The following is a 56,885-nucleotide window of genomic DNA, read 5'->3' as shown; positions in this document are numbered from 1 at the left end:
GAGGCGGCGAGACGGGCGGCTGCCCGCCGGGCTGCTGCCCTCCCGGCTGCTGGCCTCCGGGCGGCTGCGCCGACGGACCGCCGGACGGCGGGGGCGTCGCGGGCGACCCGCCGGGCGAGGGCGCGCCGGTCGTCGCCGGGCCGGCGCCGGCCCCCGGTGTCGCCGGGGCACTCGCCGTCGGGGACGTCTTCGCTCCCGCCTGGCCCTTCGTCTCGGAGCCCCGGCCGAGCAGCACCACGACGGCGGCGAGAACCAGGACCACGACGACGGCGATCGGCGCGATCACGATCATCGGGCGCTTGGAGCGGGACGGCGACGGGCTGCCGAGCATCCCGCCGGACGGCGATACCGCGGACTGCGGCACCGCCGGGGCGGTCGACCCGTGGTGCACCGGCTCCATCGCCCCCTGACCGAGAGGCGGAATGCCCTGCATGGCGTAGGCGAACGCAGGATTGCCCGCCTCGCCCGGATTCGTCGCCTCGCCTTCGGAGGCGAACTGCTCCGTCCACGGCGCCTCGACGGGCGCGGGCCGCTCGGCCGGGGGCGCCTGGGGCGGCTGCCCGGCCACGAACACCTGGTCGGGCACGGGCCTCCGCTGGGGAGCGGGCGGCTGCTGGGGGACGGGAGGAGCCTGCGGGTGCTCCGGCGCCGGCATCGCGCCGTGCCCGAACGCCACGGCCTCATGCGGCGGGACGGGCGGAGCCGGCGCGGCAGCCCGTTCCATGGGGGTGTCGGTGACGGTGGCCGGCGGCTCGACCACGGTGACGGACGCCTCGTCCTCCAGGGCAGCGGGCGGACTGTCCTGGAACGTTACATCCGGATCATCCTGGAAGATCTCGTCCGGTTCGTCGACCGGGCCGTCCTGGAACGTCATCTCCGGGTCGTCCTCGGCGTCGTCCTCCGAGTAGTCCTCGGGGCTGCCGGAAGGGAGGCCCTGGAAGGGCGTGTCGTGCGCCCGCGGGACGTCCTGGACCGTCGCGTCCGCGTCGAAGAGATCGTCCACCGGGTCGTCGACGACGGTCGAATCGGCTTCCGCCACCTCGTCCGAGCCGGGGAGCCCCCCAGGCGCCGCGGCCTTGCCGCGGGCGCTGAACTCAGTGGTCGTCTTGTGGTCCGGGGGCACGTACCCGGGCTCCTCGCCGCTCACCACGTCCACCTTCCACTGTCGCCGATCTCATGGACTCCGACGACCGGCGGGGCTGATCGGTTCACCCGCCCGAGCACGAACGCGTCAGCCCGCCGGAGCCGGTTCGAGTCCGCGGCGTGCGGCCTGCCGCAGCTGCCGGTTGAGCATATCGGTGATCAGCTCGATGGCGTCAGGTGTGGTGGCGTCCTGCGCACCGCTGAGCCAGCGGGTGGCCTCGGCCAGAAGGTCTTCGGCCGAGTCGGCGGCCGCTCCGGCGTCGGCCAGGCGCCCCAGCACGGCGCCGAGGCGCAGCGCGGCGTCGGCCCGTCCGGACTCGGCGGCCCGCCGGTACCAGTCGGCGGCCTGCTCCAGGTCGTCCTCGCGCTCGTACAGCTCGCCGAGGCCGAAGGCGACGTCCGCCCAGGTCCCGTCCGTAGGACGCCCGAGATCCTCGGGACTCCAGGGGCGGACAGGCATACGATCACTCCGGCGGTTCGGTTAACTGGGACACGGCACGTCGAAACCTCATACGTGCCGCGTAGATCCTCATAGTGGACGCTTCGTCAGTAATCCGCCACCGGTTTCGCCACGTTTGGCGAACCTTCTCCGTTACCGTGCCGGCGGGGTCACCCCAGGCGATGGCGGGCGAGCCCGTCCTCGAACCCGTCGTGGCCTGCGGTGAAGGACCGCAGGGACACCGGGGCACCCGCGCCGCCGCGCTCCAGCAGAACCGGGACGGAATCCGGATCGGGCAGGACACCGCCTTCGAGCCGGACGGGGTCACGCAGCACGGTACGGGCGCCGGGCTCTCCGGAGACGAACTCCCCGAGCACGAACCCCTCGGACTCGTTCCACACGAGGGCCTGGAGCCCGAGGACGAAGGTGGCGTCCCGAGGATGGGACGGGTCGAGCCAGACTGTCGAGAGCGGCACCCCGCGCGCCTGCAGCGCGTCGCCGACGCGGGTGATGTATCCGCGGGTGACGTCGACGAAGGGGTCCGGGTGAGGCAGGGGTCGCTTGTGGCCGATCACTGGGTCATCCCTCTCTTCGGTCACTACGAAGTATGAGGGAAAAGATCCGTTATGTCCCGTTCCCCGGCGAAAGAATTTGGCTGAAGGCAGGCCAAACTCCCCCCTTGGCCACATACCTCCCTTCAGTCCCAGGTCATTCCCGTCGTGCGGACGCTCAGGGCGCGGCGCCCGCGAAGGCCGGCCGGAACCGGTGGCGCGGAAGCGAAGCCGTTGCGGGGAGGCGGGGCACGAGGCGGGGCACGACCACCACGGCGCAGGCGCCCGCGGAGCAGACCGCGGTCAGCCGCGCCGGCGCACCCGCCCGGCGTCCCAGCTCGGCCGTGATCACCAGGACCGCGATCCCGGTGACCACGGCCCCGGCGGTCCCCGGCCAGGGCCCGCGCGGCGCGCGGGGGCCGGGAACCGGAGTGAGCATCAGGAGCGGGAGGGCCCGCTCGGTCGGCTCCTCCCAGGAGAGCGTCTCCTCCCAGGAGGCCCAGTGGTCGGCCCGGCCGTCTCCCGGCCCCAGGGGCGGCGCGCTCGGCACCGCGTCCATCCGGCTGTCTTCCACGTCGAACTCTCCTTAGGTCAGCGGCCCGCGGCGACCGGAGGTCATGTGCGCGGCCCGACCGGCTCGACCGGGCGGACCGGCCGGACGTACTCGGCCGGCGGCGTCCGGTCGGCCGGAACCGCCACGTTGACCAGCCGGCCCCGGCGGCCGACCGCCGGCGTCGGAGTCGTCATCTGGCTGCGGAACTTCAGGTCCTTCGTGCGGTAACCCACGAAGGCGACATAGAGCGACAGGGTCAGGAACAGTGCCGCGGGACCGAGGACCCACAGGGCGACCATCGCGGTCATGTTGAACCCTCCTCCGAGTGGTTCGCGGTATCCCTTACATCCAGGACTTCCGACTGCTAGTGTTGTCCGAGTTTTCAGCTGGTTGACTTGTACCAACAAGTCTCTCACTCAAGGTGTTACCCTTTTTAGAGATTGCAAACACGTTGGGCGGGAAGTACTTGTTCAGACGTGGAGTCCGGTTCAGTGCACGTTGCTCGCTCCCGGCGGCCGCACCGTCGCCCGCGGATCGAGTCGGAAGGGAGCGGATCAGATGGCTCGGACGACGCCTCTCCGTTGGCGCGACATAGCCGATGACCTGCTCCGCCGTATCGAGTCGGGCGACCTCGCCCCCGGTGACGGGACGGCCGGCCGGCGGCGCCTGCCCGCCGAGAAGGACCTGGAAGCGCACTACAAGGCGTCGCGCAACACCGTCCGGGACGCGCTGTCCTGGCTGCAGCAGCAGGGATACGTCGTCTCCCAGCAGGGCAAGGGGACGTTCGTCGTCGGGCGGCCCAACATCGTCCACGTGACGCTGTCCGCCGTGGCGCTGGGCCTTGGACCCGGCCGAGGATCGGGCGAGTGGTACAACCGGGACGCCTTCATCCCCGCGCACCGCGACGTGTCGGTGTCGCAGGTCAAGGTCGAGATCCAGGAGGGCACCAAGGTCATCGCCCGGTACCTGCAGTCCGATCCGGGCGCCGAGCTCATCTCCCGGCACCAGGAGATCTTCATGGACGGCCGGCCCTGGGCCATGCAGACCTCCTTCTACCCGCTCGACTTCGCCACCGGCGGCGCGTCCCGCCTGCTGTCCCCGCGCGACATCCCCGAGGGCGCCGTCGCCTACCTGGGCGAGACGCTCGGGTACAGCGAGGTCGGCTTCCACGACGAGATCAAGGTGCGCGTCCCGGACGAGAACGAGAAGCGGTTCTTCAGCCTGGGCGAGTCCGCGGCCGACGTCGTCTTCGAGACGGTCCGGACGGCCTACTCCCCCGACGGCAAGGCGTTCCGGCTCACCGTGACGGTCTGGCCCGCCGACCGCACGCGGCTCCACTACAACGACGGGCAGGTCCCCGACGACGTACTCAGGGCGCCGGGTCTGGCGCCGCCTGAGGACACTCCGCGCGAATCCCCACCGGCCGACGGCGCCGGAAGCGGATAGATCGCCACCGTCCGACCATGTCGGCGGTCACACACCTATCCACACGCCCCCCTTTCCCGACCGATTGGGAGCCCGAGGCTCTCCCATGACCGGCCGGGAGGCGGGGGCTCGATTCTTTCCGGAGTCAGGAGCACGTGGACACAGACACCAGGGCCCGCCGACGCAGCCGGGCCCGCACCGACTTCCACATCCGCACCGCCCGGACGGACGACCTCGACATCGTCCTCGGGCTCATCGACAAGGCGGCCGAGTGGCTGCGGACCGAGAAGAACACGACCCAGTGGGCCCGCCCGTGGCCGAGCCCCGACGACCGCACGAAACGCGTCTACGAAGCGCTCCTCAATGGAGAGACCTGGCTGCTCTTCGACGGGGAGCGCCCGATCGGCACCGTCTCCATCAAACTCATCGGCCACGAGGAACTCTGGACGCCGGAGGAACGCCGCACCGAGGCCGTCTACCTCCACCGCCTGGTCATCGACCGCGAGTACGCGGGCGACGGCCTGGGGGCCGAACTGATCGACTGGGCGGCTCTCAAGGGCGCGTCCCAGCAGCGGAACACGGAACTGATCAGGATCGACGTCTGGACCGACAACGCCGACCTCCACGCCTACTACCGCCGCCAGGGCTTCCAGGACGTCGCGGTTCGCCAGACCAGCGACAACACTCCTTCAGGCGCCCTCTTCCAGAAGCCCGTCCCGCCTGCCGCTCCGTTCCGCCGCATAACCGAAGACGCGCGACACCGCTGACAGGCGCAGAATGCGCCGGGCCGTCAGACGAAACGGACGAGCATCAGGTCACTGTCGGGGGTTTCGCGCCAGTAGAGGCTGCCGGGGTCGCGGGACATGCCCTCGATCTCGTTGGCGATGATCAGGGCGCGGTTGATGCAGTCCGTCTTGTTGTAGCCGGTCTGCTCCTGGAGGCGCTGGAGGGCCTGGACGGCCTTGCCGGTCAGGTTGACGGTGACGCGCTCGCTCTGGGGAACCGCCTCCGCGCGGTGGCCGGGATCGTCGGCGTCCATGTCCGCACCCGACGTGCCGGAGGCTGCTCGGAAGTTCGTCATGAGCGCTTTCTCCAATCCGGGGCGCGGAGCCCGGCCCACCATGCGTTCGGCGCCAGGGGCCGGGTGCCTCCGGTCAGGCGATCGTGCAGCGAACCCATGCCCCCGCGTCCAGGGTGTGGATGAGAGGCTTCCCCGGCCGGCTGCCGGGAAACCTCCGCTATCTCAGCATCGCATGATTCTTGCCATCAGGCCACCTAATCGTCACCGCGTTTTATACAGCTTTCATATGGCGTTCGTATGCACATGATCCTAGTCTGGGTGTTGGGAGACGTGGGGACAGGGTCAACGCCGAGGAGACGGCGCACGGTCGCCGGACCTTCCCGGGGGAAGGAAGACTCCGTGAGCACGAACCGCCGAGTGGCGCGGCTGCGGAGGCGGACGGCCTCGCACGCCGGAGCCGGCCTGCTGAACGCGAAGGTCACGACTCCCGTGACGCTCCTGACCGTGACGCTCGGATACGCGCTGGGCGGCTCGGTCAGCGCCGCGATCACCGGGTTCCTGACGTTCCTGTCCTGCCTCGCCGTGAGCGTGGCGAACGCCCTCGTCCAGTACCTCAGGGCCGGCACGCTGCAGGAGACGTCCGGTCCCCCGCAGGCGTCCTCCGTCCTGCCCGCCGTGGCACCCGCCGCCGAGGTGGCCGTGCGCGGCGACGACACGTTCTGGAACGCGCTGACCTCCGCCGAGCGGCACGCCCTCATAGCGCGGGCCCGAGGGCACCGCTACCGCAGGGAGGACGTGCTGTGCCACGAGGGCGGGGCGGCCGGGGAGGTCATCGTGATCCTGTCCGGCTGGACGCGGGTCTGGGTGCGGGAGGGCGCCGAGCAGCGGATCGTCGCGTTCCGGGGCGCCGGCGAGCTGGTCGGCGAGCGGGCGGCACTGATGGTCCGGGACCGGTCCGCCACGGTGACGGCGGAGAGCGACGTCCAGGCGCTGCGGATCGAGGCCCACGACTTCGGCGCGTTCCTCGACGGGAATCCGCGGGTGCGGGCCATCCTCGAACGGCAGGTCTACCGGCGGCAGATCGAGCGGCGCGACCCGGGAGAGCTGTTCCAGGGGGCACAGGGGAACTGCTCCATCCTCATCACCGACATCACGGGTTTCAGCTCCCCGGTGCGCACCGACGCCGACCGCGACTTCGTCCGCGACGCCATGTACGACCTGATGGGCGAGGCGTTCACCGCGTCCGGCCTCGACCTGTCCCGCCTCTACCAGGAGGACCGCGGGGACGGGGCGCTCGTCATCGTCCCGCCGACCACGCCCACCGAGGCGGTCGTCGACCCGATGCTCGCGCACCTGGCGGCGGAACTGCGCCGGCACAACCGGCGCGCCGCCGAGGCCACCCGGCTGCAGCTGCGGGCCGCGCTGCACGTCGGCCCCGTGCAGCGCGGCCCGAAGGGCGTGTCCGGCATCTCCATCATCACGACGCGCCGGATGGTGGACGCGCCCGCGGTGAAGCGGCGGGTCGCCGAGACGGGCGCGGACCTGGCCTTCGTCGCGTCCGGCTTCGTGTTCGACACGGTGATCACACCCGCGCCCGGCCTGGTCGACCCCGGCCGCTACTCGCGGGTCCGGGTGCGGGTGAAGGAGACGTCGCTGTCGGCGTGGCTGATGCTGGAGGGAGGCAAGTCCCGGCTCCAGGCCGTCTAGCGGACGAGGTCCCGGTAGTCGGGGTGCTTGTCGATCCACTTCTTGATGAACGGGCACAGCGGGACGACCGAGAGACCCCTGCCGCGCACGTCGTCCAGCGCGCCCCGGGCCAGCGAACCGCCCACGCCCTTGCCCTCGAACGCGGGGTCGACCTCGGTGTGGGTGAAGATGACGGCGCCGTCGCCCAGCTCGTACTGGGCGAACCCGGCGAGGTCCCCGTCCAGTCTGATCTCGTAGCGGCTCTTCCCGGCGTTGTCGGTGATCTCGGTGCTCATGCCCCGATAATGCCCACGCGGCCGAGGAGATTCCCGATCAGCTCGCCTCGTACCCGGCACGCAGCAGGCAGTAGGTGACGGCTTCTTCCAGGGCCTGCCAGGACGCGGCGATGACGTTGTCCTCGACGCCGACCGTCCCCCACTCGCGCTCGCCGTCGCTGGACTCGACCAGCACCCGGGTCCGCGCGCCGGTGCCGTGCGCGCCCTCCAGGATGCGGACCTTGTAGTCGACCAGTTCCAGCCGCGCCAGCTCCGGGTAGAGGCGGCCGAGCGCGATGCGCAGCGCGTTGTCGAGGGCGTTGACGGGGCCGTTGCCCTCACCCGTCGCGATGATCCGCTCGCCCTTGGCGTGCAGCTTGACGGTCGCCTCGCTGACCATGGACCCGTCGGGGCGGCGCTCGACGATCGAGCGCCACGACTCGACCTCGAAGTGCCGCTGCCGGACGCCGGTCAGCTCCTCGCGCAGCAGCAACTCGAACGAGGCGTCCGCGGCCTCGAAGGTGTAGCCGGTGGACTCCAGCTCCTTGACCTTGCCGACGACGGCCTTGGCCTTCTCGCCGGACAGGTCGTAGCCCAGCTCGCGGCCCTTCAGCTCGACGGACGCGCGGCCCGCCATGCTGGACACGAGCATCCGCATGTCGTTGCCGACGGCGGCCGGGTCGATGTGCTGGTACAGGTCCGGGTCGACCTTGACGGCGGACGCGTGCAGCCCCGCCTTGTGCGCGAACGCGGACACGCCCACGTACGGCTGCTGCGAGCTCGGCGCGACGTTGGTGACCTCGGAGACGGCGTGCGCGATCCGGGTCATCTCGGCGAGCTGCGTGTCCGACACGAGGTTCATCCCGCGCTTGAGCTGCAGGTTCCCGACGACGGTGAACAGGTTGGCGTTGCCGCTGCGCTCGCCGTAGCCGTTCGCGCAGCCCTGGACGTGGGTGGCGCCGGCCTTCACGGCGGCCAGCGTGTTCGCGACCGCGCAGCCGGAGTCGTCGTGGCAGTGGATGCCGACCCGCACCCCGTACCCGACGACCTCGTGGACGACCTCGGCCAGCTCGTCCGGGAGCATGCCGCCGTTGGTGTCGCAGAGCGCGACGACGTCCGCGCCCGCCTCCGCGGCGGTCCGGACCGCCTCCAGCGCGTAGGCGCGGTTGGCCTTGTAGCCGTCGAAGAAGTGCTCGGCGTCCAGGAAGACTCGTTGGCCCTCCGCACGCAGGTGGGAGACCGTGTCGCGGATCATCGCGAGGTTCTCCTCCAGGCTGGTGCGGAGGGCCAGGTCGACGTGCCTGTCGTGACTCTTGGCGACAAGGGTCACGACGGACGCGCCGGATTCGCGCAGCGCGGCCACCTGGGGGTCGTCGGCGGCCTTCACTCCGGCCCGGCGGGTCGCGCCGAACGCGGTGAGCTGCGCGTGCCTCAGGTCGAGCTCCGTTCGGGCCCGCCTGAAGAACTCGGTGTCCTTGGGGTTGGCGCCCGGCCAGCCGCCCTCGATGAAGCCGATGCCCAGGTCGTCCAGATGCCGGGCGACGGCCAGCTTGTCGGGCACGGAGAGGTTCAGCCCCTCCTGCTGCGAGCCGTCGCGCAGAGTGGTGTCGTAGACGTGGAATGCGTCGTCTTGCATGTGAGGAACCCCCAGAGGGATCAAACGCCAGGGCACAAAAAAGACCCCTCACGGACGTGAGAGGTCTGCGCGCCGGCGGTGTCCTGTCAGCTGCCGGCGCGCCAGCCGATAATCACGAGGCTGTGGCGCATGATGGTCACAGTCTGCCACACGGTTCGCGGACTTTGGACATCCATCCCGGATGCTGAGACGACCCGGCCCCGGCGTCCGCACCGCCGGGGCCCGCGAACGTCCAGGTCAGACGATCTGGTGGACCCAGCCGTACGGGTCGGGACGGGTGCCGTACTGGATGCCGACCAGCTCCTGGCGGAGCCGCATCGAGACCTCGCCGGGCTCGCCGTCCCCGATCGTCCACTCGCGGTCCCGGCCCTTGACCCGGCCGACCGGGCTGATGATCGCGGCGGTGCCGCAGCCGAACACCTCGGTGAGCTCGCCGGACCGGCAGCCGGCCTCCCACTCGTCGATGCTGATCTTGCCCTCCTCGGTGGGGACGCCGAGGTCGGGGGCCAGCTTGAGCATGGAGTCGCGGGTGACGCCGGCGAGCAGGGTGCCGGTGAGCGCGGGGGTGAGGAGCCGGGCCCGCGAGCCGGAGCCGTAGACGAACATGAGGTTCATCGAGCCGACCTCCTCGACCCAGCGGTGCTCCACCGCGTCGAGCCAGACGACCTGGTCGCAGCCCTGCGCGACGGCCTCGGCCTGGCCGGCGAAGGACGCGGCGTAGTTGCCGCCGAACTTGGCCTCGCCCGTGCCGCCGGGCGCGGCGCGGGTGTAGTCCTGCGACAGCCACACGGAGACGGGCTTGATGCCGCGCGGGTAGTACAGGCCGGACGGGGACGCGATGACCATGAACACGAACTCGTTCGCCGGGCTGTTGACGCCGAGCGCGCGGGTCGTGGCGAACATGAAGGGCCGCAGGTAGAGGCTGTGCCCCTCGGTGTCGGGGACCCAGTCCTTGTCGGTGCGGACGAGCAGTTCGACCGCGTCCACGAACAGCTGCTCGGGGATCTCCGGCATCGCCATCCGCCTGGCCGACCGGTTCATCCGGGCCGCGTTCATGTACGGCCTGAAGGTGACGATCGAGCCGTCCGGCTGCTTGTACGCCTTGAGGCCCTCGAAGAGCTCCTGTGCGTAGTGGAACACCTGGGAGGCCGGGTCCATCGGGATCGGCCCGTACGGTTCGAGCTTCGCGTCGTGCCAGCCGCGCTCCGCCGAGTACCTGATCGTGACCATGTGATCGGTGAAGTGCCGGCCGAAGCCGGGATCGGCCAGGATCGCGGCGCGTTCGGCGGCGGTCGCGGGCCGCTCGGTACGCGTGACCTCGAAGTCCAGGGTGTCGCTCATCGCGGTTCGTCCTCTCGCGGATCGCCGGGCGGCCCCATCGCCGCCGGTGGCGTCTCTAGTCCCTATTGTCGTACTTCGTCTAGACCTGCTCCTCCACGCGCGGCGCATACGGAAAGACCGGACGCGCCGCGAGGGCACGCCCGGTCCGGCCGGAAAGGCGGCGTGCCCCTAACCGGATACTCGCTTGGCGATCGCGTCGCCGATCTGGGAGGTGGTCCGGGCGCCGAGGGCGGCGCGCTCGGCCAGGTCGTCCGAGACGGCCCGCTCGACGCGGCGGGCCGCGTCCGGCTCGCCGACGTGGTCGAGCAGCATGGCGACGGAGAGGACGGTGGCGGTCGGGTCTGCCTTGCCCTGCCCGGCGATGTCGGGCGCACTGCCGTGCACCGGCTCGAACATCGACGGCGCGGTGCGGGCCGGGTTGACGTTGCCGGACGCGGCGAGCCCGATGCCGCCGGCGATCGCGGCGCCGATGTCGGTGATGATGTCGCCGAACAGGTTGTCGGTGACGACCACGTCGAACCGCTGCGGCTGGCTCACGAAGAACATCGTGGCCGCGTCGACATGCACGTAATTCGTCGTGACCTGCGGGTACTCCGCGCCGACCTGCTTCAGCGTGCGCTGGTAGAGGTCACCGGCGAAAGTGAGCACGTTGTCCTTGTGGACGAGCGTGAGCTGCTTGCGAGGCCGGGAGGCGGCGACCTCGAACGCGTACCGGATGACCCGCTCGACCCCGTAGGCCGTGTTGACGCTCTCCTGAGTGGCGACCTCGTGCGGGGTGCCCTTCCGCAGCACGCCGCCGACGCCGGTGTAGGGCCCCTCGGTGCCCTCGCGGACGACGACCATGTCGATGTCGTCCGTCGTGACGCCGGCCAGCGGGGTCGCGACGCCCGGGAACAGCTTCACCGGGCGCAGGTTGACGTAGTGGTCCAGCTCGAACCGGGTCCGCAGCAGCAGGCCGCGCTCCAGCGTCCCGCTCGGGACGCTCGGGTCGCCGATGGCGCCGAGCAGGATGACCTCCTGCTCGCGCAGCTCGTCCAGGACCGAGTCGGGCAGCGTCTCCCCCGTCCGGTGCCAGCGGGCGGCGCCCAGGTCGTAGGACGTCTGCTCGAAGGTGAGGTCGCCGGAAACGGCGTCGAGGACCTTGAGCCCCTCGGCGACCACCTCGGGGCCGATCCCGTCCCCCGGGATGACGGCCAGACGAATAGTGCGCGAAGCCATGCGCGCACTCTACTGCAAACGTCTCAGTGGTTGGGCTTTCGTCTCACATTCCGGGCATTCAACGCGCGAGGCCGCAATCCCCGCACATCCCGCCCCCTGGAACGCGGTAATACAAACAGCAATTGTTCCGGACGAACCCGTCCGCCCCGAACGTCCCCGTACCGGCGAGCGGCTCCCGCCTGAGCAGCTCACGGACCAGCGCCACCCGCCCGGGCTCGGCCGGGCCGACGTTCAGGCTCCCCGCGAGCGCGGACGCGGCATTGCCCCACACCAGTCCGTCCGCGAGCTTCACGAAACCCATCGCCTCGCGCAGCGGCCGCAACCGGCCGTCCACGACCATCGGATGGACGAGCCCTGCGGCCTCCTCCACGGACCGGACCCGCCACCCGGCGGGCTCGCCGAGCCACAGAGTGATCGCGTCACCCGGCGCCCAGCGCCAGCGCAGCCCGCCGAGATCCGGGACGATCCCGCGCGCCGCGGCCGCGACGACCGGTGACCACAACCGCGAGGCGAGCGCCTGGAACACCAGCGAAGCGGCCACACGCCGTTCCGCGGTCCCGAGCCGCTCCCCGTAGTCGCCGACCAAGGCATCGAGGCGCTCGTCGTCCCCGGGGAACGGCAGCCAGGCAGGATCCCCGGGCTCGGCGACCTCCACCCCGATCTCGAAGTAGGGCCCGAGCCGGGCGACGTCGCGCAACACCCCCGAGACCTCACCGGACACGACGCCGAGCGACATCCCCCCAGTCTCCCACCGCCACCACAGCACTCACCCCGCCCGACGCCCGGCGTCGGGCCGTGCCTCAGGGCCCGATGGGGAGAGAGACGCTAGTCCGCTCGCCGGTCCAGGGCGGTCTGCAGGGCGCGGGCGGCTTCTTCTTCGGCGTCGTCGGCGGGCGCGTTGGTCCAGGTGTCGTTCATGAGATTGCTCCAGGTCGCTGGGCTTTGGCCAGAGGGGCGGCCGGGACACCGTGGTTCGCACGGTCCGGCGCGGGAATCGGGCTGACGGCCAGGCGGAGTCTCCGCAGCGGGCGCCGGCCTGCCGATGATCAGGCCCCGCTGCGGCAGCGAAGGATTACCACGAAGCGCCGCATGATATCTGCGAGACTACCTCCGCTTCCGCGGGGTTGTCCCGACCCGTGGCCGATAATCTCAATATTCGAGACGTGAAGGGTGTGCGGAACGCCACGGGCGGGCGTGCGGCACGATGCCGGAACGCCCGCCCGTCCGTGCGGAGTGCTCAGCCGTCGAGGTCCACGCGGCGGCCCATGTCGGCGCCGACCTCGCGGGTGATGGCGTCGACGAGCTGCGGCGAGATGGCCGAGTCGACGGTGAGCGCGATCAGCGCCTTGCCGCCCTTGGCGGCCCGGCCGACCTGCATGCCGGCGATGTTGACCTGCTCGTCACCGAGCAGCTTGCCGACCGCGCCGACGATGCCGGGACGGTCGACGTAGGTGAAGAACGCCATGTGCTCGGTCGGGACGAGCTCCATGTTGTAGCCGTTGATCTCGATGATCCGCTCGGCGTGCTTCGGGCCGGTGAGCGTGCCCGACACCGACACGACGGCGCCGTCGGACATCGTGCCGCGCACCTGGACGACGTTGCGCCAGTCGGGGCTGTCCTCGCTGGTGGTGAGGGTGACCTCGACGCCGCGGTCGCGGGCCAGCAGCGGCGCGTTGACGAAGGTCACGGTCTCCTCGATGACGTCCACGAACACGCCCTTGAGCGCGGCCAGCTCCAGGACCTTGACGTCGTGCTCGGCGATCTCGCCGCGCACCACCACGTCCAGCCGGACCGGGACGCCGCCGGCGAGCGAGGTGAAGATGCGGCCGAGCTTCTCGGCGAGCGGCAGGCCGGGCTTGACGTCCTCGGCGACCGCGCCGCCCTGCACGTTGACGGCGTCCGGGACGAACTCGCCGGACAGCGCGAGCTTCACCGAGCGGGCGACCTGGGTGCCGGCCTTCTCCTGCGCCTCGTGGGTGCTGGCGCCGAGGTGCGGGGTGACGACCACGCTGTCGTGGTGGAACAGCGGGCTCTCGGTGCACGGCTCGGTGCTGAACACGTCGATGCCGGCGCCGGCGACCCGGCCGTCCTTCAGCGCGAGGTCGAGGGCGGCCTCGTCCACGATCCCGCCGCGGGCGGCGTTGACGATCCGGACGGACGGCTTGACCTGCTGCAGCTCGCGGTCGCCGATGAGGCCGAGGGTCTCGGGCGTCTTCGGCAGGTGGACGGTGATGAAGTCGCTCTCGCGGAGCAGCTCCTCCAGCGTGACGAGCTTCACGCCGAGCTGCGCGGCGCGGGCGGCCTGCACGTAGGGGTCGAACGCGATCACGTTCATGTCGAAGGCGGCGAGGCGCTGCGCGACGAGGACGCCGATGCGGCCGAGGCCGAGGACGCCGACGGTCTTGCCCTGCATCTCGACGCCGGTGTACTTCGAGCGCTTCCACTCGCCCTGCTTGAGCGCGCTGTGGCCCTGCGGAACGTTCCGCGCGGTGGCGAGGAGCAGCGCGATCGCGTGCTCGGCGGCGGTGACGATGTTGGACGTGGGCGCGTTGACGACCATGACGCCGGCCTTGGTGGCGGCCTCCACGTCGACGTTGTCGAGGCCGACGCCGGCGCGGGCGACCACCCGCAGCTTCCTGGCGTGCTGGAACACCTCGGCGGTGACCTTGGTGGCGCTGCGCACGATCAGCGCGTCGACGTCGGCGACGGCGGGCAGCAGCTTGTCTTTGTCGCTGCCGTCGACGTGCCGGACGTCATAGTCGGCCTCCAGCACGGCGATGCCAGCCGGGGAGAGTTCTTCTGCGACGAGGACGACGGGCTTACTCAAGGAAACAGTCCTTCGGAAGTGGGTGTTCGTGTGGTGTGTGCAGGTGAAGTCGCGAGTCACCTCGTCGTGCCCTCGCCCCCGCGGTGAGTCTATAACCCGGCGCCCGGCGAGGGTCGCGGCAGGGAAGGACCCGCCAGTAACTCCGGTACGTCCCTTTCCGCCGGGATCGTTCAGGCGGCGTTGGGTTCGGGCACCGCGGCCAGCACGGTCGCGACCCGCTCGGCGTCGGAGACGTGCACGTGCGGGACGTCCACGAACACCCGCAGCGGCCCGGCCGGCAGCCCGAGCTCGTCGGCCACCTGGATCTGCACCTCGCGCAGCGGGATGTACATGAGGTAGCCGCGGTGGACGTTCTGCGAGCGGAACATCGCGGTCATGATCAGCCGGTAGCCGCGGATGCGGAACGACAGCGCGGTCAGGGCCGGCAGCCCGTCGGCCGGCTCACCCGGGATCGTCAGCGAGATCCACGCGCTCGTGGTCCACGGCCTGGCCCGCAGCAGGTCCACCACCCACCGGATCTGGTCGTGGCCGTCCAGATCGTGCAGCCTCGGCCAGTACCGCCCGCGGACGACGCGGCGGGTGCGCTCCTGCGCCCGCCGGACGAGCCGCGCCCGGTCGCCGTGCTCGTGCAGGATCGGGTCCTCCCAGCTGAGGGAGCTGACCTCGAACAGCAGCGGCGGGCCCTCGATGATCGGGCCGCCGTCCTCCAGACCGGCCAGGCCGGCCGTCCAGACGTGCCGCAGGACGCCGATCCACGCCTGCCCGCACGTCTCCCAGCGCCGGACGTCCTCGTCCTCCCGCGCCGGCACGTCACGGCTCCTCGCCGTAAATCACGGAATTGCCCGCCTTCCGCATTGACGTCCCGGTAATGAATTCCGGTTCGTCCGCGGCCGGTGACCTTCCGTCGTCGCCGATCAGCCTCACACCGCTCATGCACTCGCCCCAAGGCCCGCTCGGGCGGCGGCCACGGCGGTGTTCGCGCAGGTTCTCCCGCCACCGGCCGCGACCGTCACGGCTTTCTTCAAGTATCAGGCAAAGTACCCAGAAAGGGTAGGGATATGTATCACCACGGGGCCTTCACCGGCATTCTGACCGACGCGCCGATGATCGGTCACTGGACAATCTGTCCAAACGCCGGTGATATGTCTCACCCGGGGCCGGGGACGTCCCGGTACAGCACCAGGTATCCGTCCTGACGGAACACCTCGCGGTATCCCTCCGCCTCCAGTTCCCCGACCCGGCGCCGCTGGTCGGCGACCGACGGGAACGGGAACTCCAGCCTCCCGACGTACGCGACGACCCAGGGCGCACCGCGCGACCGTTCGTCCCACAACAGGACGCGGGCGCGGGACGTCAGCGCCGGGCCGACCCCGTTGGCCGCCTCGACGAGCGCGCCGTCCGGGATCTTCGCGGCCGCCGCGGACGCCGCCCTGGCCCGTTCGTTCTGCCGCCACAGCGCCGGGTCGGCCAGGTGCCGGTAGGCGAAGAACGGCACGAAGACGAGCATGGCCGCGAGGACCCCCGCCATCGGAAGAACGGACGGAGCCCGCCGCGCGGGCCCGAACCTGCCGCGCAGCCGCGCCGCACCGTCCGCCGCGGCCAGCACGAGAACGGCGATGATGAAGGCGTTGTAGTGGTAGTGCGGTTCCCACCAGTTGCCGAACCGGCTGGCGAGCATCCGCTCGGCGAGCAGCGGGACGGCGGTCAGGGTCAGCGGGGACGCCAGCGGCAGCAGGAGCAGCGGCAGGACGACGAGCGCCATCGTGAGGATCTTCTGCGGCGGGGTGCCGAGGACGCTCACGAGGTCCCACGGGTGGGTGAGCGCGTGCGCCGCCGCATGGGGCAGGTCGGGGCCGAGCGCCCCGTACGCCCAGTAGTAGTCGTTGTCCCCGCCGAACGCCGCGATGGCCACGCGGGAGCACACCCAGGTGGCGACCAGCCCGACCACGATGTAGGCGAGGCCCGCCCGCCGGTCGCCGCGGGGCAGCAGATCGCGCGGGGTCCGGCGATCGCGCTCGTCGGGACGGGTGAGCAGGTAGAGGCCGAAGCCGGCGAGCAGCAGCCCCATGTCCTCCTTGACCAGCAGCAGGCCGAACGCGGCGGCCGCCGCCTGGACCCGCCGTCCCGCGTCGTGCCGCTCGACCATCAGCGCCGACAGCAGCGGGACGAACGCGACCTCGTGGAAGTCGAACGCGAGCGCCTCGGCGATCGGCCAGGACAGCGCGTAGCCGCCCGCCGCGCAGTACGCGGCGCCGGCGCCGAGCCTCCGCTCGGTGTACCGCCAGATCGGCGGGATCGCGAGCGCGAGCAGGACGGCCTGCGCGACCAGCAGCGTCGCCGGGCCGTCGTGGATCCAGTACAGCGGCGCGAGCAGGGCGAGGATCGGCGAGAAGTGGTCGCCGAGGATCGAGAAGCCCGGGCCGAAGTCGTTGTGGACGCCCTTGACCATGGCGACCGGCAGGTCGAAGCGACTGTAGGAGCGGATCGCCTGATCGAAGATCACCAGGTCGTAGCTGCCCGTCCGGAAGGCGCGCAGCCGCATGAGCGAGTACGCCGCGTAGAGCAGCGCGCTCACCGCGACCAGCGCGGTGAGCGCGGCGCGGCGCCGCCGCGCGACTCCCCCGCGGCTCGCGGGGACCTCGCCGACGCGCCCCTCCACCGCAACCGCCTCAGCCACGCGCCGGACGCTACCACCGGCACCGGCGCGCGGCTGAGTCGCCTGGCGGGCGTTTGCTAAGTTGCCATGCGGCCGGTGGCGGGGAGGCGGCCGCCGGTCACGGCGCCGGCGAAGACCGCCGCGACCAGCGGAATGCCGAAGGCGAGCGCCAGCATGAGCAGCCACGGGATGTCGACGATCGTGCCGTGGCGCGGGAAGCCGGGCTGGTTCACGCCTTCGGTCAGGGGCCGGGTGACCGCGAGCCCGGGGACGAGGCCGCCCGCGATGCCGAGCCAGCAGCCGATCGCGGCGGTGACCCCGGCCTGCCCCATGGTCAGCAGCCGGCCGGTGCGCGGCCTGGCGCCGACGGCCTGGAGCGTCGCGAGGTCGGGCCGGGCGTCGGCGGCGGCCAGGCTCGTCGCGATCAGCGTGCCGCCCAGCGCGAGGATGGCGGCGGCCGCCCCGAGCACCAGGGTGATCTTGCCGAACGAGCCGGTGAAGCCGCGCTCGACGTAGACCGTGTCGTCGTACGGGCCGAAGGCTTTCATCGTCTTCTCCAGCCGTGCCTGCTCGGCCTTCGTGACCCGGTGGTCGGCACGGTCGACGCCGTACGCCTGCGTCTCGATGCGCAGACCGGTCTTCGCCGCGATCCGTTCCGCGACCTTCGGGGGCACGATGGCCTCCACGTGCGGATCGCCTTGGGCGGCGACGGCCGGCAGGTCCGGCACCGTGCCGGCGGTGTGCTGCTGGTCGTCGGCCCAGTAGGTGATCGTGGCGTCGACCTTCCCGCCGGCCTTCGGCGCCGCCCCGAACAGGACGATCTTCCCCGCGTCCAGCGCCGCGGTCACGGCGGGATCGTCGCGGCCGAGCAGCAGCCGGGCCTCGCGCGCGCCGCCGACCACGTTGTCCATGAGGTTGAAGCCGGCCATCCCGTCGTCCTCGGCGGCGAAGGACACGCTCCGGCACTGCGAGGTGTCCTCGGCGTAGCAGGACGAGCCCTCCCAGGGAAGGCCGCGCAGCGTGGTGACGGGCACGCCGGGCAGGTCGCGCATGATCGCCGGGCCGGCGGCCTCCGCGTTCTGCGACTGCGGCCGGACGAGCGCCGACCCCATGGGCAGCTGCGCCTGGTACTCGATGCGCTCCTGCCGGAAGTCGCTGGCGCCCCCGATGGCCAGCGCGGTGACTCCGGCGACGGCCGCGATGATCGCGGCGATCGCGGGCGCGGTGCGGGCCCGGTTGCGGGCGCCGTCGCGGACGGCGAGGCGGAGCGGCAGCGGGAGTCCGCGTGCGAGCCGCCCGCTCATCCCGACGATCCACGGGCAGGCGAGCACCAGGCCGATGATGATCGCCGCCGCGCCGACCGCGGCGCCGAACTCGCGCATCACCTCGACGCCCACCAGGGAGAACACCGTGCCGGCGAGGACGAGCACGCCGCCGGCGATCGGCCAGCCGCGGCGGCCGCGGCCGGGCGGCTCGCGGCGTCCGGCGAGGGCGGCGACGACGTCCATCCGGCCCGCCTGCCAGGCGGGCACCAGCGCGGCGAGAACCCCGCTGCCCGCACCGAGCAGCATCGTCACGGCGATCATGAGCCACGGCACGGTGAAGGGGCCGAGCGGTTCGCCGCCGTCCGACTCGGCGACCTGCTTGGTGACGGCCGCCGAGGCGATCCCGAGCGCGGCCCCGGCCACCGCGGCGATCCCGCCGAGCAGCAGGCCGCTCGCCAGGACGACGGCGCGCAGATGCCGGCCGGCGCCGCCCGACGCCTCGACGAGGGCGAGTTCGCGCCGCCTCCGCCGGACGTCCACGACGAACGCGGGCCCGGCCAGTAGCACGACCTGGAGCACGACCATCGCGATGATCATCGCGAGGACGGCGAGCTCGGCGCCGCTCGGCGCGGGCACGCCCTCCTTCGTGTCCTGCGCCATGGTGGTCGCCCGGAGGACGGCCAGGGTGACGACGACGCCGATCGGCAGCCCGATCATGCACAGCACCAGCGCCGTGCGGCCCTTGACGCGCAGAGCGTCCTGCCTTGCCATGCGCAGTGCGAAGGCGTAGCGGTTCACTTGGTCTCCTGGAGCAGGGTCTCGGGTCCGGACGTGCCGGGCGTCGCGTCGACGATCCGGCCGTCGCGCAGGAACACGACCCGGTCGGCCCAGGCCGCGTGCCGGGACTCGTGCGTGACCATCAGGCAGGACGCGCCCGCGTCGCAGCGACCCCGCAGGGCGCGCATGATGTCCTCGCCGGTGTGGCTGTCGAGGGCGCCCGTGGGCTCGTCGGCGAGGACGAGCCGCCGCTCCCCGACCAGGGCGCGGGCGATCGCGACGCGCTGCTGCTGGCCGCCGGACATCTCGTCCGGGAACCGGTCGGCGAGGTCGTCGATGCCGACCTCCGCCAGCGCGTGCCGCGCCTCCCGGCGGGCCTGGCGGGTGCGGGCGCCGTCGAGCTCGCGCGGCAGCATGACGTTCTCGGCCGCGGTGAGGCTCGGGATGAGGTTGAGGTCCTGGAAGACGTAGCCGACGCTGCGGCGGCGCAGCGCCGACCGTGCGGCCCGGCTGAGCGCGCCGACGTCCTTGCCGTCCACCAGGACCTGCCCGGCCGTCGGGCTGTCGAGGCCGCCCGCGAGCGTCAGCAGGGTCGACTTCCCGGATCCCGACGGGCCCATCACGGCGACGAACTCGCCCGCCGCGACGTCCAGCGTCACCCCGCGCAGCGCGTGCACGAGCGCGGCCCCCGTTCCGTGGTCGCGATGGACGGCCCGCATGGCCAGGGGGTTCATCGTCGTGCCTCCTCGTCGGTCTTCGCCGGCGTCTCGGCCGGCGCGGCGGGCCCGGGCGGCAGGGCGCGGACGACGTAGGACTCGCAGTGGTCCAGCCAGCGCACCTCCGCCTCCGCCTGGAAGATCATGGATTCCAGGACCAGCCGCCACGCTCGGTCGCCCTGGTCGGCGGGCACCGCGGGGGCGTCCGCCTTGAGCCGGGTGAGGTCCTGCAAGGTGCGGAGCGTGGCGGTGCGCTGGGTCTGGACGACGTGGGCGACGTCCACCCCGGGTGTGGTGACGGCCATCGCCAGTTTGATCGCCAGTTCGTCGCGCGGACGGTCGGACCGGACGAGGGGGGTGGCGAACCACCGCCGGACGTCCTCCTCGCCCGCCGGGGTGATCCGGTAGACGAAGCGGCCCTCGTCGTCGGCGCCGACGCGGGTGACGAGGTCGTCGCGTTCGAGCCGGTTCAGCGTGGAGTAGACCTGCCCGATGTTGAGCGGCCAGGTGGCGCCGGTGGAGGACTCGAACTCGGCGCGCAGCTGGTAGCCGTAGCGGGGTCCCTGGGCCAGAAGGGCCAGCAGACCGTGACGGATCGACATACCTACCAAGTATGCATACCGGGTATGGCGGTGGCAATACCGAGTATGCATCCACGAAGACACACCGGCGGGATTTCGCTGTGTGCAACCGTGTGGAGGCTTAACGTGACCGATGTCCCCGGCCGATCAGGAGATGACCCGTGACCTCGGACAGCACCATCAGCGTCCTGCGCGACGTCCTGCGCGTCTACGACCACCGCTACCTGAACCTCGACCGGCTCCAGCGCGAGCGGCTCGTCGAGGGCACCCGCCGCGTCATCGGCGAGGAGGGGCTGAGCGACGCCGCCCGCGCCGCGATGCCGGCGTCCGTCCGGCTCCGGGCGTTCTGCATCCAGCACGGCCTGTGCGAGGAACTGGAGCGGCTGATCCGCGACGAGGTCGAGGGCAGCCCGGCGGGCGCGGTCGTGGTCGGCGGGCGGATCTACGCGATGTACCCCTACCTGCGCGGCGTCCCCCGGCAGGACGCCGACATCACCACCGAGGTCGGCGTCGAGCACCGGCTGGACACCGTCACCTGGCAGGGCAGGAAGGTGCGCATCCGGGGCGTCGCCGCGCTCCAGCGCGTCGAGACGAACCGAACGGCCGTGGACGTCATCCTGCGGGAACGGACGTCCGGGATGGAACACGGCTTCCCCGCCGAGCCCCGCGCGGACGGCGGCGGAGCGTTCGAGGCCGTCGCCGACCCGGCGGCCGTGGAACCGGGACGCTGGGACGTGCACGTCGCGGCGACCACCCTCGGCGTGACCCGCGAGGCCCGGTTCGGGTCGGTCCGGGCCGAGGGGGCGAAGACCTCACCGCAGCGGCGCGCCGCCGGCGGCAAGGACGTCACCGTCTACTTCACCAAGGGCGGCCACCTGGCCCTTCTCGTGACCGAGAAGGAGGACTCCCCGTCCCTGCGCACCAGGATCCGCCGCCGCCTCCGCGGCTGAACACACGAGAGCGCGGGGGCAGGCCGCCCCCGCGCTCGCCGTGCGCATCTCGGTCGTCGGGTCAGTCGTTGAGCCAGCTCATCATCGGGCGCAGCTCGGCGCCGGTCTTCTCGATGGGGTGCTGGGCCAGCTCGTCCCGGTACTGCTGGAACTGCTTCTGACCGCCCTCGAACTCGTCCACCAGTTCCTTGGCGTACTGGCCGGACTGGATCTCGCCGAGGATCTTCTTCATCGCGGCCTTGGTCTCCGGCGTGATCACGCGCGGGCCGCGGCTGTAGCCGCCGTACTCGGCGTTGTCGGACACCGACCAGTACATCTTGGAGATGCCGCCCTCGTAGATGAGGTCGATGATCAGCTTCAGCTCGTGCAGGACCTCGAAGTAGGCGACCTCCGGCTGGTAGCCGGCCTCGGTCAGCACCTCGAACCCGGTCTTGATCAGCTCGGAGACGCCGCCGCACAGCACGGACTGCTCACCGAACAGGTCGGTCTCGGTCTCCTCGGTGAAGGTGGTCTTGATGCCGCCCGCGCGCAGCCCGCCGATGGCCTTGGCGTAGGACAGGGCCAGGGGCCAGGCGCCGCCGGACGCGTCCTTCTCCACGGCCACGATCACCGGCACGCCGCGCCCGGCGACGAACTGGCGGCGGACGAGGTGCCCCGGGCCCTTCGGCGCGACCATCGCCACGTCCACGCCCTCCGGCGGCTGGACGAGGTCGTAGCGGATGCTGAAGCCGTGGCCGAAGAACAGCGCGTCGCCCTCGACCAGGGCGGGCTTGATGTCCTTCTCGAAGATCTCCCGGTGGTGGTGGTCCGGGGCCAGCAGCATGATCAGGTCGGCCTCCTCGGCGGCCTCCGCCGGGGTGACCACGCGCAGGCCCTCGGCCTCCGCCTTCTCCCGGCTGGCCGACCCCTCGCGGAGCCCGACCCGCACGTCGACGCCCGAGTCGCGGAGCGAGAGCGCGTGCGCGTGCCCCTGGCTGCCGTAGCCGATGATCGCCACGTGCCGGCCCTGGATCACGCTCAGGTCGGCGGCGTCGTCGTAGAACATCTCAGCCACAGTGCTGTTGCCTTTCGTTGGTGTTGTCATGCCGCCCGCGGGCGGCCGTACGGATGGGCGGGTCAGGCGCTGCGCTCGATGGCCCGCAGCGAGCGGTCGGTGATCGACCGGGCGCCGCGGCCGACCGCCACCATGCCCGACTGCACCAGCTCCTTGATGCCGAACGGCTCCAGGACCCTGATGAACGCGTCCAGCTTGTCGCGGTTGCCGGTGGCCTCGATCGTGACGGCGTCGGGCGCGACGTCCACCACCTTGGCACGGAACAGCGTGACGGTCTCCAGGACCTGCGACCGTGTCTCCTGGTCGGCGCGCACCTTGACCAGCACGAGCTCGCGCTGGACGGACGCCGCCGGGTCCAGCTCAACGATCTTCAGCACGTTGATCAGCTTGTTGAGCTGCTTCGTGACCTGCTCCAGCGGCAGGTCGGCGACGTTCACCACGATCGTCATCCGGGAGATCTCCGGGTGCTCGGTGGTGCCGACCGCGAGGGACTCGATGTTGAAGCCGCGCCGGGAGAACAGCGCCGCGACCCGGGCCAGGATGCCGGGCTTGTTCTCCACCAGCACCGAGAGGGTGTGCAGGCTCATCGGGGTCAGTCTCCGTTCTCCCAGTCGGGCGCCATGTCCCTGGCGATCTTGATGTCGTCGTTGGTGGTGCCGGCCGCGACCATCGGCCAGACCATGGCGTCCTGGTGCACGACGAAGTCGATCACGACGGGCGCGTCGTTGATCTCCATGGCCTTGGCGATGACCTCGTCGACGTCCTCGGCCTTCTCGCAGCGCAGGCCGACACAACCGTACGCCTCGGCGAGCTTGACGAAGTCGGGGATCCGCTTGGCCGAGTGCAGATTCGTGTTCGAGTACCGCCCGTCGTAGAAGAGCGTCTGCCACTGCCGGACCATGCCGAGGTTGCCGTTGTTGATCACGGCGATCTTGACCGGGATGCCCTCGATCGCGCAGGTCGCGAGCTCCTGGTTGGTCATCTGGAAGCAGCCGTCGCCGTCGATCGCCCAGACCGTGGTGTCCGCCGCGCCGACCTTGGCGCCCATCGCCGCCGGGACGGCGTAGCCCATCGTCCCGGCGCCGCCGGAGTTCAGGAACGCGCCCGGCCGCTCGTACTTGATGAACTGCGCGGCCCACATCTGGTGCTGGCCGACGCCCGCGACGTAGTACGCGTCGGGCCCGGCGATCCGCCCGATCCGCTCGATGACGTACTGCGGGGACAGCGAGCCGTCGTCGGGCGTGTCGTAGCCCAGCGGATACGTGTCGCGCCAGGCGTCGAGCTGCCGCCACCAGTCGGTGTAGTCGCCCTTGCGGCCCGCCTCGTGCTCGTTCTGCACGGCGACGATCAGGTCGGCGATGACCTCGCGGGCGTCCCCGACGATCGGGACGTCGGCGTGCCGGTTCTTGGAGATCTCCGCCGGGTCGATGTCGGCGTGCACGATCTTGGCGTTCGGGGCGAACCCGTCCAGCTTGCCGGTGACCCGGTCGTCGAACCGGGCGCCGAGCGCGACCAGCAGGTCGGCGCGCTGCAGCGCGCCCACCGCGCCGACGGCACCGTGCATGCCCGGCATGCCCATGTGCAGCGGGTGGCTGTCGGGCAGCGCGCCCTTGGCCATCAGCGTGGTGACGACGGGCGCGCCGGTCAGCTCGGCGAGCACCTTCAGCTCGGCGGACGCGCCCGCCTTCAGCACACCGCCGCCGACGTACAGCACCGGGCGCTGCGCGCCCGCGATCAGCCGTGCCGCCTCGCGGACCTGCTTGGAGTGCGGCCGGGTGACGGGCCGGTACCCGGGGAGCTGCAGCGCGACGGGCCACTCGAACCCGACCGTCGCCTGCAGGGCGTCCTTGGCGATGTCGACGAGGACGGGGCCGGGACGCCCGGTGCCCGCGATGTGGAACGCCTCGGCGATGGTGCGGCCGATGTCCTCGGCCTTGGTGACCAGGAAGTTGTGCTTGGTGATCGGCATCGTGATGCCGGCGATGTCGGCCTCCTGGAAGCCGTCCGTCCCGATGAGGGAGGACGCGACCTGCCCGGTGATCGCCACGATCGGCACCGAGTCCATGTAGGCGTCGGAGATCGCGGTGACGAGGTTGGTCGCGCCGGGCCCGCTGGTGGCCATGCAGACGCCCACCCTGCCGGTCACCATCGCGTAGCCCTGGGCGGCGTGCCCCGCGCCCTGCTCGTGCCGGACGAGGATGTGGCGCAGCTTCGCGGAGTCGAACAGCGGGTCGTACGCCGGGAGGATCGCGCCACCCGGAATGCCGAACACGGTGTCGACGCCGACGTTCTCCAGGGCGCGGACCAGCGCCTGGGCTCCCGTCATCTGTTCGGTCGTCATGATTCTGCGGTTCCTTGGGGAGTGAGTCTTGGCTCGCCGGGCAACAAAAAACCCCCGCCGCCGGGAGGCGGTCGAGGGGAGGCGCGCAGGACGGAGAGCTTGGTCAGCCTGCGCGCCGACCAAGTACTACGAGGATGGTGGAAGTGCTCTGCACGAGCCCACTTTCGCCGATGTCCGGCCGCCGGTCAAATCCTTGGACACTTTGTCCCACATGTCGAGATGCGAGTGTCGCCGGTCACCCCGGCAGGGGCAGCGGGACGTCGCCGGGACGGTCCCGCTCCGCGAGGTTCGTGCGCACCAGCGACTCGACCCGCCGGGCCTCCATAGGCCGCGCCACGAGGAACCCCTGGCCGCGCGGGCAGCCCATCTCGCGCAGCAGCTCCAGTTGCTCGGGCCGCTCGATGCCCTCGGCGACCACGGTCAGCCCGAGGTCGCTGCCGAGCCGCACGATCGTCCGGGTGAGCAGCGTCAGCGTCTCGTCCGAGCCGAGGCCCGCCACGAAAGACGGGTCGATCTTGATGATGTCGACCGGAAGCTGCCCGAGGTAGGCGAGCGAGGCGTACCCGGTGCCGAAGTCGTCGATCGCGAGCCGGACACCGAGGTCGCGCAGCTCCGACAGGCGTTCCACGTTCTGGCCCGCGTCCTCGACGAGGACCTCCTCGCGCACCTCCAGCGTGAGGGCCTGCGGCGGCAGCCCGGTCTCCGCCAGCGCCGCCGCGACCGACTCCACGAACCGGGGCGCGGCGATCTGCCGGGCGGTGAAGTTGACCGACAGGCCGACGTCCCACGAGTCGCCGCGCCAGCGGGCGACCTCCCGGCACGCCTCCCGCAGCATCCACTCGCCGAGCGGGGTCATCAGTCCGGACTCCTCGGCCGGTCCGATGAACTCCTCCGGCGGCACCATCTCGTTCCCGCGCCGCCAGCGCAGCAGCGCCTCCACGCCCGTCACCCGGGACGTGGCGAGGTCGACGACCGGCTGGAAGTCGACCGAGAACTGCTCCTCGGCGAGCGCCGCCTGCAGGTCGCTGCCGAGTTCCAGCCGCCGCACGACGTCGGCGTGCATGTGCGGCGCGTACACCTCGACGCGCCCGCCGCCGAGCTCCTTCGCGCGGGCCATCGCGAGGTCGCCGTTGCGCATCAGGTCGGCGGCGGTGCGGCGCAGCCTGCGCCCGGCGTCGGACCCGGCGACGTGCGGCTGCTCCTCGTCCCCGGCGAACGCGATGCCGACACTCGCCGTCAGCACGATGTGCTTGTCGCCGACCTGGTAAGGGTCGACCGAAAGTACGCGGAGGAGCCGACCGGCGAGTTCGACTGTGGCGCGAGTCTCAGGGTCGTCCGGCGGCAGCTGGACCAGGACGGCGAACTCGTCCCCGCCCCACCGCGCCACCGTGTCGTCGGACTGGACGTTCGCGCGCAGCCGCCGGGCCGCCTGGGCGAGCACCTGGTCGCCGGCCGCGTGCCCGTCGGAGTCGTTCACGGCGGTGAACCCGTCCAGGTCGACGAACACGACCGCGACCGTGCCGCCGGCGTGCTGCCGCGACAGCACCTCGCGGGTGCGCTCCTCGAAGTAGGACCGGTTCGGCAGGCCCGTCAGGCCGTCGTGGAAGGTCAGGTGGGCGACCTGCCGCTGCAGCGCCGCCTGCTCGCTCAGGTCCCGGGTCGTCACCAGCAGCCGGGACGGCGCCCCGTCCGAGCCGCTGTACCGGGAGATCGTAGACTCGGTCGGAAGCCACGTCCCGTCCGCCGCCCGCACCCGGCACGACACCCGCAGCGCGTCCTGCGGCCCGACGTCGCCGGACTGCTCGTCCAGGAACTCGGTGAACACCTGCTGGACGCGCGGCAGGTCCTCGGGGTGGACGATCTCGTTCAGCGGGCGCCCGAGCAGTTCGTCCGGCGTGTAGTGGTAGGTGCGCAGGGCACCCGCGCTCGCGTACCGGACGGTCGCGTCCAGGTCGCAGATGAGCACCGCGTCGTTGATGCTCTCCGACAGCGCCCGGAAGTGCTCCTCGCCGGTGTTCACGGCCCGGCGCAGCGCGTCGTTCTCCCGCAGCAGCCCGGCCAGGCGCGCGATCAGCACCAGCGCCGCCGAGCCCGCCGCGATCGAGACGCCGGGTTCCAGGCCGTTGCTCCCGGTGATCGAGTGGCCCGCGATGAACAGCGCGGCCGCGGCGGCGACCGCGGCGGGCGCGATGCCCGGCCCGATCATGCGGCCGCACTCCTCGGCGCGGGCCGCCACGTCCTCGGGGATGTCGTCGACGGGCAGTCCAGGCCCGGCGGCCGGGCCCGTCCACGGCACCAGCAGCAGGAGCAGCAGCCCGGCTAGGCGCAGGATGTCGGACGGGTCGTCGCCCGGCCCCCCGCCGTCCAGCCGCACGAACGTGGTCACCACGTCGGCGGCCGCGATGGCGGCGAGCGCGCCGTACCCCATCCAGGCGAGGCGGCGGTGCCCCCGCGCGGCGCCGAGGACGAACGGCAGCGCGCCGCAGACGAACACGATGTCGATCAGCGGGTACAGGAGCTCCAGCAGGAACTCCGACGGCGACTCCCCCGACCGGTGGTACAGGCTCCCGAACAGCGCGACCCAGCCGAGCACGAACAGCGCGCAGGCGCAGACGTAGGTGTCGGCGACGTAGCGCAGCCATGTTCCCGCGTCCCGGGGCAGCCTGATCGGCACGACCAGGCCGGTGACGAGCGCGACGAGCGCGAACAGGTAGAAGAGGTCGGGGACCGAGAGCGACAGGGCGCTGCGGCCCGAGCCGTCCGACAGGGCGCCGCCCATCGCGCCGACGAACCAGGACGCGGCGGCGATCCCGTACCAGCGCCACGAGGCGCGCCAGATGCCGCCCGGGACGGACGCGTCCGCCGGGACGCCGTCGGGGCGCCGGGACGACAGCAGCAGGGAGACCGCGGCGGCGCCCGCGGCGCCGGCCTCGGTCCAGGCGATGAAGGGGCGGCCGCCCCAGCCGAGCAGCGAGCCGACGGCGTACAGCACGCCCACGACCGCCGCCATGCCGATCGGCAGCGCACGCGGCGATATCCGCCTGGCGTAGTCGCCGCTCATCGCGCCGTGTCCCTTCCTGCCCCGGTGGAGCGAATCGGTCCCCGCGGACGCCGCATCACGCCGGGGGGATTCGGTGGGGTCCACGACCCTCGCCGCATGGATAACGGCCGGAAGGTCACGGATCGTGCCCCGCGCAGGGATCGGCGCGGGCCCGGTGGGGAGCGCACCGACATCGCCTGCCGAAGATCAGCGACATTGCTGCTTGACGGGATCACCGTGTCGCTCACTGTACGTTCGGTAGGTCACGGAGCGATTGAGGCTGAGCGTCCTCCCGGCGACGAACGACCTGGGCGGGAATCCGTTTTGGGACGTCCGAAAGCCGATCGTCACGGAATCTGCGCCATGCCCCGGAATACGCTCCGTGATGCTGGAACGGCGGGCCTTCCGGATCCGTACTACCTACGGGAGGCGTTCATGCGACAGCACTCGCTCGTTCTGGTCTCGGCCGCCGTGCTCCTGGCCGCCTGCTCCTCCACGTCGCCGGACGGTGAGGCGGGGCATACCCCGCCGCCGCTGACGTCCGGTACCTCGCCCGGCACGGGGAGCGGGGGGCCGGGGAGCGGAGGGCCGGGCGAACCGCGCACGCTGGCCGGCGATCTGAAGGTGCCGTGGGCGGTGGCCTTCCTTCCCGGAGGCGACGCTCTGGTGACCGAGCGCGACACGGCACGGCTCGTGCGCGTCACGCCGTCCGGTCGCAAGACGACCGTCGGGACGGTGCCCGGCGTGGACGCGCAGGGTGAGGGCGGGCTGCTCGGCGTCGCGGTGTCCCCGGCCTACACCGCCGACCACCTGATCTACCTGTATTACACGGCCGCGTCCGACAACCGTGTCGTCCGCGCCACCTATGACGGACGGCTCGGCAAGCCGGAACCGATCGTCACCGGCATCCCCAAGGGCGCCATCCACAACGGCGGCCGGCTGGCGTTCGGCCCGGACAAGATGCTCTACATCACCACCGGCGAGACCGGCGAGAGCGGCAAGTCGCAGGACAAGGGCTCCCTCGGCGGCAAGATCCTCCGCGTCACACCCGACGGGAAGCCCGCACCCGGCAACCCGTTCGGCTCCCGCGTCTGGACGTACGGGCACCGCAACGTGCAGGGCCTCGCATGGGACGACAAGGGCCGCATGTACGCCACGGAGTTCGGCCAGGACCGCTTCGACGAGATCAACCTGATCCAGAAGGGCAGGAACTACGGCTGGCCCGAGGTCGAGGGAGTCGGACACCGCAAGGGCTTCACCGACCCGCTTCTCACCTGGACGACCGACGAGGCGTCGCCTTCCGGTCTCGCCTACGCGGACGGCTCGCTCTGGGCCGCCGCCCTGCGCGGCTCGCGCCTCTGGCAGATCCCCCTCGACGACGGCAAGGCGGGTCGTCCCATCGCCCGGTTCCAGGACGAGTACGGGCGGCTGCGCGCCGCCGTCAAGGCCCCGGACGGCGCGCTCTGGGTCACGACCAGCAACCAGGACGGCCGGGGCGATCCCGCCCCCGACGACGACCGCATCCTCACCCTCAAGCCCGGCTGACGCCTGGGGCAGACCGGCTGGCCGCCGGACTCCGGGAGGGCGGAACCGCGGGTTCGCGATCGGGCACGGGCCCTGACACGGCCCGAGCGGGGCCCGGCAGCGGGCCCCGCTCGGACACGCGTGTCAGGATGCGCCGAGCTTCTCCAGGATGAGCTCGCGGGCGCGCCCGGCGTCGGCCTGGCCGCGGGTGGCCTTCATGACGGCGCCGACGAGGGCGCCGGCCGCGGCGACCTTCCCGGCGCGGATCTTGTCGGCAACGTCCGCGTTGCCGGCGATCACCTGGTCGATGACGGCGGACAGCTCGCCCTCGTCGCTGACCACCTTCAGACCGCGGGCGGCGACGACCTCGTCCGGGCCGCCCTCGCCGGCGAGGACCCCCTCGAAGACCTTGCGGGCCAGCTTGTCGTTCAGCTCCCCGGCGGTGATCATCGCCTGGACCCGGGCGACCTGCTCCGGCGTGATCGGCAGGTCGGCCAGCTCGACGCCCTGCTCGGTGGCGCGGCGGGACAGCTCGTTCATCCACCACTTGCGGGCGGCCGGTGCGTCGGTGCCCTGCGCGATCGTCGCCTCGATGAGGTCGACGGCACCGGCGTTGACGACGTCCCGCAGCTCCAGGTCGGACAGGTTCCACTCGGCCTGGATGCGGCGGCGCCGCGCGGCCGGCAGCTCCGGCAGCGACGCGCGCAGCTCCTCCACCCACTCACGCGACGGCGCCATCGGGACGAGGTCGGGCTCGGGGAAGTACCGGTAGTCCTGCGCCTCCTCCTTGCTGCGCCCGCTGGTCGTGCGGCCGGTGTCCTCGTGGAAGTGGCGGGTCTCCTGGATCACGCGGCCGCCGGCGTCCAGCACGCCCGCCTGCCGCTCGATCTCCGACCGGACGGACCGCTCCACCGACCGCAGCGAGTTGACGTTCTTGGTCTCCGTCCGCGTGCCCCACTCCGCGGCACCGCGCGGCATGAGCGAGACGTTCACGTCGCAGCGCATCGAGCCCTGCTCCATGCGCACGTCCGACACGCCGAGCGACCGGACCAGCTCCCGCAGCTCCGTCGCGTACGCCCGGGCCACCAGCGGCGCCCGGTCGCCCGTCGCGGGAATCGGCCTGGTGACGATCTCCACCAGCGGGATGCCCGCCCGGTTGTAGTCGACCAGCGAGTACTCGGCGCCGTGGATCCGTCCGGTCGACCCGCCGACGTGCAGCGACTTGCCGGTGTCCTCCTCCATGTGGACGCGCTCGATCTCGATCCGGTACGTCTCCCCGTCGACCTCGACGTCCAGGTGACCGTCCACGCAGAGCGGCTCGTCGTACTGCGAGATCTGGAAGTTCTTCGGCATGTCCGGATAGAAGTAGTTCTTCCGGGCGAACCTGCACCACTCCACGATGTCGCAGTTCAGCGCGAGTCCGATCTTGATGATGCCCTCGATCGCGGCGTGGTTGGTGACCGGCAGCGACCCCGGCAGCCCCAGGCACACCGGGCACACCTGCGTGTTCGGCTCCGCGCCGAACCCCGTCGGGCATCCGCAGAACATCTTGGACGCCGTACCGAGCTCGATGTGGGTCTCGATCCCGAGCACCGGCTCGAACTTCGCCAGCGCCTCGTCGTAGTCCATCAGCGTCGGGGTGGTCACTTCGCCTCCACCAGTTCCGGGGCCTTGGCCAGCAGCGGGCCGCCCCAGCGGTCTTCGAGGGCCCGCTCGACGGCGGCGCCGACGCGGTACACGCGGTCGTCGCCGAGGACGGGGGCCATGATCTGCAGTCCGACCGGCAGGCCGCCGGACAGGCCGCACGGCACCGAGATCGCGGCGTTGCCGGTGAGGTTCGCCGGGATCGTGCACAGGTCGGCCAGGTACATCGCGACCGGGTCGTCGGCGCGCTCGCCGATCGGGAACGCGGTGGTCGGCGTGGTCGGCGAGACCAGCACGTCCACCTGCTCGAACGCGGACTCGAAGTCGCGCTTGATCAGGGTGCGGACCTGCTGCGCCTTGCCGTAGTAGGCGTCGTAGTAGCCGGACGACAGCGCGTAGGTGCCGAGCATGATGCGCCGCTTGACCTCCGGGCCGAAGCCCTCGGCGCGGGTCAGCGCCATGACCTCCTCGGCGCTGCGGGTGCCGTCGTCGCCGACGCGCAGCCCGTACCGCATCGCGTCGAAGCGCGCCAGGTTGGACGAGCACTCCGACGGCGCGACCAGGTAGTAGGCGGGCAGCGCGTAGGTGAAGTTCGGGCAGGAGACCTCGACGACCTTCGCGCCGAGCGACTCCAGCAGCTCGACCGCCTCGGTGAAGCGGGCCGAGACGCCCGATTCGTAGCCGTCGCCCGCGAACTCCTTGACGACCCCGACGCGCAGGCCGTTGACGTCGGCGTGGCGCGCGGCCTCCACCACCGGTGGGACGGCCTCGCTCACCGAGGTGGAGTCCATCGGGTCGTGACCGCTGAACGCCTCGTGCAGCAGCGCGGCGTCCAGCACGGTGCGGGCGAACGGGCCGGGCGTGTCCAGCGACGACGCGAACGCGATCACGCCGTACCGGGACGAGCCGCCGTAGGTGGGCTTCATCCCGACGATGCCGGTGACGGCCGCGGGCTGCCGGATGGAGCCGCCGGTGTCGGTGCCGGTGGACAGCGGCGCCTCGTACGCGGCGACCGCCGCGGACGACCCGCCGGACGACCCGCCCGGGACGCGCTCCAGGTCCCACGGGTTGTGCGAGGTGAAGTAGGCGCTGTTCTCCGTGGACGAGCCCATCGCGAACTCGTCCATGTTCGTCTTGCCGAGGATCACCAGCCCGGCCGCGCGCAGCCGCGCCGTGACGGTCGCGTCGTAGGGCGGCCGCCACCCCTCAAGGATCTTGGACCCGGCGGTGGTGGGCATGTCCGTGGTGGTGAACACGTCCTTGTGCGCGATGGGGACGCCGGCCAGCGGGCCGAGCTCCTCCCCCGCCGCGCGCCGCTCGTCCACCTTCCGCGCCTGCGCCAGCGTCGTCTCGCGGTCCACGTGCAGGAACGCGTTGACCTGGCCGTCCACCGCGGCGATGCGGTCCAGGTGCGCCTCGGCCACCTCGACCGCCGACACCTCACCGCCGCCGAGCAGCCCGCCCAGCTCCGCGGCACTCTTCCTGACCAGCTCGCTCACCGTCGTACCTTTCTGGGGGGACGACCCCCCAGACCCCCCGGCACGTGCCGCCTGACCGGCGCCCTCCACTCCGCTGCGCTCCGTTCCGGTCACCGGTCAGGCCTCCTCGTCCAGGATCCGCGGGACGCGGAAGCGCTGCTCCTCGGCGGCCGGCGCGCCGGCCAGGGCCTGCTCCGGAGTGAGGCACTGCCGTACCTCGTCCGTCCGGTAGACGTTGGTCAGCGGCAGCGCGTGCGAGGTGGGCGGGATGTCCTCCGCCGCGACCTCCTGCACCCGCGCGACCGCGGAGATGATCTGGTCGAGCTGGGCGGCGAGATGGTCGAGCTCATCGTCGCCGAGCGCCAGCCGGGACAGCCGGGCGAGATGCGACACCTCGTCACGGGTGATGGCGGACATTAGAGAAACCGTTCCTGCGATGAATTGGGTTCCCCGCCATCCTATGGGCCGGGGCATCCAGGCCCGACTGGTTTACCCGCGCGTGATCCCGCGCGTCGCGGTGCCGCGGTGTGGAGGTCAGGCGCTGCCGGGCGCCTGGACCGAGGGCAGCGCGAAGGAGTACTCCCGGAGCCATTCGGTGGCGGCGGCCGCGTCCATGGGGCGGCCGAAGTGCCAGCCCTGGGCGGCGTCGCAGCCCATCTCGCGGAGGGCCTCGGCGGTGGCGGCGTCCTCGACGCCCTCGGCGACCGAGCGGAGCCCGAGGGTGCGGACGAGGTCGACGATGGAGCGGACGATGACGGCGTCGTCCGCGGAGTCGGCGAGCCGCTGCACGAACGAGGAGTCGATCTTGATCTCCTCGACCGGCAGCCGCTTGAGCCGGACGAGGGAGGAGTAGCCGGTGCCGAAGTCGTCCAGGCTGAGCGGGATGCCGAGCTCGCCGAGGGCGGCGACGGTGTCGGAGGCGTAGGCGGGCTCGTTCATCAGGATCCGCTCGGTGATCTCCAGCTGGAGCGCCGCCGCGGGCAGGCCGCGGGCGAGCAGGCCCTCCTCGATCGTCTCGGTGAGGCCGGTGTCGAGCAGGTCGCGGCCGGAGGCGTTCACCGCGACCTGGATGGCGAGGTCCTCGCGCCACCAGGCGGCGGTCTGCGCGAGCGCCGCCTCCACGACGTAGTGGGTGATCGAGCGCATCAGGTACGTCTGCTCGGCGATCGACAGGAACGCCTCGGGTTCGAGGAGGCCCTGGTCGGGGTGGCGCCAGCGCAGCAGCGCCTCCATGCCGACGAGGTGGCCGTCCCGCAGCGAGATCTTCGGCTGGTAGAACAGCTCCAGCTCGGAGCGGTCGATGGCGCGGCGCAGGTCGCCCAGCATGTTGAGCCGGGCCGGGGAGTTGCGGTCCTTGCCGGGCGAGTAGATCTCGACGCCGGACCGGGCCTCCTTGGCGTTGTACATGGCGACGTCGGCGCGCTGCAGGAGCAGCTCGAAGTCGGGCGCGTGGTCGGGGAACAGCGCGATGCCGACGCTCCCCTCCAGGTCGAACGACATGCCGTCCAGCCGGACGGGCTCGCTCAGCGCCGCGCGCAGCCGGGCGGCGACCTCGCGGGCGGCGGCCTCGTCCCGGACGGTCGGCAGCAGCACCGCGAACTCGTCCCCGCCGAGCCGCGCGACGAGGTCGCCGGGCCGGACGCTGTGCGTGAGCCGGTGCGCGACGAGCTGGAGCAGCCGGTCGCCGGTGGGGTGCCCGAGGGTGTCGTTGACCTCCTTGAACCGGTCGAGGTCGAGCAGGAACAGCCCGGCGCGGTGGTTCGGCGGGTCGGCGGGCTTGCGCAGCCGGGAGGGCCCGAGACCGGTGCCGCGCGGGCGGCGCCGGCCGTCGCCGCGTTTCTCCGCGCCGCGCGCTTCGGCGAGCGCCTCCTCGGTCCGGACGATCAGCAGCTTGCGGTTGGGCAGCCCGGTCAGCCCGTCGTGCAGTGCCTGGTGCTCGCGCCGGACGGAGACGGACGCGTTCATGTACACGGCGATGAACGGCAGGACGATGAGGGGCACGAACACGGCCGACCGGTCCATCGCCACGACCATCAGCGGGGCGAGGCCGAGCAGCGCCAGATGGACGAGGACCTGGTAGCCGAGGTCCCAGCGGAGCGCCTTGACCAGCGACACCCGGGCGTGCAGCGCGACGGCGGCGCCGACGAGGGTGTCGTTGCAGACGAAGTAGACCGCGCCGGCGAGCGCGATCGCGGGCAGGTCGGAGCCGTGCGGCACCCACAGGGTCGACGGGGTCGCGAGGTCGCCGAAGAGCGCGAGGACGAGCTGCGCGGCGGCGAGGCTGAGGGTGTACTGGGCGGCGTTGAAGGCGATGCGGTGCGGGGAGCGGGCGCGGAAGATCCCGCAGGTGATCACGGCGACGACCTGGAGGGCGGCGGCGACCGGCAGCCCGGCGTACAGCAGCGCGGCGAACGAGAAGGTGGTGGAGGTGGTGGCGCCGTTGTTCTCGGTGGAGCCGGGCGTGATGATCGGGCGCAGCTCGCCGAAGATGATGAAGCAGCCGAGGATCCAGAACACGGGCGTGCCGGCCAGCGCGTCCAGGTCGCCGCGGCTCAGCCCGGTGAACGCGGTGACGCCTGCGGCGACGCCGAGCATGATGACGACGAGGAAGTAGATCCACAACGGGGAACCACGGCGTGGCGCCGTGTTCCGCGTGTTGTTCGGGTCCTTCATCACATCCTCGGGGGGTTCGGGGGCCGTCCCCCGGCACCGGACGTCCCCGATCCCGGGGGACGCCCCCCGGGTGTTACGTCCGGAGATTCAGGTGTGGGTCGTGATGAGAGGGAGGGTACGACCTTTGCTCAACTTCGCGAAACCGATTGCGTACGTTCCGTTATGCCCATTCCACCCCGGCCCCTCACCGATGGGTAGCTGAAGTGTACCCCTGAGTAACGCAACCCTGGTAGAAACCTCGCAACCACACCGTGTTAGCCGTCGGCGCGCACAGTCACGTTTTTGGCCGCATCTGGCCCATCGGCGAGCAGCACCCGGAACCCGTCCTCCGCCAAGACCGGTACGCCCAGTTTCACCGCTTTGTCGTACTTGGACCCTGGACTGTCGCCGACGACCACGAAGCCCGTCTTCTTCGACACCGACCCGGACACCTTGCCGCCGAGCCGCTGCACCGCCTCGGTCGCCGAGTCCCGGCTGAACCCCTCCAGCGACCCGGTGATCACCACGGTGACGCCCTCCAGCGGGCGCGGGCCGGCCGCGCCCTCGTCCTCCATCCGGACGCCGGCGGCACGCCACTTGTCGACGATCTCCCGGTGCCAGCCGACCGCGAACCAGTTCTTGATCGAGGCGGCGATGGTCGGCCCGACGCCGTCGACCGCCGCCAGCTCCTCCTCGGTCGCGGCCGCGATCGCGTCCATCGAGCGCATCTCCCGGGCGAGATCGCGCGCCGCGGACGGCCCCACGTGCCGGATCGACAGCGCCACGAGCACCCGCCACAGCGGCTGCCGCTTCGCCTTCTCCAGCTCCTCGAAGAGGATCTCCACGGTCTTCTTCGGCTCGCCCTCCTTGTTCGCGAAGAACGACACCGCCTTCGGCTCGCCGGTCTTCGGATCGGTCTTGGCCGTTCCCGTCTTGGCGTCCAGCACGAGGCTCCTGATCGGCAGGAGCTGGTCGACGGTCAGGTGGAACAGATCGCCCTCGTTCCTGACCGGCGGCTCGGAAGGCTCCAGCGGCTGCGTGAGCGCGGTCGCCGCCACGTACCCGAGCGCCTCGATGTCGAGCGCGTTGCGGCTCGCGACGAAGAACACCCGCTCACGCAGCTGACCGGGGCAGTACTGGGCGTTCGGGCACCGGATGTCGGCGTCGCCCTCCTTCTCGTACGCCAGCTCGGTCCCGCACTCGGGGCAGTGCGCGGGCATCTCGAACTCGCGCTCGGACCCGTTCCGGAGCGCGGTCACCGGCGCGACGATCTCCGGGATCACGTCGCCGGCCTTCCGCAGCACGACCGTGTCGCCGACCAGCACGCCCTTGCGCTTGACCTCGCCCGCGTTGTGCAGCGTCGCCCGGTCGACGGTGGACCCGGCGACCTTCACCGGCTCCATCACGCCGTACGGGGTGATGCGCCCAGTCCGTCCCACGCCGACCTTGATGTCGAGGAGCCTGGTGTTGACCTCCTCAGGCGGGTACTTCCACGCGATCGCCCAGCGCGGCGCCCGGCTGGTGGAGCCGAGCCGCCGCTGCAGCGAGAACTGGTCGACCTTGACGACCACGCCGTCGATCTCGTATGCGGGATCGTGCCGGTGCTCGCCGTACTCGTCGATGTACTCGCGGACGGCGTCCAGCCCGCCGACCACCTTGTAGCGGTCGCTGACCGGCAGCCCCCAGCCGCGCATCAGCTCGTAGGCGCCCGACTGGCTCTCCGGCTGCGTCCCGCCGCGCCACGCGCCGAACCCGTGGACGAGCATGCCGAGCGGCCGGTGCGCCGTGACCCGCGGGTCCTTCTGCCGCAGCGAGCCCGCCGCCGCGTTGCGCGGGTTGGCGAACGGGTCCTTGCCCGCCTCCACCTGCGCCGCGTTGACCTGCTCGAACCCCTCGATCGGCAGGAACACCTCGCCGCGGACCTCCAGCACGTCCGGCCAGCCGTCGCCGGACAGCCGGTCCGGGATGTCGGCGATGGTGCGGATGTTGTTGGTGACGTCCTCGCCGGTGCGCCCGTCCCCGCGGGTGACCCCGCGGGTCAGCCGCCCCTTCTCGTACGTCAGCGCGATCGCCAGCCCGTCGATCTTCAGCTCGCACAGGTACCCGGCGACCTTGCCGACCTCCTTCACGACCCGGTCGTCCCATGCGAGCAGCTCGTCCGCGCTCATCGCGTTGTCGAGGCTCTGCATCCGCTCCAGGTGCTCGACGGTCGCGAAGTCGGTGACGATCGGCGCGCCGACCCTCTGCGTCGGCGAGTCCGGCGTGACGAGCTCCGGATGCCGCTGCTCCAGCTCGCGGATCTCCCGCATCCGCCGGTCGTACTCGGCATCGGTGAGCGTCGGCTGGTCGAGGATGTAGTACCGGTAGTTGGCCGCCTCAAGCTCCTCGCTCAGCTCAAGGTGCCGCTGCCGCGCCTCGGTCGGAACGCCGTCGCCCATGGTCATGCCCCCATTCTCGCCAACACGACCGACAATACGAGGCGCACCTCACTCCGCCGCTTCGTAAAGCATCCGGGCCGTTTCGCGGCAGTGTTTCAGCGCTTCGCGGACGTAACGCGGCGAGGCCCCGGCCATCCCGCACGCCGGGGTGACGACGACCTGCCTCGCCAGCTGCGCGGGCGGGAAGCCGAGCCGACGCCACAGCCCCTTCACCGGGTCGGCGGTCGCCTGGAGGGACGGTAGTACCGCGTCGGTCGCGGGGACCGCGCCGAGGAACAGCCCCGTCCCGGCGTCGATCGTCTCCCCCACCGCGTCGTCGTCGCGCTTCGGGACCAGCCGCAGATCGACCGAGATGGCCTTCGCGCCGGCACCGCGCAGCAGTCCGTACGGGACGTTCCGGGCACAGCAGTGCACGACGGGGTACGCGTCCGCGGCCTCGATCACCTGCCGCAGCGTCTCCTCCGCGACGGGTTCCTCGATCGCCCGCAGCCGGGAGAAGCCGCTCGCGGTCGGGACCGTCCCGGCGAGCGCGGCGGGCAGGCCGGGCTCGTCCAGCTGCAGGACGATCTCCGCGGCGGGCAGCCGCCGCCGGACGTCCGCGACGTGCGCGGCGACGCCCTCGGCGAGCGAGGCGGCCAGGTCGCGGACGGCGCCCGGGTCCTTCAGCGCCCGGTCGCCGTGCCGCAGCTCGACGGACGCGGCCAGCGTCCACGGCCCGCACACCTGGATCTTGAACGGTCCGTCGTGGCCGCCCGCGATCTCCTCCAGGACGTCCAGGTCGCGGGCGAGGTGGTCGCGGGAGCGCAGCGTGTCGCGTCCGGGGCGGTCGGAGAACCGCCACCCGGACGGCTCCAGGTGCACCGGCATGTCGATCAGCAGCCCGGCCGTCCGGCCGGCCAGGTCGGCGCCGGGACCGCGCGCGGGAAGCTCCGGCAGATGCGGCATCTCGGGCACTTCGCCGAGGACGACCCGCAGCGCCTCCGCCGGATCCTCCCCCGGATACGACCCGATCCCGGTCGCCGTCCCCGCCTGCCACGGATAGCTCGTCACGCGCAAGACCCTATCGGCGCGACGATCACACCAGCCCGGCCAGCCGGTCCAGGTCGCGGAGCGTGTCGTCCTCCGGCGCCGTCTTCAGGTTGAACAGCGCCTCGTCGGCGCCCGCGGCCGCCAGGTCCTCGACGGCCTCCCGCTCCGGCGACACCCCGAACACCGTCACCGGCACCCGGCGCCCCGCCCGCTCGCGCAACTCGGAGATCCGCGCGGCGAGCCCGCCGGCGCCGCGCCCGTAGATCGGCAGCCAGCCGTCGCCGAACTCCACGACCCGGTCGAAGGTCGTCGGCCCCGCCCCGCCGATCAGCACCGGCGGATGCGGGTCCTGCACGGGCTTCGGGTAGGAGAACACGGGGTCGAAGTCGACGAACTCGCCGTGGAACTCCGCCTCGTCCTTCGTCCACAGCTCCTTGACGGCCAGCACCCGCTCGCGGAGGAGGCGCATCCGGGTCCGGGGGTCGGTGCCGTGGTTGCGCATCTCCTCCCGGTTCCAGCCCGCGCCGACACCGAGCACGGCCCGCCCGCCGGAGATCAGGTCGAGGGACGCGACCTCCTTGGCCAGCACGATCGGGTCCCGCTGGACGACCAGCGCGATGCCCGTCCCGACGCGCAGCCGCTCGGTCACCGCCGCCGCGGAGGTCAGCACCACGAACGGGTCGAGCGACCGGTAGTAATGCCGGGGCAGCTCGGCCCCGCCCGGCCACGGCGACTCGCGCTTCACCGGGATGTGGGTGTGCTCGGCCACGAACAGCGACCCGAACCCGCGCTCCTCCAGGGCCCGCCCGAGCGCCGCCGGCCCGATCCCGTCGTCCGTCACGAACGTCGAAACACCGAACTTCACAACACGCCTCCATGATCCGCCTACGCGACCTTAAGTCGCGTACACCCGCCCTGATTCCCGAGGGCGCGGGCCGGTATCAGCAGCGAGGTGTCAGGCCGGCACTCGGGTCGTTTCGGCAATCGTTGTTGATGCGAGGACGCGGTCGCCGGTGTAGAGGACGGCGGCCTGGCCGGTCGCGACGCCGCGGGCGGGGGTGGACAGGCTGATGCGCAGTTCGTCGCCCACCTGCTCGGCCGTGCAGTCGTAGACCTCGCCGTGCGCGCGGAGCTGGACCTGGCAGTCGAACGGGCCGTCCGGCGCCTCGCCGAGCCACACCGGGCGCTCGCCGGTGATCTCCTGGACGTCCAGCGACTCGCGCGGGCCCACGGTCACCGTGTTCGTCACCGGGGAGATGTCCAGGACGTAGCGGGGCCGTCCGTCCGGCGCGGGGGTGCCGAGCCGCAGGCCCTTGCGCTGGCCGATCGTGTAGGCGTAGGCGCCGTCGTGCTCGCCGACCTCGTTGCCGGCGGTGTCGACGATCGGGCCGGGCGCCGACCCGAGCCGCTCTGCCAGGAAGCCGCGCGTGTCACCGTCCGCGATGAAGCAGATGTCGTGGCTGTCGGGCTTGTCGGCCACCTGGAGGCCGCGGCGCTCCGCCTCCCGCCGGATGTCGGCCTTGGACGTGTCGCCGAGCGGGAACAGCGCGTGCGCGAGCTGCTCGGGCGTGCACACGGCCAGGACGTACGACTGGTCCTTGCCCTCGTCGACGCCGCGGCGCAGGACGCCGCCGTCCAGCCGCGCGTAGTGGCCGGTGCAGACGGCGTCGAAGCCGAGCGCCATCGCGCGGTCCAGCAGCGCCGCGAACTTGATCTTCTCGTTGCAGCGCAGGCAGGGGTTCGGGGTGCGGCCCGCGGCGTACTCGCTGACGAAATCCTCCACCACGTCCCGGTGGAAGCGCTCGGCGAGGTCCCACACGTAGAACGGGATGCCGATCACGTCGGCGGCGCGGCGCGCGTCCCGGGAGTCCTCCAGGGTGCAGCAGCCGCGCGCGCCCGTCCGGTAGGACTGGGGATTGCTGGACAGGGCCATGTGGACACCGGTGACGTCGTGCCCGGCCTCGGCGGCGCGGGCGGCGGCCACAGCGGAGTCGACGCCGCCCGACATGGCGGCTAGGACACGCAGAGTCATAGTGCCTTCGAGGGTACGCGGCGTGGCCCGGTTGCCCGACGACATTTCCGCGTACGATTGGGGCCGCTATGGGAATCTTCCGCCGTCCGCGCGAGGCGTCCGCCGTCGTACCGCCCGCCATCAGCGAATTCTGGGAGTGGTGGGCGCAGGCCCGCCCGACGATCGAGGCGTCGCTGGCCGCCGGGCCAGAGGAGTCAGAGGCGGGTGAGGCCACCGTGCCCGGCGAGGGCCTGTCGGCGGACGCGGTCGAGGAGCTGTCCCGCCGCGTCCGCAAGATCAATCCCGGGCTGCAGTGGGAGATCGGCGGGGCCGACGACCGGAGCCCGTCGCTCACGGTGACCGGCGGCGGCGACCCCGAGCTGCGCGGCCTGACCGAGCGCTGGGTGCGGTCCGCGCCGTCCGGCGCCGCGGCCGCCGGCTGGAGCTTCCACCCGGCGCGCCAGCCCGACCCCGAGATGCTCGCGCAGGACCTCATCCTCGGCGACCACGAGTTCGACCTGGAATACGTCCGGCTGGGCATGCGCGCCGACGCCGACCGCGCCCGCGTGCACATCACCGCCTACCACCCCGACTTCCTGTTCGTCGCCGAGGAGCAGCAGCTCCAGGTGGCGCTGAACGTCCTGCACTGGGCCCTCGGCGAGGACGACGTGGCCCGCTGGGTCGGCGAGGTCACGATCGCGACGGAGGCGCCGATCGACGCGCTGCCGCCGTCGATGCTGGCCGCGGTCGTGGAGCAGATCGCCGAGCCGTTCACCGAGCCGACCTGGCTGACCGGCGAGGGCCGCACCCCGCGCGGCCACCCCGCCCGCCTCGGCGCCCGCTTCCCGCTGCACCGCCAGGACTACCCGCTCTGCGACCTGCACGTGGCGATCAGCGTCCCGTACGCCAACAGCAACCCCGACCGGCTCCCCGTCGAGCCGTCGTCGGGCGCGCTGCGCGCCTTCGAGAAGAAGCTCGCCAAGCTCGGCGACCGCGCGGTCCTCGCGGTCCGCGAGACGGGCGACGGCCTCCGGGTCTTCCACCTGTACGCCGACCCCGACTCCGGCGTGATCTCCGAGCTCGACCAGCTCGCCGCGGGCTGGCCCGAAGGCAAGGCGAAGGTCGCCTCCACCAACGACCCCGGCTGGCGCGCCCTGGCTCCCTACCAGCCCTGACGGGTCGCGTCGACCTTGCGGTAGCGGGATTCGGCGAGGCTGTAGAGGCCGAAGGTGAGGACGCCCAGGGCCACGGCGGCGAGCCCCCAGGCGCCCGCGGGGGCGGTGGCGAACTCGCGGAGCGTGCCGTCCAGGCCCTGGGCCTTCTGCGGCTGGAAGGTGATGGCCGCGTAGGCGAGGAAGGCGCCGGCGGCGGCGCCGACGAGGCCGCGGGCGGTGTTGCCGACGATGGCCAGTGGCTGGACGACACGGCGGGCCGTGTCGCCCATCTCCCAGGTCTTCAGCTCCTCCAGGAAGGATCGGCGGACGGCGTTCACGAACACGGCGACGCCCCAGGCAACGACGCCTGCCGCGACCGCCAGGACGAGCCAGCGGCCGCCGGGCTCGCCCATCAGCCGCGCGGTGATGGTCTTGGACTGCCGGTCGCTCGACGTGCCGTGGTGGCCGAGCAGGAACGCGAGGGTCGCCGCGAAGGCGGCCGTGTAGACGGCGCCGCGGGCCGCCGACGCCAGGCGCTTGGCGGGCTTGTCGCCGTCCCGTACGGGCCGGCCGTACAGGGCCTCCGCGTACTGCCAGAGCGCGAGCGCGGCGAAGCCGACCGCCATCAGCCCGAGGACGACCGGGCCGCCGGGCTTGTCGGCGACGGCCTGCAGCGCGCCCTTCCGGTCCGCCTCCCGCCCGCCGGCGCCGAAGGCGACCTGGAGGGCCAGCCAGCCGATGAGCAGGTAGAGGAGGCCGCGCGCGACCAGCCCCACCCGGGACAGATGGTGAAACCACGGGTGTCCCGCCGCCTGCTTGAGTCCGTTGCCCACCTCGGTCGTCACGGGCGGGCAGTCCCCGTTCAAGAGACGGTCAAACCCGGACGGATCAGCTGAGGCCGGCCCGGCGGGCGCGCTCCACGACCGGGCCGATCGCGTCGGCGACGGCCTTGACGTCGGCCTCGGTGCTGGTGTGGCCGAGCGTGAAGCGCAGCGAGCCGCGCGCGCGTTCGGCGCTCGCGTCCATGGCGATCAGGACGTGGCTCGGCTGCGAGACGCCCGCCGAGCAGGCCGACCCGGTGGAGCAGGCGATGCCGCGCGCGTCCAGCAGCATGAGCAGGGCGTCGCCCTCGCAGCCGGGGAAGGAGAAGTGCGCGTTGCCGGGGAGGCGGCCGGCCGGGTCGCCGTTCAGGACCGCCTCGGGCACGGCGCCGCGGACGGCCTCGATCAGCTGGTCGCGCAGTCCGGCGAGGCGGCGCGTCTCGTCCTCGCGATGGGCGACCGTGGCCTGGACGGCGGCGGCGAAACCCGCGATGGCGGGCGTGTCGAGCGTCCCGGACCGGACGTCGCGCTCCTGGCCGCCGCCGTGCAGCAGCGGCATCGGATCGAGGAACACCGGCGGCTTCGGCTTGGCCAGCAGCAGCGCGCCGACACCGATCGGGCCGCCGAGCTTGTGGCCGGTGATGGTGAGCGCCTGCGCGCCGCTCGCCGCGAAGCCCACGGGCAGCTGCCCGGCGGCCTGGACGGCGTCGGTGTGCAGCGGGACTCCGCGCTCGCGGGCCACTGCGGCCAGTTCCGCGATGGGCTGGACGGTGCCGACCTCGTTGTTGGCCCACATCACGGAGACGAGCGCCACGTCGTCGCCGGTGCCCAGCGCCTTTTCCAGCGCCTCGGGGGTGACGCGGCCCAGTTCGTCCACCGGGATCCAGTCGACCTGGGCGCCCTCATGGTCGGCGAGCCACCGCACCGCGTCCATGACAGCGTGATGCTCGACGGCCCCCGCCAGCACGCGGGTGCGAGACGGGTCGGCGGCGCGGCGCGCCCAGTAGATCCCCTTGACGGCGAGGTTGTCGGCCTCGGTGCCGCCGGAGGTGAACACGACCTCGCTCGGGCGGGCGCCGAACGCCTCGGCGATGATCTCGCGGGACTCCTCGACGACGCGGCGGGCCCGCCGCCCGACCGCGTGCAGCGAGGACGGGTTGCCGAGCTCGCGCAGCTCGGCCGTCATCGCCTCTATGGCCTCGGGCCGCATAGGGGTCGTCGCCGCATGGTCGAGGTAAGTCACCACGCGGTCAACAGTAGCCGCGCCCCGGCTGTTCCCCTCCAGGCGCCCGGAGGGTCGTCCGGAGGGTCGCCGGAGTCCGCCGAGGCCCGGCGGAATAGGGGGCGGCGGCCCGCGGTTGGCCTCTATACCGTCCAGCCGGTACAGTGGAGTGGTCATGAAGAGAGAAGCCCTTTTGGACGCCGCCGAGTCCGTGCTCTCCGAGCAGGGGACGCAGGCGCTGACGCTCACCGCGGTCGCCGACCGCGCAGGCGTCAGCAAGGGAGGGCTGCTCTACCACTTCCCCACCAAAGAGGAGCTCGTCCGGGCGATGGTGGCGCGGGTCATCGAGGATTTCGACGACCTGATCGCCTCCTACATCGACTCCTACGGCGACGGCGCACCGGGTGCCTACACCCGCGCCTACGTCGAGGCCACGTTCGAGATCCTCACCGGAGAGGCCCGCACCTACCGACGATGGTCGGCCATCACGGCCGCCGCCGCCGACCCGGAGCAGGCCGAGCCGCTGAACGAGGCGATGCGCCGCTGGCACGGCCGCGACCCCGCGGAGGACCCGGACCCGGGCACCGCGATGGTGGTCCGGCTGGCGGCCGAGGGCCTCTGGGAAGTGGTCAGCCATGACCCCGGGCTGTACGACGCCGGACAGCTCGAAGCGCTGAAACAGCGGCTCCTGAGCCTGCTGGAGCGATGATCCCGGGGGCCTCGCCCCCTTCCGAACCACCGGACGCTCCGGGCCCGCAGCGGCCTGGAGCGTTCCATGACGCCTGTCGCACGACCGGGGCGCGCCCCGCCGAACCCAGAAAGAGGTGAACCATGCTGTTCCGTGCCCGCTCGGGGACCTTCCTGACCTTCGCGTTGGCCGGCCTGCTGACCGGAGTGTGGGTGGCGCGTATGCCCGCCCTGGCCGGCAAGTTCGGGACGAACGAGGGCGAGATCGGCATCGTCGTCCTCGTCTGGGGGATCGGCGCGATCGTCGCCATGCAGGCGCTGCGCGGCGTGATGGCACGGGCCGGCAGCCGCGCCGTGCTGCGGCTCGCGCTGCCGCTGACCGCGCTGTCGTACGCGGGGGTCGCGCTCGCGCCGAGCTACGGCGTCCTGCTCGCCGCCGTCGCGCTGTTCGGCATGACGTTCGGGATCACCGACATCGCGATGAACGCGCAGGGCAGCGTCGTCGAGCAGGCGTACCGCCGGTCCATCATGAGCGGCATGCACGCCGGCTGGTGCGTCGGCGCCATGAGCGGCGGCCTGTTCGGCGTCGTGACGGCCGCCGCCGGGTTCGGATTCACCGAGACCGTGCTGACCGCCGCCCTGCTGTCGCTGCCCGCCGGCCTCGCGCTCGGCCGCACCTACCTGCCCGACCCCGTCGCGCCCTCCGCGTCCGGGACGGGGCGCAAGGCGCGCCGGATGCCGCCCGCCGTCTACCTGATCGGCGTCCTCGGCTTCATCGCGTTCATGGCCGAGGGGACGATCGCCGACTGGAGCGGCCTGCTCCTGCACGACGAGCTCGGTTCCACCGAGGCCGTCGCGGCGGCCGGCTACCCGGTGTTCGAGCTGGCGATGCTGCTCGGGCGGCTGGTCGGCGACCGCGTCCGGATGCGGGTCGGCACCCGCCGGCTGCTGATCGGCGCGGGCCTCGGCACCGCGGCCGGCATGACCGTCGTCGTCCTGGCCCCGGTCGCGTCCGTGGCCATCGCGGGGTTCTTCGTGACCGGTCTCGTCGTCTGCACGGTCGTCCCCACGACGATCTCACTGGCCGGCACCGCCGCCCCCGACCGTCCCGCCGCGGCCGTCGCCCAGGTCGGCGCGATGGGGTACGGCGGCCTGCTGCTCGGCCCGGTCGTGGTCGGCTTCCTGTCGGACGCCACCTCGCTCCGGCTGGGGGTGGGCACCGTCGTCGTCCTCGCCCTCCTCATCGCCGCCGGGGCGCGCTTCGTCCCGCTCCGCACGGCGGCCGACGTCGCCGTCCCCGCCGAGGCGGCGCCCGAAGCCGTGGCCGGCGCGGCCGACGCCCGGCCCCAGCCTGTGGCCGCCTGACTCCCGATCCGATATAACCCCCTTCGGAACGTCGGTGGTGTGGGGGCGGTCATGGCTGGGTGGCAGGTTCCGGGGTACAGCGAGCTGCGGGTGCTCGGCGAGGGCGCGCAGGGGCGGGTGGTGCTCGCCCGGCACGAGGGGACCGGGCGTCCCGCGGCGATCAAGTACCTCGCCGAGGCGCTGCTCGGCGACGCGGAGTTCCGCGAGCGGTTCCGGGGCGAGGCCGGCCTGCTGAGCCGGCTGCGCAACCCCTTCGTCGCCCAGCTGTTCGGGCTGGTCGAGACGCCGGGCGGCGCCGCGATCGTCATGGAGGCGGTGGACGGGGCGCCGCTCAAGGAGGTGCTCGGCCGAAGGGGGCCGCTGCGGCCGGAGGCGGCGCTGGCGGTCCTCAAGGGCTCGCTGCTGGGCCTCGCCGCCGCGCACGGCCTCGGCATCGTGCACCGCGACTACAAGCCCGCGAACGTGATCGTGCGCGGCGACGGGCTGAGCAAGCTGATCGACTTCGGCATCGCGGTGGACGCGGGCGAGGCGGGACGGTCCGGCACGCCCGTCTACATGGCACCGGAGCAGTGGCGCGGCGAGCCGGCCTCCCCCGCGACCGACGTGTACGCGGCGGCGTGCGTGTTCTTCGAGTGCGTGACGGGACGCCGCCCGTACGAGGCCGAGACCCAGGCGGGGCTGATGGGCGGCCACCTCAACGCGCCGATCCCGCTGGAGGACGTTCCGGAGCCGCTCCGGCCACTGCTGGAACGCGGTCTGGCCAAGAACCCGTGGGAGCGGCCGATGGGCGCCACCGCGTTCGTCTCGGAACTCGAGTCGGTCGCCGCGGGCACGTACGGCTCCGAGTGGGAGGGACGCGGCGTCCGCACGCTCGCGGGGGCCGCGGCCGCGCTGTCCATGCTGTTCCCGCTGACCGCGCTCGGCCTCGGCTCGGGCGGCGCCTCGGCGGGGGCCGCCGGGGCGGCCGGCGCGGCGGGAGCGGCCGGGGGCGCGGGCTCGGGAGGCGCGGGCACGGCGGCGGGCGCCGCCGGCAAGGGCGTCATCGGGACCCTCGGGGCGAAGGGGACGGCGGCCGTCGCGGGCGGCGCCGCCGCCGTGGCCGTGGGCGGCGGCGCGGCCGTCTACGTGGCCACGGCGGAGGAGGCGCCCAAGCCGATCGTGGCGCGGCTGGTCGCGCTCAGCGAGCCGCGGCAGAGCATCGGCGGCGGGATGACGTTCCAGGCGCAGGGCCGGGTCGTGAAGGTCACGGGCGGGGACGCCGCCCTGAACCGGAAGATCAACCAGGCGCTGCGGGCGCCGCTCGAACAGCGCTGGGCGAAGACGCGCAACGGCCTGAAGGACGGCGGCCGCGGCGCCTACACCGACGTCGTGAAGCCGCAGATCCTGCTGCGCAACGACCGGCTCCTGTCGGTCTGGTACACCGTCGTGCTGAACGGCGAGCGCGGGTCGAGCTGGGATCAGCCGCCGGCCGCGACGGTCGACCTGCGGACCGGCGCCTCCTATCGGCCGCTCGACCTGTTCCGCGTCCCGACCGACCAGGGGCTCAAGCCGCTGGACCAGAAGATCAAGGCGCATCTGCCGGACGGCACGTACTGCTGGAGCGGCCAGAGCACCCCGGGCGGCTCGGTGGTCCTGCCCGGCACCGACAACCCGTCCAAGTTCGTCAAGGACGGCTACGTCACCATGGCCCTCACACCGAAGGGCGTCCGCGTGGCCTTCTACGGGTCGATCCTGGGCTACGCGGAGGCGTGCGGTCTGCAGGACACGGTCGTCCCCTACGCCGAGGTCGGCGACATGGTGAAGCCCGCGCTGCTCAAGGACTCCTCCTCCCCGGCGCCGAAGCGCTCCTGAACGCCGGTCGGCCCCGGCGACGGAGGACGTCGCCGGGGCCGGTCGCGGGAGATCACTTGCGCTTGTTGATCTCCTCGGTGAGCTGCGGCGCGACCTGGAAGAGGTCGCCCACGATGCCGTAGTCGACGAGCTCGAAGATCGGCGCCTCAGGGTCCTTGTTGATGGCGACGATGGTCTTCGAGGTCTGCATGCCGGCCCGGTGCTGGATGGCCCCGGAGATGCCGACCGCGATGTAGAGCTGCGGCGACACGGTCTTGCCGGTCTGGCCGACCTGGAACGAGTGCGGGTACCAGCCGGCGTCGGTGGCGGCGCGGGAGGCGCCGACGGCCGCGCCGAGCGAGTCGGCCACCGCCTCGATGATCTTGAAGTTCTCGGCGCCGCCGACGCCGCGGCCGCCGGAGACCACGATCGCGGCCTCGGTCAGGTCCGGGCGCTCGCCCTTCTCCTGGACGACCTTCTCCACGATCCTGGCGCCCTTGTCGGCGTCCGAGAGCGCGACCGCCACCTGCTCCTCGGCCGGGGTGACCGCCGACGCCTCGGGGGCGACGGAGTTCGGCCGGACGGCGATGATCGGCGTGCCGGTCCTCACCCTGGCGTGCGCGATGATCCCGCCACCGAAGATGGAGTGCTCGGCGACGAAGCCGTCGGCGACGTCCACGACGTCGGTGAGCACGCCGGAGCCGGTCTTGACCGCGAGGCGCCCGGCGATCTCCTTGCCCTCGGCCGTCGCGGCGACCAGCACCGCCGCCGGCGACTTCTCGCCGACCAGCTGTGCCAGCAGCGCGGCCTTCGGGGCGACGACGTAGGAGGCCAGCTCCTCGTCGGCGGCCACGTAGACCTTGCCGGCGCCGTACTCGGCGAGCCTGTCCTTGGCGTTCTCGTAGCCCGGGCCGACCCATACCGCGGCGGCCTCGCCGAGCCGGTTCGCCAGCGTCAGCAGTTCGAGCGTGACCTTCTTGACCTCACCGTCGACGTGGTCGACGAGGACGAGAATCTCAGCCATCTGTTCCTAATCCCCTTCCTCGCTCAGACGAACTTCTTCGACGCGAGGAACTCGGCGATCTTCGCGCCGCCGTCGCCCTCGTCGGTGACGATCTCGCCCTTGGCGCGCGGCGGCGCCTCGGCGAAGTCGACCACCTCGGTCGCGGCGTTCGCCAGGCCGACCTGGGACGCGTCGATGCCGGCGTCGCCGAGGCCGAGCGTCTCGACCGGCTTCTTCTTGGCCGCCATGATCCCCTTGAAGGAGGGGTAGCGCGGCTCGTTGATCTTCTCCACGACGGACACGACCGCGGGCAGGCTCGCCTCGACCCGGTCGAAGCCGTAGTCGGTCTGCCGCTGCACCGTGATGGACGTCCCGTCGATCTCGACCTTGTTCGCGAGCGACAGCTGCGGGACGCCGAGCCGCTCGGCGAGCATCGCGGCGAGCACGCCGGTCCGCGCGTCGGTGGACTCCGAGCCGAGGATCACGAGGTCGAATCCGGTGCGGCCGAGCGCCTGCTGGATCGCGTAGGAGGTCTGCAGCGCGTCGGAGCCGGCGAGGCCCTCGTCGAGGAGGTGCACGGCCTTGTCGGCGCCCATGGCCAGGGACTTGCGGATGGAGTCGGTCGCCTTGTCGGGGCCCATGGTCAGGACGGTCACCTCGCCGCCCTGGGCCTCCTTGATGCGCAGCGCCTCTTCGATCGCGTACTCATCGAGCTCGTTGATCACACCGTCCGCCGCGGCGCGGTCGAGGGTGCTGTCATCGGACTTCAGCTTGCGCGGGCTCTCCGTATCGGGAACCTGCTTCACCAGGACGACGATGTTCATGGCCGGTGGCCGACCTCCCTGCACTCAGTTGGCCGCTGAGGTAAGCGGCAGAGGGGCGCCGCCCATGACGGGTCGACGCGGACATGCGCTTTCGAAGTCACAGCCTGCCAAACACCCGAACGTGCTTCGGCGCCGGGTCCCTGGTTGGCCGTGCACCCCAAATGTTACTCATGGGTAGCCCCAAGGCAAATCCCAGTTCGTGAGACCTTACCCACGTGGGCACGGCGTTCACTGCCCGAACCGCGTTCCGACCCGCGGGGACGGGCCGCACGCCTCAGCTCCCGTCGACGGCGTGCTGCAGCCGGTCCATCGAGCTTTCCAGCGTCCCCTGCAGCCCGTAGGTCGGGGAGAAGCTCGGGGTCAGCGTCATGGCGCCGACGCCCGCCACCAGGCACAGGACGCCGAGGCCCGCGGCCGCGGCGGCGACGGCCCCCGGGCGCCGCGCCACCGGGAGGAAGCAGCGCTCCAGCTGCCGCCGCGGGGCGCTGACGCCCGGCGCCGTCCACAGCACCGCCGCCCCCGCCCCGGCCCCGAAGGCGCAGGCGGTGAGCGAGTCCAGTTCCCCGCCGACCGCCGACACCGCCGCGAGCCCGAGCGGGACGGCGACCGTGAACACCGCCGCGTAGGGGACGGTCAGCAGCGTCCGGCCGAGCGCCCACGCCCATCCGCGCGCGGTCGTGCCCGCCACCCGCAGCAGCGTCACCGCGACCAGGGTGACGGCGAGGCCCGCGATCGGCGCCATGATCACGACGCCGATCCCGATCACCACCACCATGGCAGCGAGCAGCCGCGCCCACCCCCGCACCACCGCGGGCTCCCGCTCCTCGGCGGGCCTCCCGGCCGGGGCGGCCGCGCCGGGCGACTCGGGCGCGGCGGACGGCCCGGGCGCCGGGCGTGGAGCGGGGGGCTCCGGCGCGGTGCGGACACCGGGAGCGGCCGGAAGGTCCAGGCTCGACGCCGCCTCCGCCAGCTCCGCCGCCGCCGGACGCGCCTCCGGGTCGGGATGCGACGCGGCGGCGACCAGCGGACGCAGCGCGGCGGGCAGCGCCCCGGCGGGCGCGTCCGGCCGTCCCGTCGCGGCGAACGTGACCGTCGCCGCCCATGCCCGGACGTCGTCGGCGACCGAGGCACCGGCGGTCAGCGCGAAGTCGACGACGACAGGGGCGTCGTCCACGACGAGAACCGTTCCGGGCCCCAGCTCGCCGTGCGCGAGACCCGCCCGGTGGATGGCGGCGAGGGCCTTGGCCAGCCCGAAGGCCATGCGGCGCAGCGCGTCCCCCGACATGGGCCCCTGCTCGGCGAGCGTCTCCGCGAGCGGCCGTCCGGGGACGAACCGGGACACGAGGTAAGGGCGCGGGCCTGCGGGCTCACCGTCGAGGACGTCCACCACGTAGGGGCTGAGGACCTCGCGCATCCGCCGGATGTCGGGGGCGGCCTCCGGCGGCAGCAGCCTGATCGCCACGTCCCGGCCGTCGGGCCCCGCGGCGCGATGGACGTCACCGGTTCCGCCGCCCAGCCTGGACAGCAGCCGGTACGGACCGATGTGCGCCTGACGGCTCGTCTCACCGCTCATATGGCCCGCCACCTTACCGACCGGAAATCTCCCCGCGGACCCATCGCCGCGGACCGGCGGCGGGTCAGGTGCCGGGAATGCTCGACACGAGGTCGCGGACGTCGGCGCGCAGGCTCTCCAGGTCCTGGCTCATTCCGCCCACCGGGGTGGTGTCGGGCGGCTGGTTCTGCGACAGCACGACCAGCACCGTCGCGAAGATCCCGAGGATCAGCGCGCCGGCGAGCGCGACCTCGGCGCGCGGCAGCAGCGCGCCCCAGATCCGGGCGAGCTGCCGCCGGGGCGCGCCGCTGCCCGGCGCGAGGCACAGCAGCCCGATCACCGCCATGGACGAGTAGGCGATCGCCTTCGAGGCGGTCATGTCGGGCTGCGCGAAGATCAGCACGCAGAGCAGGATCAGGCCCGCGATGAGGCTGAGCGACGTCCACAGCACCGTGGACAGCAGGGCGCCCGGCAGGTGCAGCGGCGTCCGGAACGCGGCGGCCACCGCGTCGCCGGAGCGCGGGCCCCGCCGCGTCTGCCGGCCCTCCATGCCCTTGGCGGCCTTGTCCCCCATCCGCAGCAGGAACGTGCCGCCGATGGTGACGGCCAGCGCCAGCAGCGGCAGGATGTTCGCGAACCCCAGCAGCGCGACCAGGACGAGGAAGCTGAGCACCCGGTACCAGCCGTAGGGCTTGCGCCGGTCCTTGTCGGCGCCCTCCCGCGCGGCGCGCTCCCGGTCGGCCTGGGCCTGGTCGGCGGCGCGCCGCTGCGCGTCCTGCGTCTGCGGGTCGTAGGGGCCGCGCTGGAGCGCGCCCGGGGCCGGCTGGTTCGAGGGCGGCCCGTAGGGCGGCGGGTAGCCGCCCTGGGCGTAGGGCTCGCCGCCCTGGGCGTAGGGGTCCGGCCCGCGGTAGCCGTGCGGCCCGAACTGCTCCCCCGCCTTGAACTGGCCGGGCGGCGGGGCCGGCGGAGGCGGCGGTGGCGCGGCGGGCGGCAGCTGGCCCACGAAGTCCTTCGGCTGCGACGGGACCGGCGCGGGCGCCGGAACGGGCGCGGGCGCCGGGATCGCCGACCCGCCCGGCGTGGTCGGCCGGGCGGGCGGGTCCTGCGGCGCGGGCGCCGGCATCGAGAACTGCCGGGAGTGGTCGGCCGCCGGCTCCTCCACCGGCTGCGAAGCGCCCGGGGGCCGGTAGTGCTGGTCGACCCGCGTCTGGTCGGTGATCGTGGCTTCGAGGTGGATCCGCCGGGTGAGCTGCACCAGGTTCACCGCGGTCGGACGCTCGGCCGGGTGCCGCGCCATCGCCGAGCGCAGCACGGGCAGCATCGCGTCGGGCACGCCGTCCAGGTCCGGCGACCCCTGCATGATCTTGTAGAAGATCGACTCGAAGGTGCCGGAGCCGAACGGCGGCCGGCCGGTCGCGGCGTAGGCGACCGTGCCGGCCCAGGCGTGCACGTCCGAGGGCGGGCCGGCGTCCTCGCCCTCGATGATCTCCGGGGAGAGGTAGCCGGGGGTGCCGATGACCATTCCGGTCGCGGTGAGCCGGGTCGCGTCGGCGCCCTGCGCGATGCCGAAGTCGATCACGACGGGCTCGCCGTCCACGAGCATCACGTTGCCGGGCTTCAGGTCGCGGTGCACGATCCCGGCGCCGTGGATCGCCGACAGCGCCGACGCCAGGCCGACCCCGAGCCGCTGCAGCCCCTGCCCGTAGATCGGGCCGGACTCCTCGACGATCTCCTCGAGCGTCCGGCCGGGCACGTACTGGGTCACGATGTAGGGGCGGTCGGCGGTGACGTCGGCATCGAGAATCTCCGCGACGTGCGGGCTGTGCACCCGCCGCATGGAGTCGACCTCGCGGGCCAGCCGGCGGCGCGCCGTGGCGTCTCCCGCGACCGCGGGCCGCAGCACCTTGATGGCCACGTTGCGCCCCTCGGGGTCGGCGCCGAGGTAGACGACGCCCATGCCCCCTTCCCCCAGGGTCTGGAGCACGCTGTAGTGGCCGATTCGGTCCCCGGACGTGACAGCTCCCTTCATCGTTTACGCGAAACCCTATCCTCGCCGATCGTGCGGGGAGATTCGATCGGCGTCAGGCGGCCACCACCCCGTCACGCCTGGTGGTGAGGGCGTCGCCGTGCGCGAGCGCCCCGGCGATCCGGCGCGCGCCGGGACGCCCGGACGCGTCGCGGCGGAACGCCGCCCGCAGGAGCGCCGCCAGTGGCTCCGGAACACCGTCGATGTCGGCCTCGCCGCGCAGGATCCGGAAGCACACCCCGTGCAGCGACCCCCGCCCGAACGGCGGACGTCCCGTCGCCGCGTACGCGACCGTCGACGCCCAGGAGAACACGTCCGACGCGGTGGTGGCGCGCTCCCCCTCGATCAGCTCCGGCGCCAGGTAGGCGGGCGTCCCCACGACCATGCCGCGCCTGGTGAGCTGCACGGCGCCCGACTCGTGCGCGATGCCGAAGTCGATCAGCGTCGGGCGGTCGCCCAGCACGATCACGTTGCCGGGCGAGACGTCGCGGTGCAGCACGCCCGCGTCGTGGACGTCCCCGAGCGCGAGCGCCAGCCGCCGCGCGAACCGGACGAGCCGGTCGCCGCGCAGCGGTCCGTACGCCGATACCAGGTCGTTCAGCGGGCAGCCGGGCACGTACTGCATGGCCACGTGCGGCCGTTCCGCCGCGACCTCCCCGTCCAGCAGCCGCGCGACGTAGGCGCTGCGCACCCGCGCCTGCGCCGACATCTCCCGGGCCAGCCTGCTGATCGCCTCCGGCTCCCCCGCCAGTTCCGGGATCAGTTCCTTGACCGCGACCTCGCGGCCGTAGACGTCCATCGCCAGGTACACCACCGCGGTGCTCCCCCGGCCGATCTCGTCCAGCAACCGATACCCGCCCAGTCGCCGATGCGTCCCCATGCATCCTTTGACGCCGGAAACCGCGCACTCGTTCCCGGCCCTTCCGAGGCCCCTGGAACCGCCCGGGCAGGGGCCGCGGGCTCAGCCCTTGCGCGCTGCCTGGCGGGCGCGGCGCTCCTCGCGGCGGGTCTCGAACTTGGTCGCGGACGCGTCGAGCTGCCCCAGGAACTCGGCGAGCTCCTCGCGCGCCTTCTCACCGTCGCCGGACAGGTCGGTGCGGTCGAACACGCCCCACTTGCGCAGCACCGGGACGAGCACGTCGTCGTGGTGGAGCCGCAGGTCGTAGATGCCGGCGTTGGCGATGATCACGGACTTGCGGAGGAACCCGTCGATGCTGTGGCCGGGCATGTGGAACGTCATCACGACGTCGGCGATGGCCCGCATCGTCTCGTTCGGGCTCGCCTCCAGGGCGGCGGCCATCAGGTTCCGGTAGAAGATCATGTGGAGGTTCTCGTCGGCGGCGATGCGGCTCATCATCTGCTCGCAGACGGGGTCGCCGGACGCCCTGCCGGTGTTGCGGTGCGACACGCGGGTGGCGAGCTCCTGGAACGCCACGTACGCCGATCCGTGCAGGAACGAGTCGCCGTGGTCGGCCTCGTAGCCCGCCTCCATGTGGCGCATGCGGGCGCGCTCCAGCGCGATCGGGTCGACCGCGCGGGTCACGGTGAGGTAGTCGCGCAGGACGATGCCGTGCCGGTTCTCCTCGGCCGTCCACCGGTTCACCCAGGTGCCCCAGGCGCCCTCGCGGCCGAACACGGTGGCGATGGCGCGGTGGTAGCCGGGGAGGTTGTCCTCGGTGAGGAGGTTGACGATGAGCGACTCGCGGGCCTCGACGCTGAGCTTCGACTGCTCCAGCGACCACGGCTCACCGTCCAGCGGCCCGTCGAAGTCACGTCCCTCGCCCCACGGGACGTACTGGTGGGGGAACCATTCCTTGGCCATCGACATGTGCCGGTTCAGTTCCTTCTCGACCACCGGCTCCAGGTCGAGCATGAGACCGGTCTGGAGCTTGTCTTCGGGGGTCACGGACATGCGGTTCCTTCGCTCGACGAGGTGTTCGTTCGGCCGCCCAGCAGGCCGTTCACAACCTACTCAAGCGTAGGTTCGATCGTCGCCACTCACGGTGACCCCCGTCAAGTCACCCCCGCAACAAGCAACCCGCGGGAACTTTTGTAGACCTGAGCAATAAGAGAGGGTGACCTTTTGTCACCGCGTGTCGGCGGCCTGTTGCCACATGCGGTTCACCGCGGCCCTGAGCAGCGGCCTCGGGACCAGCCGCAGGGCCGGGAACGCCGCCTTGTACTGGACGCCCGGGACGCACAGCGCCCGTCCGGCCGACACCGCCTCCAGCCCCGCCCGCGCCACGTCCTCGCGCCGCAGCCACAGCAGATTGGGCGGGACGTCGTCCTCCGTGCGGGTGAAGCCAGGGCAGAGCGCCGTCACGTGGACGCCCTTGCCCGCGACCTCCGAGTGCAGGCTCTCGGAGAAGGCCGCCACGTACGCCTTCGTCGCCCCGTACGTCGCGCTGCCGGGCGACGGGGTGAAGCCCGCCATCGACGCGACGTTCAGCACCCCGCCCCGGCCGCGCGCGATCATCCCCGGGAGGACGGCATGGGTGAGCCGCACCACCGCGTCCACGTTGAGCTCGATCTGCGCGAGGTGGTCGTCGAGCGGAAGCTCCGCGAACGCCCCGAACGCGCCGTATCCGGCGTTGTTGACGAGCAGTTCGACCGGTTCGGCGCGGAGCCGCCCCTCGACCTCCACGCGCTGCGCGGGGTCCGCGAGGTCGGCCGCGAGCACCTCCACGGCGACCCGGTACCGCTCGACCAGCTCGCGGGCCAGGCCGTCCAGCAGGTCGGCGCGGCGCGCCACGATCACCAGGTCGGTGCCGCGGGCGGCCAGGAGGCGCGCGAAGCTCTCCCCGATGCCGCTGGACGCGCCCGTCACGAGCGCGGTCCGGTATGCGTGTCGCATGGCGGCAGATGCTATCGGCCGATCTTCACAATCCCGGGCAGCACACCCAAAAACACAAATAACGTTTTAGCCAGCGATTTTCGAAATGCCGTCCGGTCCCGAGGTCCGCCGAGGGTCTCCGCCGGCGTACTCGGGCGGCGGCAGCATCGCGGACGGGTCCTCCCCCGCGACCCACAGCCCCACCATGAACGCTGTCGTGGCCTCCAGGAGACCGGCCCTCTCCAGGCTTCCGCCGTTCATGGGCACGCAGCCGAGATCGGTCACCAGCTCCCGCACAGCGGCCAGCGCCTCCTCGTCGTCACCGCACAGCGGGACGCCCAGGGGCCTGCCGCCGAACGCCGGCGGCGTCATCCGCCATACGCTCTCGTGGCACGTGTTGAACGCCTTGACGACCCGCGCGCCCGTCGCGTCCGCGATCCGCCGCGCGGCGGACGGACCGTCCGCCGTCTTGAGCCGCTCGAACGGGGGCTCCATGGGGTTGGTGCAGTCGATCAGCACCCGTCCCTCCAGGGGCCCCGCCTCGCGCAGGACGTCCGGGACGCCCTCGTGCCAGACGGCGACGAGCACCACGTCACCGAACTCCGCCGCCTCCCGCAGCGTGCCCCCCGCCGCGCCGTGCCCGATCCGCCCGGCGAGCGCCGCCGCCTTCGCGGGCGTCCTGGCTCCGATCCGCACCTCGTGTCCCTTGCGCGCCCACTGCGTGGCGAGCGCGTCCGCCATTGCGCCCGCGCCGAGCACTCCGATCCGCATGACAACCTCCCGGTTCGACTACCGTCGGACGGGACGCTAGGCGGTCCGTTCGGCACCATCCGGTGCGTATCGGGAAGGGCAGGATGGCGGGCGATCCCATGGACGAGAACGACTTCATCGCCGACTGCCGGACACGGCTCGGCCTCGACCTGCTGTCCGGCACGTGGACGGGCGTCGTGGTCTGGACGCTGCGGGACGGCCCGCTGCGGCCGGGCGAGATGCGCGACCGGATCGGCGGCATCAGCCACAAGGTCCTGACCGAGACCCTCCGCCGCCTCGAACAGAACGGCCTGGTGACCCGCCGCCGCTACGCCGAGGCGCCGCCGCGCGTGGAGTACGGGCTGACCGGCCCCGGACGCGGGCTGATCGAGCCCCTCTCCGCCCTGGGCCGCTGGACCGAGCGCTACGCCGACGAGGTGCTGGACGCGCAGGACCGCGCGCTCACCGGCCCGTGAACTCGGCCTTGCCCGGGCCCTCCTCCATGAAGCTCTTCATGCCGGTCGCCTGGTCGTCGGTGGCGAACAGG

The 56,885-nt window shown here is 72.3% G+C and carries 50 protein-coding genes (2 of these 50 only partly in view); 10 read left to right on the top strand and 40 right to left on the bottom strand.

Going from position 1 to position 56,885, the window contains the following annotated elements; translation table 11 throughout:
- The 5 genes from ACQPZP_RS12425 to ACQPZP_RS12405 form a co-directional block, all read right to left on the bottom strand.
- Positions 1-1,147: the 5' portion of a cellulose binding domain-containing protein gene (locus ACQPZP_RS12425; protein ID WP_433477779.1), read on the bottom strand. 341 nt of this gene lie to the left of the window's left edge; 1,147 of the gene's 1,488 nt are visible here — the first part of the coding sequence; its start codon is at positions 1,145-1,147; its stop codon lies off the left edge, out of view.
- Between the two features lie 84 nt (positions 1,148-1,231).
- Positions 1,232-1,603 carry a hypothetical protein gene (locus ACQPZP_RS12420; RefSeq protein ID WP_433467915.1) on the bottom strand — a complete coding sequence of 124 codons (372 nt, stop codon included), beginning with the start codon at positions 1,601-1,603 and terminating at the stop codon, positions 1,232-1,234.
- Positions 1,604-1,752: 149 nt separating this feature from the next.
- Complete coding sequence (locus ACQPZP_RS12415; protein ID WP_433477778.1) at positions 1,753-2,157, bottom strand: DUF6292 family protein; 405 nt, start codon at positions 2,155-2,157, stop codon at positions 1,753-1,755.
- A gap of 154 nt (positions 2,158-2,311) precedes the next feature.
- On the bottom strand, positions 2,312-2,707 hold the full coding sequence (locus tag ACQPZP_RS12410) for a hypothetical protein (protein ID WP_433477777.1): 396 nt from the start codon (positions 2,705-2,707) through the stop codon (positions 2,312-2,314).
- A gap of 41 nt (positions 2,708-2,748) precedes the next feature.
- Positions 2,749-2,994: a hypothetical protein gene (locus ACQPZP_RS12405; RefSeq protein WP_433477776.1), complete on the bottom strand. Its 246-nt coding sequence runs from the start codon at positions 2,992-2,994 to the stop codon at positions 2,749-2,751.
- Between the two features lie 250 nt (positions 2,995-3,244).
- Here ACQPZP_RS12405 and ACQPZP_RS12400 point away from each other — a divergent pair, with 250 nt between their 5' ends.
- On the top strand, positions 3,245-4,132 hold the full coding sequence (locus ACQPZP_RS12400) for a GntR family transcriptional regulator (RefSeq protein WP_433477775.1): 888 nt from the start codon (positions 3,245-3,247) through the stop codon (positions 4,130-4,132).
- A 134-nt stretch (positions 4,133-4,266) separates the two neighbouring features.
- Complete coding sequence (locus ACQPZP_RS12395; RefSeq protein ID WP_433477774.1) at positions 4,267-4,878, top strand: GNAT family N-acetyltransferase; 612 nt, start codon at positions 4,267-4,269, stop codon at positions 4,876-4,878.
- 23 nt (positions 4,879-4,901) lie between these two features.
- Here ACQPZP_RS12395 and ACQPZP_RS12390 read toward each other — a convergent pair whose 3' ends face one another.
- Entirely contained in the window at positions 4,902-5,192 is a 291-nt protein-coding gene (locus tag ACQPZP_RS12390; protein ID WP_433477773.1) for a hypothetical protein, read from the bottom strand.
- Between the two features lie 339 nt (positions 5,193-5,531).
- Between ACQPZP_RS12390 and ACQPZP_RS12385 the strand changes: the two genes are divergently transcribed.
- Entirely contained in the window at positions 5,532-6,839 is a 1,308-nt protein-coding gene (locus ACQPZP_RS12385; protein WP_433477772.1) for a cyclic nucleotide-binding domain-containing protein, read from the top strand.
- On the opposite strand, the gene ACQPZP_RS12380 is transcribed toward ACQPZP_RS12385, so the two are convergent.
- From ACQPZP_RS12380 to ACQPZP_RS12330, 11 genes are all read right to left on the bottom strand, one after another.
- A complete protein-coding gene (locus ACQPZP_RS12380) occupies positions 6,836-7,114 on the bottom strand; it encodes a GNAT family N-acetyltransferase (RefSeq protein WP_433477771.1) in 279 nt (92 codons plus the stop codon). The genes ACQPZP_RS12385 and ACQPZP_RS12380 overlap by 4 nt on opposite strands.
- Positions 7,115-7,151: 37 nt before the next feature.
- On the bottom strand, positions 7,152-8,729 hold the full coding sequence (gene cimA / locus ACQPZP_RS12375) for a citramalate synthase (protein ID WP_433477770.1): 1,578 nt from the start codon (positions 8,727-8,729) through the stop codon (positions 7,152-7,154).
- A gap of 237 nt (positions 8,730-8,966) precedes the next feature.
- On the bottom strand, positions 8,967-10,070 hold the full coding sequence (locus tag ACQPZP_RS12370; RefSeq protein WP_433477769.1) for a branched-chain amino acid aminotransferase: 1,104 nt from the start codon (positions 10,068-10,070) through the stop codon (positions 8,967-8,969).
- A 168-nt stretch (positions 10,071-10,238) separates the two neighbouring features.
- Positions 10,239-11,288: a 3-isopropylmalate dehydrogenase gene (locus ACQPZP_RS12365; RefSeq protein WP_433477768.1), complete on the bottom strand. Its 1,050-nt coding sequence runs from the start codon at positions 11,286-11,288 to the stop codon at positions 10,239-10,241.
- Between the two features lie 58 nt (positions 11,289-11,346).
- Positions 11,347-12,024 carry a (2Fe-2S)-binding protein gene (locus tag ACQPZP_RS12360; protein ID WP_433477767.1) on the bottom strand — a complete coding sequence of 226 codons (678 nt, stop codon included), beginning with the start codon at positions 12,022-12,024 and terminating at the stop codon, positions 11,347-11,349.
- A gap of 501 nt (positions 12,025-12,525) precedes the next feature.
- Positions 12,526-14,115 carry a phosphoglycerate dehydrogenase gene (gene serA / locus ACQPZP_RS12355; RefSeq protein ID WP_433467902.1) on the bottom strand — a complete coding sequence of 530 codons (1,590 nt, stop codon included), beginning with the start codon at positions 14,113-14,115 and terminating at the stop codon, positions 12,526-12,528.
- A 170-nt stretch (positions 14,116-14,285) separates the two neighbouring features.
- On the bottom strand, positions 14,286-14,924 hold the full coding sequence (locus ACQPZP_RS12350) for a hypothetical protein (RefSeq protein WP_433477766.1): 639 nt from the start codon (positions 14,922-14,924) through the stop codon (positions 14,286-14,288).
- Positions 14,925-15,262: 338 nt separating this feature from the next.
- Entirely contained in the window at positions 15,263-16,792 is a 1,530-nt protein-coding gene (locus ACQPZP_RS12345; RefSeq protein ID WP_433477765.1) for a DUF2079 domain-containing protein, read from the bottom strand.
- Between the two features lie 56 nt (positions 16,793-16,848).
- Positions 16,849-18,834: an FtsX-like permease family protein gene (locus tag ACQPZP_RS12340; RefSeq protein ID WP_433477764.1), complete on the bottom strand. Its 1,986-nt coding sequence runs from the start codon at positions 18,832-18,834 to the stop codon at positions 16,849-16,851.
- A complete protein-coding gene (locus ACQPZP_RS12335) occupies positions 18,831-19,547 on the bottom strand; it encodes an ABC transporter ATP-binding protein (RefSeq protein ID WP_433477763.1) in 717 nt (238 codons plus the stop codon). The genes ACQPZP_RS12340 and ACQPZP_RS12335 overlap by 4 nt, the downstream gene beginning before the upstream one ends.
- Positions 19,544-20,131, bottom strand: a complete 588-nt coding sequence (locus ACQPZP_RS12330) for a PadR family transcriptional regulator (RefSeq protein ID WP_433477762.1) — start codon at positions 20,129-20,131, stop codon at positions 19,544-19,546. Before ACQPZP_RS12330 ends, ACQPZP_RS12335 begins: the two co-directional genes overlap by 4 nt.
- 140 nt (positions 20,132-20,271) lie before the next feature.
- Between ACQPZP_RS12330 and ACQPZP_RS12325 the strand changes: the two genes are divergently transcribed.
- Positions 20,272-21,060 (top strand): hypothetical protein, encoded by a 789-nt coding sequence (locus ACQPZP_RS12325; RefSeq protein WP_433477761.1) that lies wholly within the window; start codon positions 20,272-20,274, stop codon positions 21,058-21,060.
- A 61-nt stretch (positions 21,061-21,121) separates the two neighbouring features.
- Here ACQPZP_RS12325 and ilvC read toward each other — a convergent pair whose 3' ends face one another.
- The 4 genes from ilvC to ACQPZP_RS12305 all read right to left on the bottom strand — a co-directional run bounded on the left by ilvC (position 21,122) and on the right by ACQPZP_RS12305 (position 27,516).
- The gene (gene ilvC / locus ACQPZP_RS12320) at positions 21,122-22,105 is read right to left on the bottom strand and encodes a ketol-acid reductoisomerase (protein ID WP_433477760.1); all 984 of its coding nucleotides are present in this window, start codon (positions 22,103-22,105) and stop codon (positions 21,122-21,124) included.
- A gap of 71 nt (positions 22,106-22,176) precedes the next feature.
- Positions 22,177-22,701 carry an acetolactate synthase small subunit gene (gene ilvN / locus ACQPZP_RS12315; protein WP_433467894.1) on the bottom strand — a complete coding sequence of 175 codons (525 nt, stop codon included), beginning with the start codon at positions 22,699-22,701 and terminating at the stop codon, positions 22,177-22,179.
- A 5-nt stretch (positions 22,702-22,706) separates the two neighbouring features.
- Positions 22,707-24,578: an acetolactate synthase large subunit gene (locus ACQPZP_RS12310; protein WP_433477759.1), complete on the bottom strand. Its 1,872-nt coding sequence runs from the start codon at positions 24,576-24,578 to the stop codon at positions 22,707-22,709.
- Between the two features lie 112 nt (positions 24,579-24,690).
- Positions 24,691-27,516: a putative bifunctional diguanylate cyclase/phosphodiesterase gene (locus tag ACQPZP_RS12305; RefSeq protein ID WP_433477758.1), complete on the bottom strand. Its 2,826-nt coding sequence runs from the start codon at positions 27,514-27,516 to the stop codon at positions 24,691-24,693.
- 414 nt (positions 27,517-27,930) lie between these two features.
- Here ACQPZP_RS12305 and ACQPZP_RS12300 point away from each other — a divergent pair, with 414 nt between their 5' ends.
- Positions 27,931-29,040, top strand: coding sequence for a PQQ-dependent sugar dehydrogenase (locus ACQPZP_RS12300; protein WP_433477757.1), 1,110 nt, complete (start codon positions 27,931-27,933; stop codon positions 29,038-29,040).
- A 123-nt stretch (positions 29,041-29,163) separates the two neighbouring features.
- On the opposite strand, the gene gatB is transcribed toward ACQPZP_RS12300, so the two are convergent.
- The 8 genes from gatB to mnmA form a co-directional block, all read right to left on the bottom strand.
- Positions 29,164-30,648, bottom strand: a complete 1,485-nt coding sequence (gene gatB, locus ACQPZP_RS12295; protein WP_433479598.1) for an Asp-tRNA(Asn)/Glu-tRNA(Gln) amidotransferase subunit GatB — start codon at positions 30,646-30,648, stop codon at positions 29,164-29,166.
- Positions 30,649-30,662: 14 nt separating this feature from the next.
- On the bottom strand, positions 30,663-32,162 hold the full coding sequence (gene gatA, locus ACQPZP_RS12290; RefSeq protein WP_433477756.1) for an Asp-tRNA(Asn)/Glu-tRNA(Gln) amidotransferase subunit GatA: 1,500 nt from the start codon (positions 32,160-32,162) through the stop codon (positions 30,663-30,665).
- Between the two features lie 96 nt (positions 32,163-32,258).
- The gene (gene gatC, locus ACQPZP_RS12285; RefSeq protein ID WP_433477755.1) at positions 32,259-32,558 is read right to left on the bottom strand and encodes an Asp-tRNA(Asn)/Glu-tRNA(Gln) amidotransferase subunit GatC; all 300 of its coding nucleotides are present in this window, start codon (positions 32,556-32,558) and stop codon (positions 32,259-32,261) included.
- A 117-nt stretch (positions 32,559-32,675) separates the two neighbouring features.
- Positions 32,676-34,814 (bottom strand): putative bifunctional diguanylate cyclase/phosphodiesterase, encoded by a 2,139-nt coding sequence (locus tag ACQPZP_RS12280; protein WP_433477754.1) that lies wholly within the window; start codon positions 34,812-34,814, stop codon positions 32,676-32,678.
- Positions 34,815-35,068: 254 nt separating this feature from the next.
- Positions 35,069-37,237: an NAD-dependent DNA ligase LigA gene (gene ligA, locus ACQPZP_RS12275; RefSeq protein WP_433477753.1), complete on the bottom strand. Its 2,169-nt coding sequence runs from the start codon at positions 37,235-37,237 to the stop codon at positions 35,069-35,071.
- Positions 37,238-37,279: 42 nt separating this feature from the next.
- Complete coding sequence (locus ACQPZP_RS12270) at positions 37,280-38,281, bottom strand: methionine synthase (protein ID WP_433477752.1); 1,002 nt, start codon at positions 38,279-38,281, stop codon at positions 37,280-37,282.
- 25 nt (positions 38,282-38,306) lie between these two features.
- The gene (locus ACQPZP_RS12265; RefSeq protein ID WP_433477751.1) at positions 38,307-39,125 is read right to left on the bottom strand and encodes an LLM class F420-dependent oxidoreductase; all 819 of its coding nucleotides are present in this window, start codon (positions 39,123-39,125) and stop codon (positions 38,307-38,309) included.
- 90 nt (positions 39,126-39,215) lie between these two features.
- A complete protein-coding gene (gene mnmA / locus ACQPZP_RS12260) occupies positions 39,216-40,292 on the bottom strand; it encodes a tRNA 2-thiouridine(34) synthase MnmA (protein WP_433477750.1) in 1,077 nt (358 codons plus the stop codon).
- A 68-nt stretch (positions 40,293-40,360) separates the two neighbouring features.
- Here mnmA and ACQPZP_RS12255 point away from each other — a divergent pair, with 68 nt between their 5' ends.
- On the top strand, positions 40,361-41,446 hold the full coding sequence (locus tag ACQPZP_RS12255; protein WP_433477749.1) for a DUF695 domain-containing protein: 1,086 nt from the start codon (positions 40,361-40,363) through the stop codon (positions 41,444-41,446).
- On the opposite strand, the gene ACQPZP_RS12250 is transcribed toward ACQPZP_RS12255, so the two are convergent.
- Both ACQPZP_RS12250 and ACQPZP_RS12245 read right to left on the bottom strand, forming a co-directional pair.
- Positions 41,434-42,270: a DUF1206 domain-containing protein gene (locus tag ACQPZP_RS12250; protein WP_433477748.1), complete on the bottom strand. Its 837-nt coding sequence runs from the start codon at positions 42,268-42,270 to the stop codon at positions 41,434-41,436. The two genes, ACQPZP_RS12255 and ACQPZP_RS12250, sit on opposite strands and share 13 nt — an antisense overlap.
- A 43-nt stretch (positions 42,271-42,313) precedes the next feature.
- Positions 42,314-43,489 (bottom strand): cysteine desulfurase family protein, encoded by a 1,176-nt coding sequence (locus ACQPZP_RS12245; RefSeq protein WP_433479597.1) that lies wholly within the window; start codon positions 43,487-43,489, stop codon positions 42,314-42,316.
- 154 nt (positions 43,490-43,643) lie between these two features.
- On the opposite strand from ACQPZP_RS12245, the gene ACQPZP_RS12240 reads away from it, so the two are divergent.
- The 3 genes from ACQPZP_RS12240 (at position 43,644) to ACQPZP_RS12230 (ending at position 47,371) form a co-directional block, all read left to right on the top strand.
- Positions 43,644-44,177 carry a TetR/AcrR family transcriptional regulator gene (locus tag ACQPZP_RS12240; RefSeq protein ID WP_433477747.1) on the top strand — a complete coding sequence of 178 codons (534 nt, stop codon included), beginning with the start codon at positions 43,644-43,646 and terminating at the stop codon, positions 44,175-44,177.
- 122 nt (positions 44,178-44,299) lie between these two features.
- Positions 44,300-45,520: an MFS transporter gene (locus tag ACQPZP_RS12235; RefSeq protein ID WP_433477746.1), complete on the top strand. Its 1,221-nt coding sequence runs from the start codon at positions 44,300-44,302 to the stop codon at positions 45,518-45,520.
- A gap of 51 nt (positions 45,521-45,571) precedes the next feature.
- The gene (locus ACQPZP_RS12230) at positions 45,572-47,371 is read left to right on the top strand and encodes a serine/threonine-protein kinase (protein ID WP_433477745.1); all 1,800 of its coding nucleotides are present in this window, start codon (positions 45,572-45,574) and stop codon (positions 47,369-47,371) included.
- Positions 47,372-47,423: 52 nt separating this feature from the next.
- Here ACQPZP_RS12230 and ACQPZP_RS12225 read toward each other — a convergent pair whose 3' ends face one another.
- From ACQPZP_RS12225 to ACQPZP_RS12190, 8 genes are all read right to left on the bottom strand, one after another.
- Positions 47,424-48,374: an electron transfer flavoprotein subunit alpha/FixB family protein gene (locus ACQPZP_RS12225; RefSeq protein ID WP_433477744.1), complete on the bottom strand. Its 951-nt coding sequence runs from the start codon at positions 48,372-48,374 to the stop codon at positions 47,424-47,426.
- Positions 48,375-48,397: 23 nt separating this feature from the next.
- Positions 48,398-49,177 carry an electron transfer flavoprotein subunit beta/FixA family protein gene (locus ACQPZP_RS12220; protein ID WP_433477743.1) on the bottom strand — a complete coding sequence of 260 codons (780 nt, stop codon included), beginning with the start codon at positions 49,175-49,177 and terminating at the stop codon, positions 48,398-48,400.
- A 274-nt stretch (positions 49,178-49,451) separates the two neighbouring features.
- Positions 49,452-50,750: a hypothetical protein gene (locus ACQPZP_RS12215; protein ID WP_433477742.1), complete on the bottom strand. Its 1,299-nt coding sequence runs from the start codon at positions 50,748-50,750 to the stop codon at positions 49,452-49,454.
- 64 nt (positions 50,751-50,814) lie between these two features.
- Positions 50,815-52,758, bottom strand: a complete 1,944-nt coding sequence (locus ACQPZP_RS12210; protein WP_433477741.1) for a serine/threonine-protein kinase — start codon at positions 52,756-52,758, stop codon at positions 50,815-50,817.
- 52 nt (positions 52,759-52,810) lie between these two features.
- Positions 52,811-53,635, bottom strand: coding sequence for a serine/threonine-protein kinase (locus tag ACQPZP_RS12205; RefSeq protein ID WP_433477740.1), 825 nt, complete (start codon positions 53,633-53,635; stop codon positions 52,811-52,813).
- Positions 53,636-53,716: 81 nt separating this feature from the next.
- Positions 53,717-54,667, bottom strand: coding sequence for an acyl-ACP desaturase (locus ACQPZP_RS12200; RefSeq protein WP_433477739.1), 951 nt, complete (start codon positions 54,665-54,667; stop codon positions 53,717-53,719).
- Positions 54,668-54,841: 174 nt separating this feature from the next.
- Complete coding sequence (locus ACQPZP_RS12195) at positions 54,842-55,609, bottom strand: SDR family NAD(P)-dependent oxidoreductase (RefSeq protein WP_433477738.1); 768 nt, start codon at positions 55,607-55,609, stop codon at positions 54,842-54,844.
- A 66-nt stretch (positions 55,610-55,675) separates the two neighbouring features.
- Positions 55,676-56,359, bottom strand: a complete 684-nt coding sequence (locus tag ACQPZP_RS12190; RefSeq protein WP_433477737.1) for an NADPH-dependent F420 reductase — start codon at positions 56,357-56,359, stop codon at positions 55,676-55,678.
- A gap of 83 nt (positions 56,360-56,442) precedes the next feature.
- Here ACQPZP_RS12190 and ACQPZP_RS12185 point away from each other — a divergent pair, with 83 nt between their 5' ends.
- Complete coding sequence (locus ACQPZP_RS12185) at positions 56,443-56,814, top strand: winged helix-turn-helix transcriptional regulator (RefSeq protein WP_433477736.1); 372 nt, start codon at positions 56,443-56,445, stop codon at positions 56,812-56,814.
- On the opposite strand, the gene ACQPZP_RS12180 is transcribed toward ACQPZP_RS12185, so the two are convergent.
- Positions 56,801-56,885, bottom strand: the 3' end of a protein-coding gene (locus ACQPZP_RS12180; RefSeq protein WP_433477735.1) for an enoyl-CoA hydratase/isomerase family protein. Its footprint extends 698 nt past the window's final position; only the last 85 of its 783 coding nucleotides appear in the window; its start codon lies beyond the right edge, outside the window; the stop codon is at positions 56,801-56,803. The two genes, ACQPZP_RS12185 and ACQPZP_RS12180, sit on opposite strands and share 14 nt — an antisense overlap.

Source organism: Spirillospora sp. CA-142024 (genome assembly GCF_050942325.1).
In the GTDB taxonomy this organism is placed as follows: Bacteria; Actinomycetota; Actinomycetes; order Streptosporangiales; family Streptosporangiaceae; genus Spirillospora.
This window is presented reverse-complemented; position numbering and strand designations above follow the sequence as displayed.

What these genes read in the sequence shown, in the direction of transcription:
- ACQPZP_RS12420 (WP_433467915.1), bottom strand. Translation starts at nt 1,603, where the DNA reads ATGCCTGTCCGCCCCTGGAGTCCCGAGGATCTCGGGCGTCCTACGGAC.
- ACQPZP_RS12405 (WP_433477776.1), bottom strand. Translation starts at nt 2,994, where the DNA reads ATGACCGCGATGGTCGCCCTGTGGGTCCTCGGTCCCGCGGCACTGTTC.
- ACQPZP_RS12400 (WP_433477775.1), top strand. Translation starts at nt 3,245, where the DNA reads ATGGCTCGGACGACGCCTCTCCGTTGGCGCGACATAGCCGATGACCTG.
- ACQPZP_RS12390 (WP_433477773.1), bottom strand. Translation starts at nt 5,192, where the DNA reads ATGACGAACTTCCGAGCAGCCTCCGGCACGTCGGGTGCGGACATGGAC.
- ACQPZP_RS12380 (WP_433477771.1), bottom strand. Translation starts at nt 7,114, where the DNA reads ATGAGCACCGAGATCACCGACAACGCCGGGAAGAGCCGCTACGAGATC.
- cimA (WP_433477770.1), bottom strand. Translation starts at nt 8,729, where the DNA reads ATGCAAGACGACGCATTCCACGTCTACGACACCACTCTGCGCGACGGC.
- ACQPZP_RS12370 (WP_433477769.1), bottom strand. Translation starts at nt 10,070, where the DNA reads ATGAGCGACACCCTGGACTTCGAGGTCACGCGTACCGAGCGGCCCGCG.
- ACQPZP_RS12365 (WP_433477768.1), bottom strand. Translation starts at nt 11,288, where the DNA reads ATGGCTTCGCGCACTATTCGTCTGGCCGTCATCCCGGGGGACGGGATC.
- ACQPZP_RS12360 (WP_433477767.1), bottom strand. Translation starts at nt 12,024, where the DNA reads ATGTCGCTCGGCGTCGTGTCCGGTGAGGTCTCGGGGGTGTTGCGCGAC.
- ACQPZP_RS12335 (WP_433477763.1), bottom strand. Translation starts at nt 19,547, where the DNA reads ATGAACCCCCTGGCCATGCGGGCCGTCCATCGCGACCACGGAACGGGG.
- ACQPZP_RS12330 (WP_433477762.1), bottom strand. Translation starts at nt 20,131, where the DNA reads ATGTCGATCCGTCACGGTCTGCTGGCCCTTCTGGCCCAGGGACCCCGC.
- ilvC (WP_433477760.1), bottom strand. Translation starts at nt 22,105, where the DNA reads ATGTTCTACGACGACGCCGCCGACCTGAGCGTGATCCAGGGCCGGCAC.
- ilvN (WP_433467894.1), bottom strand. Translation starts at nt 22,701, where the DNA reads ATGAGCCTGCACACCCTCTCGGTGCTGGTGGAGAACAAGCCCGGCATC.
- ACQPZP_RS12305 (WP_433477758.1), bottom strand. Translation starts at nt 27,516, where the DNA reads ATGAGCGGCGACTACGCCAGGCGGATATCGCCGCGTGCGCTGCCGATC.
- ACQPZP_RS12300 (WP_433477757.1), top strand. Translation starts at nt 27,931, where the DNA reads ATGCGACAGCACTCGCTCGTTCTGGTCTCGGCCGCCGTGCTCCTGGCC.
- gatB (WP_433479598.1), bottom strand. Translation starts at nt 30,648, where the DNA reads ATGGACTACGACGAGGCGCTGGCGAAGTTCGAGCCGGTGCTCGGGATC.
- gatC (WP_433477755.1), bottom strand. Translation starts at nt 32,558, where the DNA reads ATGTCCGCCATCACCCGTGACGAGGTGTCGCATCTCGCCCGGCTGTCC.
- ACQPZP_RS12280 (WP_433477754.1), bottom strand. Translation starts at nt 34,814, where the DNA reads ATGAAGGACCCGAACAACACGCGGAACACGGCGCCACGCCGTGGTTCC.
- ligA (WP_433477753.1), bottom strand. Translation starts at nt 37,237, where the DNA reads ATGACCATGGGCGACGGCGTTCCGACCGAGGCGCGGCAGCGGCACCTT.
- mnmA (WP_433477750.1), bottom strand. Translation starts at nt 40,292, where the DNA reads ATGACTCTGCGTGTCCTAGCCGCCATGTCGGGCGGCGTCGACTCCGCT.
- ACQPZP_RS12255 (WP_433477749.1), top strand. Translation starts at nt 40,361, where the DNA reads ATGGGAATCTTCCGCCGTCCGCGCGAGGCGTCCGCCGTCGTACCGCCC.
- ACQPZP_RS12240 (WP_433477747.1), top strand. Translation starts at nt 43,644, where the DNA reads ATGAAGAGAGAAGCCCTTTTGGACGCCGCCGAGTCCGTGCTCTCCGAG.
- ACQPZP_RS12235 (WP_433477746.1), top strand. Translation starts at nt 44,300, where the DNA reads ATGCTGTTCCGTGCCCGCTCGGGGACCTTCCTGACCTTCGCGTTGGCC.
- ACQPZP_RS12230 (WP_433477745.1), top strand. Translation starts at nt 45,572, where the DNA reads ATGGCTGGGTGGCAGGTTCCGGGGTACAGCGAGCTGCGGGTGCTCGGC.
- ACQPZP_RS12225 (WP_433477744.1), bottom strand. Translation starts at nt 48,374, where the DNA reads ATGGCTGAGATTCTCGTCCTCGTCGACCACGTCGACGGTGAGGTCAAG.
- ACQPZP_RS12220 (WP_433477743.1), bottom strand. Translation starts at nt 49,177, where the DNA reads ATGAACATCGTCGTCCTGGTGAAGCAGGTTCCCGATACGGAGAGCCCG.
- ACQPZP_RS12215 (WP_433477742.1), bottom strand. Translation starts at nt 50,750, where the DNA reads ATGAGCGGTGAGACGAGCCGTCAGGCGCACATCGGTCCGTACCGGCTG.
- ACQPZP_RS12210 (WP_433477741.1), bottom strand. Translation starts at nt 52,758, where the DNA reads ATGAAGGGAGCTGTCACGTCCGGGGACCGAATCGGCCACTACAGCGTG.
- ACQPZP_RS12205 (WP_433477740.1), bottom strand. Translation starts at nt 53,635, where the DNA reads ATGGGGACGCATCGGCGACTGGGCGGGTATCGGTTGCTGGACGAGATC.
- ACQPZP_RS12200 (WP_433477739.1), bottom strand. Translation starts at nt 54,667, where the DNA reads ATGTCCGTGACCCCCGAAGACAAGCTCCAGACCGGTCTCATGCTCGAC.
- ACQPZP_RS12195 (WP_433477738.1), bottom strand. Translation starts at nt 55,609, where the DNA reads ATGCGACACGCATACCGGACCGCGCTCGTGACGGGCGCGTCCAGCGGC.
- ACQPZP_RS12190 (WP_433477737.1), bottom strand. Translation starts at nt 56,359, where the DNA reads ATGCGGATCGGAGTGCTCGGCGCGGGCGCAATGGCGGACGCGCTCGCC.
- ACQPZP_RS12185 (WP_433477736.1), top strand. Translation starts at nt 56,443, where the DNA reads ATGGCGGGCGATCCCATGGACGAGAACGACTTCATCGCCGACTGCCGG.